A 57,671-nucleotide genomic window follows, 5' to 3' on the forward strand; every position below is an offset into this window, starting at 1 on the left:
CGATCTTCTTCATGATCGGCATGAACAGGTCGGTCTCGAAGTTGGTCGGGACGCCCTGGATGACGCAGGTGATGCGCTCGAGGCCGCAGCCGGTGTCGATGTTCTTGTTGGGGAGCTCGGGGTATTCGCTGCGCTTCAGGCCGGCTTTCGCGTTGTACTGCGAGAAGACGATGTTCCAGATCTCGATGTAGCGGTCGTTTTGGATCCCGTCCCTGATCGCGTTCGGGCCGACCGACCCGAACTTCGGGCCGCGGTCGAAGTAGATCTCGGTGCAGGGGCCGCACGGACCCTCACCGATCTCCCAGAAGTTGTCGTCGTCCGTCGGGATGATGTGCGACGGGTCGACGCCGAGTGAAATCCAGAGATCCTTCGTCTCCACGTCGTCCGGATAGATGGTCATGTAGAGGCGGTCCTTGTCGAAGGCAAACCACTTCGGATCGGTCAGGATCTCGAAACCCCACGTCACGGCCTCCTTGCGGAAATAGTCGCCGATCGAGAAGTTCCCGAGCATCTCGAAGAACGTGTGGTGACGAGCGGTCTTCCCGACGTTCTCGATGTCGTTCGTGCGGATGCACTTCTGCGCGTTCACGATCCGCGGGTTCTTCGGCACGATCGAGCCGTCGAAGTACTTCTTAAGGGCGGCGACGCCCGCGTTCATCCAGAGCAGGGTCGGGTCGTCGTTGGGAACGAGCGATGCGCCCTTCTCCACGGAATGGCCTTTCGACTGGAAGAAATCCAGCCACATCTTCCTCACTTGGCTTCCGGTCAGTTGTTTCATGGGTAAACCTCCTCGGCAAAAATAAAGTCGTCCTCTGATCAAGGACGACGAATCGCGGTACCACCTTTGTTCCGGCACGGAGGCCGGCGCTCGAAGTCCTTAACGCGGACGACACGGACGGGATTGGCGTCTCTTGAAAGTGGCGTCGGAATCCGCATCGTTCTGGTCGCACCGTCCCCAGACTCTCTGGTCGTCGCGCATTCCGTAGGCTTTCGCATCGATTTGAGGACATTATACACCATGGAGGCGGGAAAAGCAACGGCGAAGCCGCGAATCACATGAAATCCTCGATCCGGAGGTTGTCCCCGGGCTCGGGTTCCGGCGTTTCGGAAAGGAAGCGCGACAGCATCGTCCGGCGCGGCGGTTCGAGACCGAGGACGCCGCGGCGGAGCGCCGGGACCTCGCCGATCATCACGAGCTTCTCCTTCGCCCGCGTGACGGCGGTGTAGAGCAGTTTCCGCTTCAGCATGATCGCGTGGCTGCGGACGACCGGCATCACCACGAGCCTGAACTCGCTTCCCTGCGACTTGTGGATCGAGACGGCGTAGGCAAGCGTGAGCGCGTCGAGGTCCTTGACGTCGTATTTGACCGAATGACCGCCGAAATCGACGAGCATCTCGCGCTCGTCGAGGATCGCCGTGACAACGCCGATGTCGCCGTTCATGATCCCGTCCTCGGGCTGGTTGACGAGCTGGAGGACCTTGTCGCGGAGCCGGAACGACTTCTCCCCGCGCGTCAGGGCGGGGATCTCGTGGTTCTTGTTGAAGGCATCCTGGATCAGACGGTTCAGGTTGTCGATGCCGCACTCGCCGCGGTACATCGGCGCGAGCACCTGGACGTCTTCGTTCAGGTCGTAGCCGGCGTTCTGGGCCTCGCGGAGGGTCCTCAGGACGAGTTCGGGAACCCGGTCTTCGGGCGCCCTGAACCAGGTGCGGTCGGGCTGGTTCGCGAGCACGTCGTCGGTCAGCCGCTGGTTCAGGATGTCGTAGGCGAGGGCGACGATCGAGGAGCCCTCCGCCTGGCGGTGGATCTTCTCGAGCCGGACGACGGGGAACCGTCCCGAGGCCATCAGGTCGGAGAGGACCTGGCCGGGGCCGACCGAGGGCAGCTGGTTGTCGTCGCCGACGATCACGATCTTGGCGTTGTCGCGGACTGCGCCGAAAAAGCGGAACGCGAGTTCCGCATCCATCATCGAAGCCTCGTCGACGACGACGAGCCTGGCGTCGAGGCGGGCGCGCTCGTCGTAGGCGAAATGACCCTCGAAGTCGTATCCGAGAAGACGGTGGATCGTGGTCGCTTCGCGGCCGGTGGCGTCCGAAAGCCGCTTTGCGGCCTTTCCGGTCGGGGCGCAGAGACGGATCTTCGAAGCGATTCGCGGATCGCCCGAATGCATCGCCTCGTAGGTCGCGACGATGCCCTTGATGACCGTCGTCTTGCCGGTCCCGGGACCGCCGGTGACGATCGTGAAGCGCTGCGAGAGCGCCGTCTCGATCGCGGTCTTCTGGTTGTCGGTGTACTGGATGTCGTTCTGCGCCTCGAAATCGGCGACGTAGGCGCCGACGAGGTCGGGACGGAAGGCCGGATCTGGGCCGGCGGCGTCGAGCAGGCGGCGAGCGATGCCTTTCTCGGCCCTGTAATACGCCGCAAGGCTGTACGCCTCGGCGGTGACGACGATCTTCTCTTCGAGCGCGAGCGTCTCGAGGGCCTCCTCGATCGGTGCCGATTCGATGAAGGTCTCGTCGGCCGCGGTCAGGTACTTTGCGGCGTATTCCATGAGTCTCGCCTTGTCGAGGTAGGTGTCGCCGTACTTGCCGGCGTATTCCTGGAGGAGGAAGAGGATGACCGCCTGGATCCTTTTCGGGTTGTCGAAGCCGAAGCCGATCTTGAGGCCGATCTCGTCGGCGCGCCGGAAGCCGATGCCCTCGACGTCATCGATCAGGACGTAGGGATCGGCCTTGACGACGTCGATCGCCTTGTGGCCGTAGCGGCTGAAGATGCGCATCGCCATCCGGGGGGAGATGTCGAAGCCGTACAGCCAGATGAGCGCCGCCTCCTTCTGGCGGTTCTCGAGGACGGCCTCACGGATCGCCTGCTTCAGTTCCTTGTTCAGCTTGGGGACCTTGTCGAGGGCGGAGACGTCCTGGGCGATCGCGGCGAGCGTGTCCGTCCCGAGGGCGTCGACGATCCGTTCGGCGGTCTTCGGACCGACGCCCTTGACGAGTCCGCTCGAGAGGTAGTCGACGAGACCCGCGCGGGTGTTGTCGACGATGCGCTCGAAGCGCTCCGCGGCGTACTGCTTGCCATAGCGCGGATGGTCGGTGACGGCCCCGTAGAAGCGATATTTGACCGCCGTCTCCAGTTTAGGAAAAAACCCACAGACGACGATCGTGGGTTCGTAGTACGCGAGGCTCTTTTCCGAGGTGTCGGTCAGTTCGACCTTCAGGACGGAATAGGAATTCTCCTCGTTGAAAAACAGGTACTGCCTGATGACGCCCTCGACGTGTTCCATGGGTTCATGATTCCTTTCGATGCGGCGAAACTATTTCGCCATGAACGATTCGATGTCAGCGATCTCCTTCAGGATGCCCGCCGAGAGGTTCTTCCCGCCGGTCTCGGTGACGGCGACGTTGTCCTCGATGCGGATGCCGATGCCTTCCTCCTCGACGTAGATGCCGGGTTCGACCGTCAGGACAACGCCGGGCTTCAGGGGTTCGAGGTAGGTTCCGACGTCATGGACGTCGAGGCCGAGGAAGTGGCTGACGTTGTGGTAATAGTACTTCCCGACCTCCTCGGGGGTCTGGATCAGGCCGAGCCGGACCATCCCGGCGGCGAGCAGGTCGCGGGCGAACTTGTTCAAATCGGCCATCATCAGGCCGGGCCTGACGTAGGCGATCGTCTGCTTGTTCACGTCGAGGACGAGCTGGTAAAGTTCCTTCTGGCGGGGGCCGAACCTTCCCGAGATCGGGAACGTGCGGCTGATGTCGGAGGCATAGGGACCGGACAGCGCGCCGAGGTCGAGGAGCACGAGCGCCCCGTCGGGGACGTCCTTGTCGTTGTCCTCGTAATGGAGCACGGCGGCGTTCTTGCCGGAGGCGACGATCGGGTTGAAAGACATGCCCTCGGACCCGTGCTGCCTGAGCAGGTACTCGTAGTAGCCGGCGATCTCGCGTTCGTTCGTACCGCGGCGGGCGTGCTTCAGGACGCCCTCGATGGCGTAGCGCGAGTGGTCGACGGCATCCTCGATCGATGCGATCTCCTCGGGATCCTTCTCGCGGCGCATCGCGTCGAGGATCTCGCACGCGTCGTGCAGGGCGAGTTCGGGGTAGAGGTCGACGACGAAGCGCGACTTCACGAGCGCGGCGGCTTCGAAGTCAGCTTTCGGGCGGAACAGGTCGAGATAGAGGTGCGCGGGCTTCTGAACGACCGCGCGGCGGTTGTTGGAGAGACAGGTCGCGACGAACTCGCGGAACTCCGTCAGGTAGCGGACGTTTCTCTCGTCGATGCCGGCGATCTCCGCCGCCTCCTCCTTCGTCATCCTCCGACCGAGCCACTTGTTGATGTAGTCGTTCGTCTCCTCGACGAAAAGGAACTCGAACACGCGTCCCTGGTCCTTCAGGATCACCAGGTTCATGTTGGGTTTGGAGAGGCCGGTCAGATAGTAGAAGTTGCGGTTGACTTCATAGGGATAAAACTGGTCGGCGGTCTTGTGGGGCGCCTCGCCGGCGTAGAAGACGGCGATGGCACGGTCGGCCATTCTGGCGAGAAATCGCGCGCGATGGCGCTGGAATACGGCTTTGTCCATGGTTCGCACCTCTGTTTCTATAGAACCATTATATCACGCGCATCCGGTTCAAGGCAGAAAAAAAGCGCGTCGCCGCGCTTTTAGTCGATGAAGTTCAGACGAACGTCGCCGTTCGAGGTGTCGAGGTCGATCGTCGGCTCCAGGGACGTGTTGTAGCGGCCGTCGTTCTTCTCCTCGCCGTCGATGTACATGTCCCCGTTCGACGTCTCCATCAGGATCCGGTAGTGGGCGTAATCGCCCACGATCGCGACGTCGATGCGGCCGTTCGAGGTGTCGACCTCGAGGTCGTCGGCGACGAGGCCGTCGACATCGACGGGACCGTTCGAGGTCTTCAGAACGACCTCGCCCAGGGCGACGAGACCGTCGATGCTGATCTTTCCGTTGGAGGTGCGGAAGGTGACCTTCCCGAAGGCCGTGACGTTTTCGACGTCGAACGCGCCGTTGCTGGAGACCATCTCGAGATCCCCGGCGACGTCGACGTCCAGAAGGTTGATCTCGCCATTGGAGGTGTACGCGTCGATCCCGGTGAGGGCGGTCATGCCGGCGATGTCGATGCCGCCGTTGGACGTCGTCAAGTCGAGGGAGAGGACGGCGTCGGCTGGCAGGTACAGGGTGCAGCCGTAGTATTCCGGCGAGATCGGCCAGAGCCACTGGAAGTCGAACCATTCGAAGCCGAAGTCGAGTTCCTCCTCGAACGCAAGCGAGGTCGCGTCTTCGGTGACGACGACGGGATCCTCGGCGGTCTCGTAGTAGACGATCCGGATCTGGTCCGTCTCCGACGGGACCACGTCGATGCGCTTGTTGGCGAAGACGAGCTTGACGAGTTCGAGGGTGCCGACGTCGTAGGTTTCGTCGACGAGGATGAAGTCGTCGTCGGTGAGACGGTGGAAGGCGCCGGTGCCGCCGGCGATGAGACCGGCGATCACGAGACCGAGACCGACGAGGAAGATGCCGAGTGAGATTCTACCAAGGATTTTCATTTCAGTTCTCCGATCTTCTTTCTGATTTTTTCAACGAATTCGAGACTTTTCTCGATCAGGCCCTTCGAGGCCCGGATCAGCGTTTTGAACCCCCAGATTCCGGCGAGGAACAGACCGGCGCCGATCAGGGCGCCCCCGGCGTACATCATCAGGGTGGCGGTCGTGGGGTCGGCGACGGAGTCGCGGAAATAGGCGACGATCGCGGTGAAGACGAGCGAGACGCCGCTTACGAGGAACGAGAAGGCGAGCGATCCGGCGACGATCACGAACAGGCCGAAGAGCGCGTACGCGGCGATTCTGACGGTGATGTCGAAGACCTTCCGGAGCTGGAAATCCTTCTTCTCCCTGACGTTGGTGACGAACCCTTCGTCCTTTCGGATCGTGCGGACGATCGTCTCGACCGAACCGAGTCGATCGATGAAGTCGGTTTCGTCGTCGCCCGAGTCGCGAGCGTCCTGGATCAGCTCTTCGTAGTAGCGCACGATCTCCGCCTTCTCCGTCGGGGAGATCCCGGTCAGCGCCTTGTCGAGCCTGTAGAGAAATTCGTACCTGTTCATGAACGTCCCCCCTCGGACAGAATGTAATCATAGATGCGCTTGGTCTCTTCGAAGTCCGCGCGCGATTCGCGGAGTTTCGCGACGCCGGCCGCCGTGATGCGGTAGTAGCGGCGAAGCCGCGAGTTGTACTCCTCGGTGAAGGTATCGACGAATCCCTGGCTTTCGAGCCGCTTCAGGATGGGATAGAGCGTCGATTCGGAGATTTCGATGATTCCCGACACGTCCTGGATGATCTTGTATCCGTACGACGCGGCGCTCTTGAGCGAGGCGAGCACGAGCAGTTCGAGAAAGCCTTTTTTCAATTGGGCATCCAACGTAATACCCCCTTACGCATAATACTATACAATGCGTGGTATTGTTTGTCAACCCCTTTTCGCACGATTCGAAAAAAAAAGAAAACCCTCACCGCGAAGGCGAGGGACGATCATGCGGTACGACGCTCGCGCACCCGTTTGACGATCCACCCGAGAAAGAAGAGGAGCGCGTACGCGAGCATCAGCCAGAGGACGTTCAGGGGATGCTCCTGGATGTTGAAGAGCGAGCCGAGGAAGACGATGAAGACGATGATCACGATCCGCGAGACGCCGGTCAGAAACAAGTAGCGTCCCACCTTCACCTTCGTGAACGCGAGCACGTAGTTCATGATCGAACTCGGAAGGAACGGATTGGACATGAGCGCGAGGATCATGGCGGTGTTCCCGCCGGCGGCGATGTTCACGAACCGGCGGCCGAACGGACTCGCCTCCACCTTGACGGCGAACCGTTCGCCCCAGACGCTGCGGATCACCAGGAAGATCCCGAACATCGCCGCAAACGAGCCGACGGCAGACAGGACGATCGTCAGGACCGTACCGCCGGCGGGACCGTAGGCGGCCGAGAGGACGCCGAGGTTGGCGGCGACGATCGCCGTGAGCGGGAGCGACGGGATCAGGGCTTCGACGACGGGGAAAAGCAATGTCGCGAGCGGAGCGATCCAGGCGTGGTCCGCCAGGAAGGCGAGATAGGCGTCGATCAGGTTTTGGATGAACTGCATGGAATCGCCGCCTTTCCTTCGGAGATGAAAAGGAGCATCCTTCCGGATGCCCCTGGTCGGGTTTCGCTTAGATCAGATGGGCGAAGTGCTTGAGGGTCCGGATCATCTGCGAGGTATAGGACATCTCGTTGTCATACCAGGACATGACCTTGACCAGCTGCTTGCCTTCGACTTCCATCACGGCGGTGCAGGAGGCGTCGAACATCGTCCCCTGCGTGATGCCGATGACGTCGGAGGAGACGATCGGATCCTCCGTGTAGCCGACCGTGTCGGACTGCGCGGCCTTGACGGCGGCGTTGATCTCGTCACGCGTGACGTTCTTCTTCAGTTCGACGACGAGGTCGACGATCGAGCCGGTGATGACCGGGACGCGGAGGGCGATGCCGTCCATCTTGCCCTTGAGCTGCGGCAGGACGAGCGCGACGGCTTTGGCGGCGCCGGTCGTCGACGGGACGATGTTGGCGGCGGCGGAACGTCCGCGACGGCTGGCGATGCCGGCCTTGTGCGGGCCGTCGAGGGTGATCTGGTCGTTGGTGTAGGCGTGGACGGTGGTCATGTATCCCTTCACGATTCCGAAGTTCTCATCGAGGATCTTGGCGATCGGGGCGAGGCAGTTGGTCGTGCAGGAGGCGGCGGAGAGGATCGTCTCGGTGCCGGTCAGGGTGTTCTCATTGACGCCGTAGACGATCGTCGGGATGTCCTTCTCCTTGGCGGGAGCGGACAGGACGACGCGCTTCGCGCCGGCCTGGAGGTGAAGGGCGGCCTTGTCACGGGACGTGAAGAGGCCGGTGCACTCGAGGACGACGTCGACGTTGTACTGGGCCCACGGGAGGAGCTGCGGTTCCTTGATCGCGAAGACGGGGATCTTGACGCCGTCGACGACGAGGTCGGTGCCGGCGAAGGAGACGGGCTTGCCGTAGCGGCCTTGGGCGGTGTCGTACTTGAGAAGGTAGGCGAGCTGCTCGGCGTCGGTGAGGTCGTTGATGGCGACGATTTCGAAATCCGGGTTTCCGAACATGACGCGGAAGGCCAGGCGGCCGATCCTGCCGAATCCGTTGATTGCGACTTTGACTGACATTCTGTGATCCTCCTATGGATGGAATCTATCGTGTGACTTCGTTTCTATTCTACAATGTTTCATGCCTTTTTACAACACAATGAACCGGATAAAACGCTTTCAGCACGGGCCCGGAAACGCAAAGGAAAGGGACGGTTTCCCGTCCCCTCGTCCTATTTCGCTTCCGCCTTCCTGGTCGCGCTCATGCACTCCCGAAGGCTGTTCTTGTACTCGCAGTTCTCCGAGCAGTTCTCGCAGAACACCGTCTGGCGTAGCCGCGCCGGGATGAACGCGCGGATCTCGTCCTCGTTGTAGCCCGTCTGCATGATCTTGTCGTTCACGATGATCGGGCGCTTCAGGATCGTCGGGTTGTCGATGATGAAGTCGGCGAGTTCGCCGAACCGCATCTCCTCGGTGTCCATGTTCGAATCCTTGAAGATCTTCGAACGAGTCGAGATGATGTCCTCGAAGCCGTTTTCGGAGAACTTGAGCATGTTGATGATGTCGTCCCTCGTCAGGCGGATGCCGACGATGTTCTTTTCCTTGTAGGCTATCTTGTTCTCGTCCAGCCAGCGCTTCGCCTTGCGGCAGGACGAGCAGCTTGAACTCGTGTACAGCGTGATCATGTTGCCACCTCATCTGCTTTTTAAGATATTATAACACGGAGACCGCGTTTGATAAACCTCTTTTCGGAAGAATGATGGTATAATATACACACCCGCACCACCCAAATTCACCAGACAGGAGCATATCCCATGAAGTGGAACCTCACCTATCTCTTCGCCGACCAGGCCGCGTTCGACAAGGGCTACAACCAGTCGCTCGGCATCATCAAGAAACTCGGAACCTATAAGGGCAAGCTCGCCGATCCCGAGATGTTCCGCGCCTATTTCACGCTGCAGATCAAGCTGAACAAAGTCGGTCTCCGCGTCTATCAGTATGCCTCCCTCAAGAGCGACCTGAACAAGAAGGACCTCGAGAACGCGAAACAGCTCCAGATGGTCCAGATCGCCTTCGCCCAGCTCGCGGAGAACTGCTCGTTTGAAGAACCCGAACTGCTCTCCCTCGGCAAGGATGTCGTCCTCGGCATGGTCGACAAGTATCCCGAGATCGCCGAGTTCAAGTTCAACTTCGAGAAGCTGTTCCGCCGCCAGGAGCACGTCCTCGACGACGCCTCCGAAGCGCTCCTCGCCAACTTCAACCGCCTCGCCCAGGCCGGCCGCGAGCTCTACAGTTCGCTCTCCGTCGCCGACATCCAGAACGGCGACGTCATGCTCGATTCGGGCGAGATCGTCACGATCACCAACTCCAACTACCGCTCCTTCATCGCCAAGAGCCAGAGCCCCAAGGAGCGCGAGGAGATCTTCGAATCGGTCTATTCCTACTACGACGTCCACAAGAACACCTACGCCAGCATCTACAAGGCCGTCCTCGAAGCCGACAACGCCTTCCGCAAGGCCCGCAGGTACGCGACCTCGCTCGAAAGCCGGCTCTTCAACGACGCGATCCCGGTCGCCGTGTACCACAACCTCGCCGCGGTCGCCCGCGAGACGGTCGAACCGATCAAGAAATACATCGAACTCCGCAAGAAGGCCCTCGGGCTCGAGGTCTACCACACCTACGACCGCTTCCTCGACCTCGTCAAGACCGACAAGGAGTACGAATACGAGGAAGCCCGCGAACTCTTCTTCAAGTCGATCGAGAAGTTCCCCGCCGATTTCCGGAAGAAGGCGAAGGAAGTCCTCGCCGACGGCTTCGTCGATGTCTACGAGGCGGAAGGAAAACGCACCGGCGCCTACTCCTCCTCGATGCCGGACCTCCATCCGTTCATCCTCCTGAACTACTCGAAGACGCTCGCCGACGTCTTCACCGTCGCCCACGAGGCCGGCCACTCGATCCATTCGATGTACGCCGCCGAAGGCCAGCCGGCCACCCTCCAGGACTACACGATCTTCGTCGCCGAGGTCGCCTCGACCTTCAACGAGCACAACCTCCTCGACTACTTCATCAAGGAGTCGAAGGCCTCGCGCAACGAGAAGATCGCCCTCCTGCAGCGCGCAATCGACGACATCCTCTCGACCTTCTACCGCCAGACGCTCTTCGCCTGCTACGAACTCGAGAGCCATCGTCTCGTCGAAGCCGGCGAGCCGATCACCTCCGACACCCTGTCGAAGATCATGATCGACCTCTACCAGGAGTTCTACGGCATCGACATCTCAAAGGAGAACCTGAAGCCGTTCGTCTGGGCGTACATCCCGCACCTCTTCTACACGCCGTTCTACGTCTACCAGTACGCGACCTCCTTCGCCGCCTCGCTCAAGCTCTACGAGAACGTCAAGGAAGGCAAGAAGGGCGCATTCGAGAAATACGTCGGCCTGCTCAAGTCCGGCGGCAGCGCCTTCCCCGTCGACCAGCTCAAGAAGGCCGGCATCGATTTGACGAAGAAGGACGCGTTCCGCGCCGTTTCGAACCGACTTTCGGAACTCGTCGACCAGCTGGCTATTGAACTCGAAGCCAAGTGATGGTATAATGCATCCATAAAAACAAAGCCTTGAACCGGAAGAGTACCATGGAACGTCCGTCCCAAGCGAGCCCAGGATCGGTGGAACCGGGCGGCGGGCCCCATGCGAATGGACCGGCGAGCGACGCCAATCCCGTCCGCTGACCCCGTTATCGGTCTCAAGCGCCGGTTCTTCGGAACCGGAATCAAGGTGGTACCGCGTCTCTGACGTCCTTCCGTACGGAGGGACGTTTTCATTTTCCAGGAGGTTTCCCATGAAGAAGATCCTATCGGGCATCAAGCCGAGCGGCACGCTCACCCTCGGCAACTACATCGGCGCGATCTCGAAGTTCGTCGAACTCCAGCGGAAGCGCCCCGACGATCTGTTCTATCTGTTCGTCGCCGACCTGCACGCGATCACCGTCCCCCAGGAGACGGCGCTCTTGCGCAAGCGCACCCGTGACGTCGCGGCGATGTACCTCGCCGCCGGCATCGATCCCGCACGCACGGTCCTGTTCGTGCAGTCGGAGATCAAGGAGCACGCCGAGCTCGGCTACCTCCTGCAATGCTTCACCTATATCGGCGAACTCGAGCGTATGACCCAGTTCAAGGACAAGTCGAAGAAAGGCGAGACCGGCCTCACCTCGGCGCTCTTCACCTACCCGGCCCTGATGGCCGCCGACATCCTCCTCTACGACGCCGACTTCGTTCCCGTCGGCGACGACCAGAAGCAGCACCTCGAGCTCACGCGCGACATCGCCGCCCGCTTCAACAACCGTTTCGGCGCCTTCTTCACCGTCCCCGAACCGCTGATCCCCGAAGTCGGGGCGCGGATCATGGACCTCCAGGACCCCGCGAAGAAGATGTCGAAGTCGGAGGATTCCGACAAGGGCTGCATCACCCTCTACGACGACCGTCCGACGATCCTCCGCAAGATCAGGTCCGCCGTCACCGACTCGGTCGGGACGATGCGTTTCGATCCGGAGGACCAGCCCGGCCTCGCCAACCTGATCACGATCTACGCCGCGCTTTCCGGCCTCTCCCCCGCCGAGGTCGTCTTCCGCTTCCCCGGGCCGGGCTACGCCCCCTTCAAGGACGCCTGCGCCGAACTCGTCGCCGATGAGATCGGAAAGCTCCAGAAACGATACGACGAGGTGATCGCCTCGGGAACGCTCGACGCGATCCTCGACCGGGGCCGCGAGACCGCCGGCCGCGAAGCCTTCCGCAAGCTCGAGAAATGCAAGCAGAAGATCGGCCTCGGCCGCAAGCGCAACTGAAGAAAACAGAGACCGGGGAATCACTCCCGGTCTCTGTTTTCATAACGACGCGTTGATGTCCTCGACGGCGAGTGCGATCGCGGTGATCGCGGCCTCCTCGTCGGATCCGTCGGCGACCACCCTGAAGGGGGTCTTGGCGGGGATTCCGAGCGACATCACGCCCATGATCGACTTCATGTTCACGGTCTCCTTCCGATAGGAGATCGTGACCTTGCACTTGAATGCGTTCGCCCTGGCGACGAGGATCGTCGCCGGCCGCGCATGCATGCCGTAGGGATAGCGGATTGCGAATTCGGCTTCCTTCATGGTCTCAGTCCTTTCGCGGAAAACGTTCCACGAGACGCCCGACGTAAAACGGGAAGAGCGCCTTCACGGTCTTTCCGGCGACAGTGACGCCGGTCGCGCCGAGCGCTTGGATGGCGGCGAGGTCGGCTTTCTTCAGGTCGGCGAGCGCGAAGGTCGCGCGGCCGCCTTCGGCGGCTGCGGAGAGGACGTTCTCGGTCCCGCCAAGCAGGGCGAGGATCTTCTCGATGCGTTCGTCCGGAATCGGTTCGGGACGCCGTTTCCGGCGCGCGAACAGCGTGCCGGCGAGAAGCCCCGCGAGCGCGACGGCAATGACGCACGCGACGACGATCAGGACGACGACGCCCGTGGTCAGGACCAGCGCATACGGTACGTTCATAGGATCACCCTTCTCTATTCTACCATACCCGGCGCGAAAGAAAAAGATGAATAAAAATTCACCTCTCCTTCGCGCCCCCTTGCCAAACGGAACCGCATGGAATATAATGAATCATATCCTGAACAGGGGGAAACCGTCATGAAGACAGTGATCGAAGCCATCATCGAGATCCCGATGGGGACGCAGAACAAGTACGAGGTCGACAAGAAGCGCAACCGCATCAAGCTCAACCGCGTGATGTATTCGAAGATGACCTATCCGGCCGAATACGGCTTCATCGAGGAGACCCTCGCCGACGACGGCGACCCGCTCGACATCCTCGTGCTTGCGACGACGCACACCTTCCCGGGTTGCATCGTCGACGCCCGCGTCGTCGGCTACCTCGACATGTGGGACGGCGGCCAGCACGACGAGAAGATCATCGCCGTGGTCGACGCCGACCCGCGGTTCGACCACATCCAGAACATCTTCGACATCCAGGAACTCCAACTCCGCGAGATCAAGCTCTTCTTCCGCACCTACAAGGAGCTGCTTCCGGGTCACGACGTGATCGTCAAGGACTACTACGACCAGGAGAAGGCCGTCGCCCTCCTCGAGAAGTACGAGATCGCCTACCGCGAAGCCAAGAAACGCCACTGAATGCGAAAGCGCGCCGAACGGCGCGCTTTTTTCATGCCTTGTGGACGACGGACCCGTTCACCGCGACGAGCGCGGGCTTGGTCAGATAATGGAGCGGATGCCCGTCCCAGACGACGAGGTCGGCGTCCTTGCCCGGTTCGATCGAGCCGACGCGACCGGCGACGCCGACGATCTTCGCGGCGTCGATCGTCACCGCCCGGAAGGCGGAGAGCTCGTCGAGTCCCTCGCGGACGAAGATCCCGACCTGGGTGAGCGCGTTGGAAAGCGAGATCACCGGGTGGTCGGTCATGATCGCGAACTCGATCCCGCCGTCATGGAGGATCCTCGCGGCCCGGAAGGTCTTGTTCCGAAGTTCGTACTTCGACTTCGTCCCGAGCGTCGGACCGATGATCACCCGCGTGCCGTGCTTCTTCAGGTAGTCGACGATCAGATGGCCTTCGGTGGCGTGCTCGATCGTCGCGGAAAGGCCGAACTCCTCGATGATCCGGATCGCGGTGACGATGTCGTCCTGCTGGTGGGCATGGATCTTCACCGGCAAACCTTCGAAGACGCGTGCAAGCGACTCCCACTTGATGTTGAACTCGGGCTTGACGGCGTCCGGATTGGTCTGGACGTCCTTCTGGTACTTGTCCTTCTTCGCCTTGTATTCGCGCGCCTTCACGAGCGCATCGCGGATCAGCGCCGCCGATCCCATCCGGGTCGTCGGCGTCTGGCTCTTCCCGCTGTAGACGCGCTTCGGATTTTCGCCGAGCGCCATCTTCATCGCCGATTCGGGAACGATCACCATGTCGTCGACGGTCGTCCCGCAGGTCTTCATGACGGTGAAGGTGCCGCCGATCACGTTGCCCGATCCGGGTCCGGTCGAGACCGTCGTGACGCCCGCCTCGAGCGCTTCGCGGAAGGCGACGTCCTGCGGCTTGACCGCATCGATCGCCCGGAGTTCGGGGAACACCGGGTTGGTCATCTCGTTGCCATCGGACCCCTCGAAGCCGATCGACTCCTCGAACATGCCGATGTGGCAATGGGCGTCGACGATGCCGGGAGTGACGTAGCGCCCGGCGGCGTCATAGACCTCCGCAGCCTCCGTGGGAAGGGTGCCGGGATCCCCGACGGCGGCGATTTTCGTCCCTTCGACGAGGATGTCGGAGAGGACGTAGTTGCGGTCGGCCATGCCGACGAGGTACGCGTTCCTGATCAGGATCATGTCATTCTTCCTCCTTCGGATGATGGGAACCGTGGATCACGACGCCGGCGAGGACCGCGGCTCCGGAGAGGAGCGCGCCTTCGTCGACGTTGAAGCGGGGATGGTGCAGGCCGTAGCCGGTGTCTTCGCCGGCGCGGGTGCCGAGCCAGGCGATGCAGCCGGTCCGATGGGCGATGTACTTCGAAAAGTCCTCGGCGCCCATCGACGCCTTCGGAATGTCGACGAAACGGTCTTCGCCGAGCAGGCAGCCGGTGACCGCGCGCATCCGCGCGGCCGGTTCGGCGGCGTTGACCGTCGGATCGTAACCGTATTCGTAATGGTAGTCGTAGCTGCCGCCGCGCATCGCCGTCACGCCTCGCAGGACGTCCTCGATCCCTTGCTTCATCCTCTCGCGGACGGTCTCGTTGAAGGTCCGGACGGTGCCTTCGAGGAAGGCTGAGGCGGGGATGATGTTGTGGGTCGTGCCGGCATGCACCTGCGCGATCGTGACGACGGCGCTCTCGGTCGGGTCGAGCGTACGCGAGACGAGCGCCTGGAGCGCCGTCACGACCTCGGCCTGCATCAGGATCGGATCGACCGAGAGATGCGGGTAGGCGGCGTGCGCGCCGCGACCGTGGAGGGTGATCCGGATCGTGTCGGCGGCGGCCATCGCCTCGCCGGTCTTGATCGCGATCGTCCCCGACGGGTAGGCGGGGCTGACGTGGAGGGCGTAGAAACACTCGACGTCGTCCAGAAGACCCGAGGCGACGATGCCGTCGGCACCGCCGGGGGAGGGTCCCTCCTCCGCCTCCTGGAAGATCAGCCTGACGGTGCCCTTCCAGAGTCCGCGATGGTCGTTCAGAAACTTCGCGGCCGTCAAAAGCATCGCCGTGTGCGCGTCGTGACCGCACGCGTGCATCCGGCCGTCGACGGTCGAACGGTACTCGAGTCCGGCGTTCTCCTCGAGCATCGGCAGCGCGTCCATGTCGGCGCGCAGACCGACGACGGGACCGGACCCGTTCTCGAGAATGCCGAGAAGCGAGTTCTTCCCGACGTGTGGGGCGACGGCGATGCCCGCCGCCCGCAGCTCGGCGGCGACGAAATCGTGCGTCGCGCGGACGCCGAAGCCGCACTCCGGATGCGCGTGGATGTGCCTTCGGATGCGGATCAGGTCCTGTTCATAGGGCAGAAAGTCGTTGTAGGACGGCATTTCGTCATCTCCTGTCGTACAGATATCGGATCGTCACGCCGCGCTCCCTCGCGCGGTCGACGATCTTCTGTCGCATGTCGTTGTACCAGCCCGGTTCCCCGGCTTCGAAGATCGACCGATAGAGCGGGATCAAGTCGGGGCGGACGCGAAGCACGTGGCGGAACACCGCCAGCCTGTTTTCGGGATTCTTCAGGTTCAGGGTGTCGAACATCATCGAGTCGACGAAGGGCCCCGCGGCGTCGATCGCCCAAAGCGGATCGGACAATTCCGGCAGGATCGGCGCGACGGCGACATAGGTCGGGATTCCCGCCTCGTGGAGCGCGCGCAGCGCACGGATCCGTTCGGACGGCCGGCTCGCGCCGGGTTCGATGCCCGCGGCGACGTCGTCCGGCATCGACAGCGAGAACCCGACGTCGACCGAACGCATCCGTGCGAGGACGTCGAGGTCGCGTTCGACGAGCGCCGACTTCGTCAGGATCGTGACGCGGAGGGCGCTCTCCTCGATCGCTTCGAGGATCGACCGCGTCAGCCGCTCCTCGCGTTCGACCGGCTGGTAACAGTCGGTCGCGGAAGAGAGGAAGAGCGACTTGGATCCCGTGTTCTTCGGGATGTCGAAGTTCGCGTAGCGCTTGACCTCGACGAGGCTGCCCCACGGTTCGGGGCGCGCCGGCTGGTCGCCGAGCGTGCGTGCGTAACAGTAGATGCACGCGTGTCCGCATCCCACGTAGGGATTGCACGTGAGGTCGTAGCCGCCGATCCGCGTCGGCGTCAGGAAGCGCTTCGCCTCAATCCGCCGGATGTCGGGCATCGGCCGATTTCGCTCCGAGACGGACGATCTGGAGCGACGCGAAGAGGCCGCCCGCGAGCGTCAGGGCGCCGAAGGCGGCGTCCCAGGGACGGGCGGCGAGATAGGCGAACGGATGCGTGTAGACGGGGGTCTGGTCGAGGAACGCCTCCCCGGTGCCCGGGTCGCGGATCCAGAGCAGCAGGAAGGCCGCCGAAGCGATCACGAAACCGACGATCGCAAGGTAACTCTGGACCGGGAACCGTTTCAGGAGCGATTCGAGCAGCCGCGACATCAGGACCACGCCGACGAGCGCGCCGACGGCGAACGGAACCATCACCGAGACGTTGTACCCGAGTGCGGCCGGGTCCGTGAGGTTGCCGGCGACATTCGAGACGATCGCCGTGTAGTATCCGAGGATGAGGAGAAGCGCCGAGCCGGAGATGCCGGGCGTGATCATCGTCATCGCCGAGATGAACCCGAGGCCGAAGAGCAGCGGATAGGTCGGGAAGGACGACAGGTCAAAGTAATCCACGGACGACTGCCCGGAGGCGACCTGGAAGGCCGCCATCGCGACGATGAAGAGGATCGACGCGACGAAGGAGACCCTGCCGGACGTCGTCACGGTCTTCCCGGAAACGTTGTTTCGGAACAGGCTCGGCACGCCCCCGAGGGTCATCCCGATGAAGAACATGATCGTCACGAAGGAATCGAACCGCAGCGCGAGCGCCATCAGCTTCGCGAAGAGGACGATCCCGAGGACGAGCCCGATGCCGAGCGGAAGCAGGTAGGCGAAGTTCCTGCGGAAATCCCTGAACAGGTTGCCGAGGGCGTGGACCATCTTGTCGAAGACGCCGAGATAGACGGCGAAGGTGCCGCCGCTGCATCCGGGGATGGTGAACGAGAAGCCGATGATGAAGCCTTTGACGAGCAGGGTGAGAAACATGGGATCCTCCTAGGAAGCGGACTCGGCGTCGCCGATGAGGTCGTAGCCGATGCTGGTCTTGATCCGGACCGTGGCGACATCGCCGAGCGCGAGCGGCCGCGGCGACTGGAACACGATCGAACCGTCGACGTCGTCGGGCGCGAACGCGCGACTCCGCCCGTAATAGAAGCGCGAATGGGGGTCATACGCCTCCACGATCGTCTCGTGGAGGGTTCCCGCCTGTGCTTTGTTCTTCTGGCGAACAATCTTCTTCTGCGCCTTCATGACGGCGTCGAGACGCGCCTGCTTGACGTCCTCCGGAACCTGAAAGGGCATGTCGAAGGCGGGCGTATCCTCTTCGCGCGAATAGGCGAAGACGCCGAGACGGTCGAATCCGACGGTCTCGACGAAGCGGAGCAGTTCGGCGAAATCGGCATCGGTCTCGCCGGGAAAGCCGACGATCAGCGTCGTCCGCAGGGTCGCGTCCGGCATCATCCGCCGGATCTTCTCGAACAGCCCGTAGAGCATCTCCCCGCCGCCGCGGCGGTTCATCCGCTTCAGGACGGCGTCGCTCGCGTGCTGCACGGGGACGTCGAAGTAACGCGCGACCTTCGGTTCGGACGCCATCGTCCGAAGCAGGTCGTCGTCGATCTCGTCGGGATAGAGGTAGAGGACGCGGACGATCCGGACGCCGTCGAGACGAGAGAGCCGGACGAGCAGGTCGGACAGGAGCGGCCGGCGGTCGGGCGTGAGGTCGGTTCCGTAGCGGGTCGTGTCCTGGCTGATCAGGTTGAGTTCCTTCGCCCCGTCGGCGGCGAGCTTCTCCGCCTCGCGGACGACGTCTTCGAACGGACGGCTCCGGAACCCGCCGCGGATCAGCGGGATCGCGCAGTACGTGCAGCGGTTGTCGCAGCCGTCGGAGAGTTTCAGGTACGGCGTGGCGGGGGAGGTGGCGAGGATCCGGCGCATGTAGTCGGGAGCGCCGAAGTTGAGCCTGTCGCGCACGAACACGTCGGACAGGATCTTCCCGAACTGCGGATAGTCCTTCACCGTGACGATCCGGTCGACGTAGGGCATGTCCCTGCGGATGCGGTCCGCGTAGCGTTCCGCATAACAGCCGCACACGATCAGCTTCTTTCCATAGGAACGCATCTCCTCGATCGTCTCGACCGCTTCCTGCTTCGCCGATTCGATGAAGCCGCAGGTGTTGACGATGATCGCGTCGCTTTCCGCCGGGTCGGGGACGATCGCGACGCCGGCGTCCGCGAGGATTCCCATGATCATCTCGGAGTCGACGAGGTTCTTGGCGCATCCGAGCGAGACGACGCCGACCTTCATACGTCGTCCTCCGCGGGGAGAAACGCGACCACGATCTCGCATTCGCCGACGACGTCGATGAGACCGACCGAAGACGGGATCACGAAGGCGTCGCCGAACCGGATCGGCCGTCCGTTGAAGGACGCCGTTCCGGCGACGACGGTCGCCGCGTACCAGCGGCGACGGCGGTTGACGAAGTGGAAGCTGCCGCGGACGGCGAGCTTGCGGACGGTGAAGGCGTCGGCTTCGACCATCGTGACGATGTCGAACGTATCCGCGAAGTTCACGACGGGGACGGGTTCCGCCGGGACAGCGACGACCGCCAGCGAGGATTCGACGTGGAGCGCCCGCGGCCTGCCGGAGGCGTCCAGCCGGCCGTAGTCGTAGACGCGATAGGTCACGTCGCTGCTCTGCTGGTTCTCGAGCAGCACGATCCCGCCGCCGATCGCATGCAGCGTTCCGGCGGGAATGTGGACAAAGTCGCCGCGACGGACGGGGACGGTCCGAAGCAGGCTTTCGAGCGTGCCGGACAGAACCGCGTCGCGGAGTTCCTCCCGGGTCGTCGCATCATGCCCGAGGACGAGCGTCGCCCCCGGGTCAGCCTCGAGCACGTACCAGCATTCGGTCTTTCCGGACTGGTTCTCGTGGCGTCGGGCATATTCGTCGTCGGGATGGACCTGGACGCTCAGACGGTCGCGTGCGTCGAGGATCTTGGTGAGCAGCGGAAAGGCCGCGCCGGCGCGCGGAAACAGCGTCCGGTCGGTCCGATAGAGTTCGGCGAGAGTGCGGCCGGCATGGGGTCCCTCGGCGACCACGGATTCCGATCCGGGAACGGCGGAGATGATCCAGGCTTCGCCGATCGGACCGTCCGGTACCGTATCGGGATAGATCGCGGACAGTTTCCGCCCGCCCCAGATGCGTTCCTTGAATATCGGTTGAAAATACAGCGTATCGTCTTTCGCCACGGCGTCCACCTCGTTCGACATCATGAAGATGTCGTATCGTTTCTATTATACTATCGATCAGGTCCGAACCAAAGCAAAAAGAGGATTTGCATCCTCTTCTCACGCCATCGGATTGACGAACTGGCTGTTGTACAGGTCGAAATAGAATCCGCGCTTCTCGAGCAGTTCGCGGTGGGTCCCCTGCTCGACGATTCGGCCGTTCTCCATCACGAGGATGGTGGAGGCGTTCTTGATCGTCGACAGGCGGTGGGCGATGACGAAGCTCGTGCGGTTTTGCATCATGAACTTCATCGCGTTCTGAATGTACGCTTCGGTGCGGGTGTCGACCGAGGAAGTCGCCTCGTCGAGGATCAGGATCTTCGGATCGGCGAGGATCGCACGGGCGATCGTAAGCAACTGCTTCTGGCCCTGGGAGATGTTCGAGGCGTCTTCGGACAGGACGGTGTCGTAGCCGTGGGGGAGCGTCTCGATGAAGTGGTCGACGTGCGCCTGGCGGGCGGCATCCTCGATCTCCTCATCGGTGGCGCCGTCCTTCGCGTAGGCGATGTTCTCGCGGATCGTGCCGGAGAACAGCCACGTATCCTGGAGCACCATGCCGAACAGGCGGCGCAGCTTCGCCCGCGGCACGTCGCGGTAATCCGTGCCGTCGATCGTGATGCGGCCGGCGCCGATGTCGTAGAAGCGCATCATCAGGTTGACGATCGTCGTCTTGCCGGCGCCGGTCGGTCCGACGATGGCGATCTGCTTTCCGGGTTCGACGTGGAGGTTCAGATCGCGGATCAATTCCTTGTCGGCGGCATAGGAGAAGTCGACGTGTTCGAACACGACCTCGCCCGCAAGCTTGTCGGCGTCGAGCGCCGCTTCGTCGAGGTCGGGATCCTCCTCGGGGGCGTCGAGGAAGCCGAAGACGCGTTCGGCGCCGGCGATCGTCGACTGGAGCGTGTTCATCAGGCTGGCGATGTTCAGGATCGGATTCACGAAGTTCTTCTGATAGTTGATGAAGATCGTCAGGTCGCCGATCAGAAGCGTGTTCGTGACGCCGGCGATCAGACCGCCGGCGACGATGATCGCGACATAGGCGAGGTTCGAGATGAAGTCCATCACCGGACGGATCAACCCGGAGACGAACTGCGCCCCCTGGGCGTCGTTCGCCAGCTGGTCGTTGATCTCCTCGAACTCCCGGAAGGAATCCTGTTCCTTTCCATAGAGTTTCACGACCTTCTGCGAGGCGAACATCTCTTCGATGTAGCCGTTCAGATTGCCGAGGTCCTTCGCCTGCGCGATGAAGCGTTTCTGCGACTTCTTCGCGATCGACGAGGTGGCGATGATGTAAAGCGGCAGCGCGACGAGCGAGACGATCGTGAGCTGCCAGGAGATCACGAACATCATCACGAGCACGCCGACGATCGTGAACATGCTGGTGATGATGAAGATCAGGCTCTGCTGCAGCGACGAGGAGACGGTGTCGACGTCGTTCGAGAAAATCGAGAGGATGTTGCCGGTCTGCTGGCCGTCGAAATAGCGGATCGGAAGCCGTTCCATCTTGTCGCGCATCCGTTCGCGCATCGTCTTCCCGACGATGTTGGAGACGTAGTTGCCGAGTTGGGCGGCGATCAGGTCGAGCAGGAAGCGGATTCCGTAAAGCACGAGCAGCATGACCATCCATCCGCGTACGGTGACGTCGGTGATCGAGGTGGCATCCCCCGAGATCACCGACTGGATGTAGTTGATCACGTTCTTCATGTAGAGCGGGGCGATGACGCCGATGATCGTGACGGTGATCGAGAGGAGCACCATCGCGACGATCTTCGCGAGATGCGGATGGAGGAAGCGAAGCAGGCGGACCGTGGTCTTCTTGAAATCGCGGGGTTTCTCTCCGGGTCTGCCGATCATGCCGGGTCCCATCCGGGCGCCGCCTTCATCGCCATGACCGTGTCGCGACCGGGCGTAGCTCTTGCCTCCGGATACGTCGGGGGTCGGACCGGACGAGGAGGTGATGTTCCGTTCTTGATCCTTCAAGGGTGGCTTCTTCACTTGAGTTCCTCCTCGGATAGCTGCGACAGCGCGATCTCGCGATAGACGGTGCAGTCGCGCATCAGGTCGCGGTGGCTTCCCGATCCGACGATGCGTCCGTCCTGAAGGACGATGATGCGGGTGGCATCCATGATCGTGCCGATCCGTTGTGCGACGATCAGGACGGCGGCATCGCGGGTGATCGGCTTCAGCTCGGCGCGAAGCTTCGCGTCGGTCTTGAAGTCGAGCGCCGAAAAACTGTCGTCGAAGATGAAGACGGGCGGTCTGCGAACGATGGCGCGGGCAATCGAGATGCGCTGTTTCTGGCCGCCGGAATAGTTGACGCCGCCCTGATCGACGATGTGCTCGTACTTGTTTTCGTAGGTTTCGATGAACTCCGACGCCTGTGCGATCTCCGCGGCGCGACGGATTTCCTCCTCCGTGGCGTCCGGCTTTCCGTAGGCGATGTTCTCGGCGATCGTACCGGTGAAGAGCGTCGCGGTCTGGGGAACGAATCCGATCAAGCTGCGCAGTTTCGCGAAGCGGATTTCGCGGACGTCGACGCCGTCGATCGTCACTTTTCCCGTCGTCGCGTCGAACAGGCGCGGGATCAGGTTGATCACCGTCGACTTGCCCGATCCGGTGGAGCCGATGATCGCGACCGTCTCGCCCGGCCGGACCGTGAAGGAGATATCGTCGAGCACGTTCTTCTCGGCATCGGCGTACTTGAAGGAGACATGATCGAAGGCGATTTCACCTTTGAACGCATGGTCGTCGTACGCACGGCTGTCGGTGTCGACGACGGTGACGACGGTGTCGAGAATCTCGGAGATTCGCTTTCCCGAAACCTCGGCGCGCGGGTAGTTGATGAAGGTGATCGTCAGCATGATGATGCTGAACATGATCATCGTGACGTAGTTGATCACGGCGAACAGGCTTCCGAGCGCCGTGAAGTCGGTGGTCGGAGTCACGCCGGCGGCGGTCACCATGCCATACGCGAGCAGCACGACGCCGAACATGACGAGGCTGAACAGGAGGTTGATCGACGGGTTCAGGAAGGACATGATCCGCCCCGCCTTCATCGACGTGTCGTTCAGGTCGTCGTTCGCATCGCGGAAGCGCGCAACTTCCTTAGTCCCGCGTCCGAAAGCGCGGATGACGCGGATGCCGCTCATCGATTCGCGGCCGACGAGCGTCAGCTTGTCGATCTTCTTCTGCATGCTCTTGAAATACGGGAACACCAGAAGAAACGTCACGGTGACGAGGATGACGAGTGCGGGGATGCCGGCGATGAGAACCTGCGACAGGGTCGGGCTGCTTTGAATCGTGAGAATGATGCCGCCGATCATCATGACCGGAATCGTGAGGATCATCCGGAAACTCATGATCGTATGCGTCTGGACCTGCTGGACATCGTTGGTCGAGCGGGTGATGAGCGTCGAGGTGCCGAACTTGTCGGACTCGGCAAGCGAGAATCCGTTCACCTTCTTGTAGATCGCGCGGCGGATGTCGCGGCCGAACCGGGTGGAGACGGTGCTCGAGAAATACGAGGTGCCGATCGTCGCGGCGGCCGAGACCAGGGTGATACCGAGCATCCAGGCGCCGTATTCGAGGATGATGGCGTAGTTCACGACGACGCCGGGTCCGTCGGGATTCGCCGTCACGCCCTCGCCGATGAGTCGGCTCGTATAGTTTGGCAGCATCAGCGAACCGACCGACTGCGCGGTCACGAGCACGACCATCATGAGGATGGCGAACCAATAAGGTTTCAGAAAGCGGAACAGTTTTCTCATCGGGGTTTCTCCTCTTCGAAATAGTGCTTGACGCGCAGATACATCTTGCGGGTGATGTCCGAGAGACTCGCCCTTTCCTTCTCGTCGAGCGCCGAGGAGACGAGCCCGTCCCAATCGGCCAGTACGCTCGCCACATAGGCCGCCGCTTCGACGCCGGCCGACGTCGCTTCGAGGATGTATCCCCGCTGGTCTTCGGGATCGACCGTCTTCAGGATCATGCCCGCCTCGACGAGTCGAACTACGTTTCGCGTCGCGTGCGATTTATGGAACGGCGTCTCATCGACGACGGTGTTCATCCGCACCGGCGACAGCGATGCGATCTTCATCAGATAGAATCCGGTCGGCCCCGCCAGGCAGCGTTCGGCGAGCCGCTCGTCGAAGAAGCGGTTGCGGTACTTGTTGAGGAGGTGTTCGTATTCGTTCAACATGGTCTTCGCCACCTTTCGCATTCCAGTATAATCGTTGTTGGTTGCGTTGTCAACAATCATCCGGACGATTTCACGGAAACGACCCATGCGGACCCCGGTCAAGAAAAAACCCGCCTGTCGGCGGGCGTTCATTCATTTCAGGATGTAGAGGATGCCGATGCATCCTTCGCCGCAATGCGAGGAAATGACGCAGCCGGCATCGGTCTCGTGCATGTTCTCGACGGGCAGGAGATCCTTGAGGCGCAACTTGATGTATTCGGCGGAGTCGTGCGCCAAGGAATGGGTGATCATCAGAAATTCGGGATCGAGGCGATCCTTCAGTTCGAGCACCTCGTCGATCAGCACGTCGATTCCCGCCTGGATGCGTCCGTGCGGTTTCTTCCCGACATGCATTGCACCGTCCTTGACCTTGATGATCGGCTTGATCTTGAGGATCGTGCCCATCAGTGCGGCCAGGGCGCTGCATCGTCCGCCCTTGTAGAGGTATTCCATCGTGTTGATGACGAACTGCGTCCGTACGTTCGGGATGATCGCGTTGATCTTCTCGACGACGACGTCGACGGGATCTCCCTGTTCGCGGAACGAGGCCGCCTTGAGTACGAGCAGGCCTGTGCCGCTCGACAGGTTGGCGCCGTCGATCAGCCGGATCCGATCGGAACCGAGCTCGGCCTTAGCGAGCGTCGCGCTCTGGAAGGTCGCTGAAAACTTGGAGCCGATGCCGATGAAAAGGATGTCGAGGTCGAGCTTGAGGTATTTCTCGAAGACCGCGATGAAATCGGCTGGCGACGCCGCGGCGGTCTTCGGCAGGGCGCCGCGTTCCTTGACCTGGGCGTACATTCGCGGGACGGTGAGGTCGACGCCGTCGCGGTAGGAATCCTCGCCGAAGTTGACGTAGAGCGGGACCACGTCGATGTCATGCTTTCGGATCAAGCCATCGGTGAGGTCGCAGGTGCTGTCGGTGATCAGTTTGAATTTGGCCATGTCTATCCGTTCCCCCATGTGCACTATTATATAGAAAACGACGCCCAAAGTAAAGAAACGCAAGTCATTTTACGAAAATGCACCATGCATCCGGGTCGCGGGTATCCTTTCCATTCCGCCGCCGAGATGATATAATAGGCACGAGGTGATTTCCATGAACGTGATCTCCCGCGACCGTCTGGTCGCCGAAGTCGTCCGCATCGTCACGGAAGCGAACATCGATCTCGACGGAAAGGCCGTCGCCTGTCTTCGCGACGCATTCCGGCGCGAGTCGAACGAACGCGCCCGAGGGATCCTAGAAGAGATCCTGGAGAATCAGGAAATCGCCAGAAACGAGCGCATTCCCATCTGTCAGGATACCGGTGTCGCGGTCTTCTTCGTCGATCTCGGAAACGAAGTGCGGCTCGATTTCGATCTGCAGGCGGCACTCGATGAAGCCGTCGCGAAGGCCTATCGAGACGCGTACCTGCGCAAGTCGATCGTCCGTCATCCGCTCGACCGCGTGAACACCAGGGACAACACCCCCGCCGTCGTCCACATCCGGCCGACGATGGGGTCTTCGCTTAGAATCCGTTTCGCCCCGAAGGGCGCCGGCAGCGAGAACATGAGCCGGATCGCGATGCTGACGCCGGCGGACGGCTTCGACGGAATCGTCCGGTTCGCCGTCGACACCGTCGTCGCCGCCGGCGGTCGTCCCTGCCCCCCGATCATCCTCGGCGTGGGCATCGGCGGAACCTTCGAGAAGGCGGCTCTGATCGCCAAGGAATCGCTCCTTCGCGAACTGGATGACGAGGCGGCGGATTCCCGCGACCGCGAACTCGAATGCGCGATCCTGAACGCCGTGAACGCCACAAACGTCGGTCCGATGGGACTGTCGGGCGACACGACGTGCCTTGCCGTCAAGGTCAATTCCTACCCCTGTCACATCGCCTCGCTGCCGGTGGCCGTGAATATCCAGTGCCACGCCGCCCGCCACAAGGAAATCGTTCTCTAGGAGGAGACGCCATGCGTACGATCCAGCTTCCGGTCAACGAATCGATTCTGACGACGCTGCACGCGGGGGAACGCGTCCTCCTCTCCGGGGTTCTCTATACCGGACGGGACGCCGCCCACAAGCGCATGGTGGAAGCCGTCCTGAAGGACGAGCAGCCGCCGTTTCCGTTCGACGGCGCGATGATCTACTATACCGGCCCCACGCCCGCCAAACCGGGAGCGCCGATCGGGGCCTGCGGGCCGACTTCAAGCTATCGGATGGACCCCTACTCGATCGAGCTGATGCCCTGCGGACTGCGCGCCATGCTCGGAAAGGGACCGCGTGGAAAGGCCTTCCGCGACGCCCTCGTGAAGAACGCTTCCGTCTACCTCGTCATCACCGGCGGCATCGGGGCGCTTTTGTCCAAGCGCGTCAAATCCGCCGAGGTCGTCGGCTATCCCGACCTCGGCGCCGAAGCGGTCTACCGTCTCGAGGTCGATGACTTCCCCGCCATCGTGGCCTACGACGTTCATGGCGGGAACGTCTTCGGGGACGCCGACGAATAAGAAAATCTCCGTTCGGGCGCGACACGCCTGAACGGAGATTTCTTTTTATGATCAGTAGGCCTTGGCGAAGAGGACGACCTTGTCCGCCTTCTTCCCGCAGACGGGACAGACGTCGCCGACCGGCGTCTGGTCGAAGGGAAGGCAGCGGGACGTGGCGGACGTGTCTTCCTTGATCTTGTTCTCGCAGGCGACATCGCCGCACCACATCGTCTTGACGTAACCCGGCTCGTTCTGGATCAGCCGCTTGAACTCTTCATAGGTGACGGCCACGCGCGTGTTGGCGGCGACGTTCTCCGCCGCCCGGGCGAGCATTTCGTCGTGGATCGTCCGCATGAGCGAAAGCACGGTCTCGGCGACCTGGTCGAGCTGCACGCGGATCTTCACGCCGTCGATGCGCTTTGCGATCACGCATTCGCCGGCGGCGACATCGCGCGGTCCGACTTCGATGCGCAGGGGAACGCCCTTCATCTCGTACTCGCTGAACTTCCATCCCGGCGACTTGTCGGAATCGTCGACCTTGACGCGGACGCCCGCCGCTTCGAGCGCGGAGCGGATCCCGACCGCGGCATCGGCGACTTCCGGCTTCTGTCCCATGATCGGGATCACGACCGCCTGAACGGGAGCGACATAGGGAGGCAGAACGAGTCCCGAATCGTCGCCGTGCACCATGATGACAGCGCCGATAAGACGCGTGGAGACGCCCCAGGAAGTCTGGAAGACGTTCTTGACGATGCCGTCCCTGTCCTGGAACTTGATATCGAAGTGCTTCGCGAAACCGGTGCCGAAATAATGCGTCGTACCGCTCTGCAGGGCTTTCCCGTCATGCATCAGCGCTTCGATCGAATAGGTCTCTTCGGCGCCCGCGAACTTCTCCTTGTCCGTCTTCCGTCCGGTCACGAACGGAATCGCGAGCAGGTCGCGGCCGAGGTCGCGATAAATGTCGAGCATGCCGAGGACTTCGGCGCGGGCTTCGGTCTCCGTAGCATGGATCGTATGACCTTCCTGCCAGAGGAATTCGGATCCGCGCAGGAAGGGACGGGTCGTCTTCTCCCAACGCACGACGGAGCACCACTGGTTGTACTTCTTCGGCAAATCGCGGTAGGAGGAGACGACCTTCGCGTAATGGTCGCAGAACAGGACTTCCGACGTCGGGCGGATGATCAGGCGCTCGGCGAGCTGTTCCTTTCCGCCGATCGTGACGATCGCGGTTTCGGGAGCGAAACCGGCGACATGGTCGGCTTCCTTCATGAAAAGCGACTCCGGAATCAAAAGCGGCATGTACACGTTCTCGTGGCCGGTGGCCTTGAACTGCGCGTCCAGATGCTTCTGGATGTTCTCCCAGATGGCATAGCCGTAGGGACGATAGATGATGAAACCCTTGGCGTCGGTGTAGTCCATCAGTTCCGCCTTGCGGCAGACGTCCGTATACCACTGGGCGAAATCGACGTCGCGGCTGGTGATCGATTTGACGAGTTTTTCCTTGTTCTGTTCCATGTTCAGCACCTCGGTTTTTCAAGTACCCATTATATCATGGATGCCCCGCCGTTTCCACCGGAAACGGCGGGGATTTTCGTTTCGATCAGCGGGGAAAGACGCGTTCGACGAAGTCGAGGAAGGAGTCCCGGCTTTCCGTCTTGAAGACGCCGCAATCCTCGAGGACGCGTTCGAAGACGCGTCCGACCTCGGCTTTCAGGTAGCCGTCCGCGGCTTCGGGCTCCCGTTTCGGCAGCGCGAGCGTACCGATCCACGGCAGATGCTTCTCGAGATCGGGGATCGTCGACGGATCGATTCCCTCCAGCAGACACTTGCGGATCTGGTCGAGTTCGGCCTTGAGCCGACCGGGCAGGACGGCGAGACCCATCACTTCGATCAGGCCGATGTTCTCCTTCTTGATGTGGAAATACTCCTCGCGCGGATGGAACAACCCGTAGGGACGGTCCGCGGTGGCCCGGTTGTTGCGGAGAACGACATAGAACACGTAGACCTCTCGATTCGGTCCGGTCCGGCGGAGGATCGGCGTCACCGTATTATGGGGAACGCCTTCGGTTTCGCGCAGGATCCCGAGCGCGGGATGTTCGTAATGTTTCCAGGCTTCGTAGAGACGGTCGACGGCGTCGACCACCTTTTCCGGATTCGTCCCTTCAATCCGGACGACCGACATCGGCCAGTCGAGCACCTCGGCCTTGACGCCCTCGCCGGCAAAGGTCGCGATCGTGCGCGCGCTTTCGATCGGAAAGACGTAGTTTCCGCCTTGAAAATGATAATGCGTGAGGATCGACCCGCCGACGATCGGCAGGCCGGCGTTGGAGCCGATCAGGTAGTGGGGGAAGCGGTCGACGAAGTCGACGAGTTCGAAAAACGTCGTGCGGTCGACCTTCATCGGCACGTGCTCCTTCTTCAGGACGATGCAGTGCTCGTTGAAGTAGGCGTAGGGGGAGTACTGCAATCCCCAACCGTCGGTCTCGCCGTTCAGCGTGAGCGAGATCACGCGATGGTTCGCGCGCGGTGCCTTCTCGAGCGTGCCGTAGAAGCCGACGTTTTCCATGCAGAGGGCGCACTTCGGATATCCTTCCGTCGACTTCAGTTTCGCGAGGGCGATCAGTTTCGGATCCTTCTCCGGTTTCGAGAGGTTGATCGTGATGTCGAGTGGTCCGTATTGTCCTTCGTAGACGTAGTTGATGTTCTTCGCGATGCGGGCGGTCTTGATGTAGTTGGTCGCCTTCGAGAGACGATAGAACCATGCGGTCGCGGACGTCGCATCCCCATCTTCCTGAAGCAGCTGCTTGAACCGGCGGTCGAGTTCGGCCGGACGAGGCAAAAAACAGTCCATCAGCTTGGCTTCGAAGTTGTCACGGAGGGGTTCGACGTCCGCCTCGATCAGCCCGCGCTCGAGCGCGTGGGCGATCAGACCGTCCATCGTCGCAAAGAAATCGACCGTTCCGGCGATCTTCTCCGCCGCGAAGGAATCGAGCCGGTACAGGAACAGGAGCGCGTTGATCGCGTATTCGCGGTCGGCGGGATCGAGGATGCGTTCGTCCGCCGCATAGCGGACCAGTTCGTTCAGAAGGGTTCCGAGCGGCTTCATTCCCGATACCCCTCGGGATGTCTCCGGTGAAATTCCCAGGCCGAACCGATCATGTCATCGAGTCCGCGGGTCGGTTTCCACCCGAGCACGCGGAACGCTTTTGCGTTGGACGCGACGAGGATGTCCGGGTCTCCGGGACGGCGTGGTCCGAACGTCGTCGGAATCGCATGTCCCGTCACCTTGCGGGCCGCCTGGACGATCTCGAGATTGGAGAACCCGGCGCTTGAACCGAGATTGAAGATGTCGGAAGAACCGTTCGAAGCGAGGTGTTCGAGCGCCCGGAGATGGGCGTCGACGAGATCTTCGACGTGGATGTAGTCGCGCACGCAGGTTCCGTCCATCGTGGCGTAGTCGTTCCCAAAGATCGTCACGCCGGGCCGTTTCCCGAGTGGAACCAGAAGCACGTTCGGGATCAGGTGGGTTTCGGGGCGATGGTCTTCGCCGATCGCGTGGCCGGCGTCCGCGCCGGCGACGTTGAAGTACCGGAGCGATGCGTACCGGATCCCGTAGGCGGCATCCGACCACTTCATCATCTTCTCCATCATCAGCTTCGTCTCGCCGTAGGGATTGGTGGGGACGGTCGCGTATTCCTCCGTGATCGGCATGACCCGGTGCGCGCCGTAGACCGCCGCGGACGAGGAGAAGACGATCATCTTCACGCCGTAGGTCTTCATCGCCTCGAGGACGGCGATCGTGCCGTGGACGTTGTTGTCGAAATAGGCGACGGGTTCCTGCATCGAGACGCCGACGAGCGAGTTCGCCGCGAAATGGACGACCGCGTCGAACGCGCCGGCGGAGAAGACTTCGGCTAAAAAGGCGCGGTTGCGGATGTCGCCGCGGCGGAACGTCGCGAGCGGATCGATCGCATCCGCGTGGCCGGTCTGGAGATTGTCGACGACGACGACGGAATGGCCGCGTCGGATCGACTCCTTGACGAAGTGGCTGCCGATATAGCCGGCGCCGCCGAGCACGAGGAGCCGCATGTCACATGCCTCCGAGCGAGAACGTCGTCTCCTGATGCCAGGGACGTTCGGGAGAGACCAGCGCCGGCACGAACCGCGGATCGTTCATCGCGTTGGACTGGAACTGGGTCTCGAAGCAGATCGATCCGTGCTGGGCGAGCGTTCCGCCGGAACGGAGCGGATTTTCCTTCGGGTAGTTGCCGGTGTACACGGTCACGCCCGGCGTCGTCGTCGAGACGGAAAGCGTGAGTCCCGTCTTTAGCGACGTGAGCTCGACCTGCGGCGCCTTTGCGCCCGGTTCGAAGAGGTAATAGTGGTCGATCCCGCGGGAGGCGTGTCCGGTTCCCTTGATCTCCAGGACCGACGGCATGATCGCCTTTTTGGTCGTGAAGTCGAACGGGGTGCCCTTGACCGGCGCGATCGTCCTGCCGAGGATGTCATCATCCACGAGCACGACGCGGTCGGCCTTGATCAAGAGTTCGTGGTTCGAGAGGTCGCGGGCGAAGTCGCCGTCCAGGTTGAAGTAGGAATGGTTCGTGAAGTTGGAGACCGTCGGTTCGTCGGAAGTCGCGTCGTAGACGATCCGGATCATGCCGTGACGGATGACGTAGCGGATCGAGACATCGATCGTGCCCGGAATCAGGTGATGCCGGAAGCGATGCGTGAAACGGACGACGGCTTCTTCCGGTCCGTTTTTCTCGATTTCATCTGCGAAGTTCCGGAAGGCGATCGAATCGATCCCGCCGTGCAGGAAGTGGGGCGGATTCTCCGGCGAACGGTAGGTCTTCCCGCCGATGGCGAAGACGCCGTTCTCGACGCGTCCGGCGATCGGTCCGACGGTCGTACCCAGATACATTCCGCCCTTCCGATAATCGGTGACGTTCTGATAGGCCGCGACGATGTCGATTCCGGAATCGGTCCTCCACGACGTCAGTGCGGCACCCACCGAAAGCAGGCTGACGCGCTGGCCTTGCGCGGATACGACGTCGATCTCGCGGATGTCGTCGTCCATGGTGCGGATCGATATGTTCATGCTATCCCTCCTGATCATCATTTCTATGATATCATAAAACGCCGGTTTCGGCGAATCGCTTCGGCGTCGTTTCGCGCCCGATCGAAAAAAAGCCATGTCCTCCGCATGGAATCCGGATCTCCGGTTGCGGAAACATGACTTTCATCGTGAAAGGCAGGCGGTGGAACGGATCTCACTTTCCGTCGGCTTTGGACGCCTTGTCGTCCGCAGGGAGACGGAACGTCTCGTACGTCGCCTTGAACATGTCGATGGCGTAGCCGTACAACGCCGTCGGCGCGTAATCGGACGCATGGAGATAATGGATGCGGTGCGAATTCCGGTCGTAATAGGAAGGCATCACCACGATGCCGTGTTCCGATTGCTTTTCGAAGACGACCTGGCCGAGTGCGGCATCGATCGCGCCGTCGATCCCCGCACCGCTCTTCACGACGACGATCGCCGAATCGCGGACGCGGATCTTGCGGGCGGCCATGGACGACTCGAGGCGGTTCACTTCGGCTTGGATCGCCGGGTCGTGATACGATGTTTCGAGCCGCCGGACATAGACGATGACGTCGTGGACCTTGCTGGGAACGATGGTGCGATTCGGATTCTTCGAGACCCGATGCAGGATCGCGAACGCGCCGACGTCGACGGCGACTGCGAACCCGAGCGACTTCAGATGGGCGACCCAAAGGGGGGAGGAAAGATCATCGGCCGACGGCGGTTCCACCGTCGACCCCCGGCGCAGACGTCCCACGCTGTTTTGGTACGCATAGCTCTGGAGTCTGGGTTGGAACCACAGGTCGATGGCTGCTAGGACGAAGAGCGCAAGGAAGAACGCGGTCATCTGCGTCATCATCTCCCAATCGAAGAAGAAGACCGCGACCGCTGATCCGAGCAACAGGAGATTGATCGCGATGAACACGGTGAAGAGGACTTTGTGTCGGTGTCTGAGCGGATCCATGGAGGTCGCCCCTTTCTTTCGATTCAAGGATGAATTCGGGGCGACGTCGCCGTCGCCCCGATGTATTTCGATTCGATTATGCGGCGAGCTCGGCCTTGAACTGCTCGACTTCCGCCGCGGATGCCAGAACGAAATGTCCGGGTTCGACTTCGACGAACGAGGGCATGTTGTCCGGCCCGTAGCCATGCGACGTCGGATTGTAGGTGAAACGCTGACGTTGCTTCTCGTAATGGGGGTCGGGGAGCGGGATCGCCGAAAGCAGGGACTTCGTGTACTGGTGGAACGGATGTGCGAACAGCTGGTCCGAGGAAGCGAGCTCGACCATCTTGCCGTAATACATGACCGCGATGCGGTCGCTGAAATACTTCACGACGGAAAGGTCGTGGGCGATGAACATGATCGTCAGGTTATACTGCTTCTGAAGACGCTTGAGCAGGTTCAGGACCTGGGCGCGGATCGAGACGTCGAGCGCGCTGATCGGCTCATCGGCGATCAGGAGTTCAGGCTGTACGATGAGGGCGCGGGCGATGCCGATGCGCTGCCGCTGCCCGCCCGAGAATTCGTGGGGATAGCGGAAGGCGTGTTCGGGAAGAAGCCCGACGACCTTCAGGATTTCGAAGACCTTTTCATCGATCTGCGCCCTGTCGTGCTCGCCGCCGATGATGAGGCCTTCGGCGATGATTTCACGGACGGTCATGCGCGGATTGAGTGACGAGATCGGATCCTGGAAGATCATCTGAATCTTCTTCATCGTCTGCAGGGTCTGACCACGGAAGGCGTTGTCCTTGCGGAGCGAAGCCGCCCGCGCCTTGACATCGACCGTTTTCGCGGCGAGGTCGGCCTTGATCTCGGCGATCTTGGCGGAATCCACGGGATCCTTGGCCTTTTCCGCCTTGATCGCTTCGACGGCCTGTCGCTTCGCGACCTTGAGCTCCTCGTTCAGCGACTGGAATCCGCCGCCGATGCGCTGACCGTTGAAATAAACCTCACCGTCGGTCGCGTCGTAGAGCTTGATGATGGTGCGTCCGGTGGTCGTCTTGCCGCATCCGGATTCACCGACGAGTCCGAAGACCTCGCCCTTGAAGATGGTGAAGCTGACGTCGTCGACGGCCTTGACGAGGATCCTGCGGTTTCCCCGACCAGCCTTGAAGTGTTGCTTCAGGTGCTTGACTTCGAGTAGTTTGTCCATGTCGTGTCACTCCCCCTTCCGCACGGGAACCCGATTGCGGGCGATCCGTCGGCGAAGACTTTCCGGCATCTCGACCTTGGGGGCGTTCTCATGGAGGAGCCATGTGGCCGCAAAATGGGTATCGGTGACCTGGAACATCGGCGGCTGCTGTTCGAAGTCGATCTGCATGGCATAGTGGTTGCGCGGCGCGAACGCGTCGCCAACCGGCGGAAAATGCAGATCCGGCGGCGTTCCGGGAATGGCGAAGAGCGTGTCCTTCGAGTCGAGGTCGGGAATCGCCGACAGAAGCGCCCACGTATAGGGGTGCTTCGGGTCGTAGAAGATCTCGTCGGCGGTGCCGATCTCGACGATCTTGCCCGCATACATGACGGCGACGCGGTCGGCCATGTTGGCGACGACGCCGAGGTCGTGGGTGATGAAGATGACGGACAGGTTCCTTTCCTTCTTCTTGCGATTGATGAGTTCGAGGATCTGCGCCTGGATCGTCACGTCGAGAGCCGTCGTCGGTTCGTCGCAGATCAGGATCTCGGCGTTGTTCGCGAGCGCGATCGCGATCACGATGCGCTGGATCATGCCTCCGGAATACTGGAAGGGGAACTGATAGAAACGTTTTTCGGGTTCGGGGATGCCGACCTCGCGCATCAGGTCGAGCGCGCGCTTCTTGGCTTCCTCCTTCGAGACGCCCATCTTGAGATAGAGCGCTTCGGAGACCTGCTTGCCGACCTTCATGATCGGGTTCAGGGAGGACATCGGATCCTGGAAGATCATCGAGATCTTCGAACCGCGGAGTTTATGGAAATGCTCCTCGTCGATCTTCATCAGGTCGATGATGTCTTCCTTGTCGGGATTCTCCTGGCCGGTGACCTGGTCGAACTTGCCCAGACCACTGTTATGGTAGTAGATGGATCCGCCGTCGTGGATCGAGTTGCCGGCGGAAATGCCGATGATCGCTCGCGAAGTGACGCTCTTTCCGGAGCCGGACTCACCGACGATCGCGAGGGTTTCGCCTTTGAATAACTGGAAGTTGATGCCTCTGACTGCGTGCAGGATGCCCTGCTGGGTGCGGAATGAGATCGCCAGGTCCTTGACGTCGAGGATGACGGGTCTTTCGGACGACATGTTATTCCACCCCTCTCAACGACGGGTTGAACGCGTCGCGCAGACCATTGCCGAACAGGTTGAAGGACAGCATCAACAGCGAAATGAACAGCGCCGGGAACAGGACCTGGTAGAAGCTTTCCTTCATCACGGACTGTCCCGTCGAAAGCAGACGCCCGATGCTGATCTGGTCCTGATAGTTGATGATGCCGAGGAACGAGAATGTCGATTCCGAGAAGATGACGCTCGGAATGTAGAGCACGAGGCTGGTGATCATCGTGCCGACGGCGTTCGGGAAGATGTGACGGATGATGATGCGCGAGTCCGAGGCGCCGAGCGTGCGCGCGGCAAGCACGTACTCGCGGTTCTTGTAGCGATAGAACTGCGAGCGTGCGAGCCCCGCGATGCCGATCCAGCCCGTCATCGTGAATGCAAGCACCATGATCCACGGCTCGTTGCCGTACCTGAGGACGAGCAACGTGAGGATTGCCAGGAACGGCAACCCCGCCAGAACCTCGTTGACGCGTTCGATGATCATGTCGACAAGCCCGCCGTAATAGCCGGAGATCGAGCCGACGATGATGCCGATGATGATGTTGATGAAGGAGACGCTGAAGGCGATCAGAAGCGACAGTCTGGCGCCGTCCCAGAGCAATGTGAACAGGTCGCGGCCCTGCGGGTCGGAACCGAACCAGAAACGGACGTCTTCGACGCCATAGACATGTTTGAGGAACTTGTAGAAGTCGACGCGGACTTTGTAGGAACCGTTCACCAACGGCGCGTCTTCAAGGATGATCGTTTCGCCGGTCGCCAGTTCGGCGGCACGGCAGGCGTTGTATTCGGACTCCAGCATATTGGTATAAGCGAACGAGGTGTAGGTCTGGGTATCAGTGTCGATCTCGCGGCTGTACTTGTAGTTGATGTACGCATAGTAATCGACCACGATGGTGATCTGACCGACATCGTTCATGCTCTTGATTTCCAAAATGATTTCACGCGGAATGTTCGAGAAGTTCTGCGGATACCCGGTCAGTTCCTTCGTGCCCGAGAAGAGAGGCATCCAATCGAGCCCTTCGACTTTCGGCGGCATGTCCTTGAGGCGGTATGCCCACTTGGCGTTGTCCTGATCCAGCGTGTATCCCGTATTGAGCCAGGGACCGATGATCGCCATGATGAGGAGAATGACGAGGATCACGAAAGCGGCGACGGAAGCCTTGTTGCGCTTGAAGCGCAGCCATGCATCCTTGTAGTAGCCGATCGATTTCGTCTTGATGCTCTCGTCGTACAGGATCTCGTCTTTCTGAACGAGGACGAATTTTTCCTTCTGCAGATTGTCCATCATCGTTTTCCTGCCCCCATTCGGATTCGCGGATCGATCAAACCGTACGAAAGGTCGATGATGAGCGTTGCCGCCAGACCGATGACGGTGTAGAACATCAACAGTCCCATGACGAGCGGATAGTCGAAGTTCTGGAAAGCCTGGAGATAGACGCCGCCGATGCCGGCGACGCGGAAGATCTGTTCGATGATCAGCGATCCGCTGAGGATGCCGATGAATCCGCCGATGATCGACGGCGCGATCGGAACCATCGCGTTGCGGAGCGCATGACGCAAGGTCGCCTGGCGTTTCGTCAAGCCCTTGGTCCGGCACAGCAGCATGAAGTCGGAAGTCAGAACTTCCGTCAGTTCGGCGCGCGTGACGCGGGTCAACCCCGCGACTTCACCGAGGAGAATGACGAACATCGGCATGAAATACGACAGCATGCCATTGATCGGATCGGCGGCGAAGTCCATTTCGGAAAAGACATAGGGGTTGGTGAACCAATTCCATTTGTACACGGCATAGTACTGCAGCAGCGTGCCGGTGACGAACCGCGGAACGGAGATGAAGAAGATGACGAGCGTCGAGATCAGATGGTCGGTCAACTTGTTCTTCTTGAGCGCGGCCCAGATGCCCAGCAGGATTCCGATCGGCAGGGCGAGGAGATACGGAACGATGTTGAGCCGCATCGATACCGGGATTCGCTCGGCCATGATCGCGACGATATCGCGTTTCTCCTTGAGCGAACGCCCGAGGGAACCAGACTGGATGATGTTGCGGACCCACATGAAAAACTGCTCGATGATCGGCTTGCCGTAACCTTCGCGGAGCTCGAGGAGAAGGCGTGTTTCAGGGTCGACGCCGAGAACCGCTCGATGATACTGCGGAAGCATCTTCATGAAGACGAATTCAAGGAAGATGATGATCGCCGCCGTGATGAAAATCAGAATGATACGCTTCAGGATGTAGTTTCGCACGGAGTGCTCCATTCTATCGACATTAACAACCCTAATGGTTTGAGGCCATTAGGGTTGTTAGTCGAACTAAGTAATTGTGTGATGCGGATGCTTTTTATTCGGCTTCGGTGGCGATGTACATGTACTTGAGTCCGCCCCAACCCATCCAAGCATGGTACTCGTTGGCTTCAAAGACCATTCTGTCGCTGTAGACGGTCGCGCCGACGCTCGTGAAGAGCGGGATCGCGATCATCTGATCGAGGAGCACGGTTTCCAACGCGGCGGTGATGTTGTCGAAGTCGTCGGTCTTGCCCGCATAGTTGACATCCTTGACGTTGTACAGTTCGCCATAGGCGTAGACGTACAGTTCGTTGAAGGTGCAGGTCAGCGTGTCGCCGACGAACAGGGCGAGGAGGTCGACCCAGGAGTCGTACTGAGCGGTCTGGGTTTCCGTCGGGGTTTCGAGAGCTTCGTAGTCAGCGATCCACTGCTCCAAGGCGGCCTTGGAGTTCGGCAGGCTGACGGTCACTTCGGCGCCGGCGGTGTTGAAGCCCTTTTCGAGCATCAGGGAGACGTTGAGGCTGTTGTAGACCTGGCCGAGCATCGACGGAGCGTCGAAGTTGAGGCCCTGCCAACCGCCGAACGTCATCTCGAAGTCGCCGTTGTCCCAAGCCTGGTCGAGCGCGCTGCTGCTGACGGCAGCCAGCGTGAGCTCGAAGATCGGCGTGGATTCGCCCTGGTTGAAGATCGCTTCGACGGTCGACTTGACCCAGTTGGCAACCTGCCAGTTGGTCTCAACGTCGTAGAACTTGTACTCGACGCTGACCATCTCGCCATCGGTGATGTCACCCGCAGCGATGGCTGCGGCGTAGGCCTGATCGAACAGCGATTTCGCCAAGACCGGGTTGTAGCCGGCGGTGTCGGGAGCGTAGTCTTCGAGAACGCTCTGGCCTGCCTGCGATCCGCGGTAGGAGACGAAGTTGTATTCGGTGGAGAGGTAGACCGGGCCGAGGAAGCCGTGCGTCGGAAGCGAAGGCGCTCTGACTTCCAGCGAGAAGGTCTCGCGGTCGATCGCGAAGTAGAAGGCTTCTCTGAATTCCGGATAGACCAGAATCGGATTGAGTTCGTACTGCGCGCTGCCCTGGATGTTGAAGGCGAAGCGGAAGAACGTGGTCAGAGGCGAGAGCTTCATGTTCAGGTTGTACTTGAACTCGTTGTAGTACTGTCCGCCGGCGCCGACGATGTCAAGACGTCCGGCTCTGAATTCTTCAATCGCGATGCTCTGGTCGGCGATGACGTCGTAACGGACGGTCGTGATGCGATAATCATCCTTGGCGTAATACGACGGGTTGAGCGTGTAGTAGTAGAGGACGTCGGTTTCCCAAACGGCGAGGACGTACGGTCCGTAGGAGGACAGCGGGTTCTCGATCGTGCCGTAGGTGGTTTGCGTTCTCGCTTCGTTCATGCCCGCTTCGAACTTGGCGGGATGGACGACGCCGACGATGCCGGAGGTCAGGTTGCCCATGACGTCCCAGGCGGTCTTGCCGGCGGTCAGGGTCAGTTCGATGGTGTACTGGTCGATGACCTTGAAGCCGACTTCGCTCCACAGAACGGCAGCCTGCGGAAGGGTGGCTCCGCCGACCGGAATGCCGCTTTCATCGACGGCGGCTCTGTTCTGAGCCTCATCCATGTAGGCGGGACGGGCGCCGGCATAGCCTTTGCCCTTGGTGGTATCGGGGGTTCCGGTGGTCGGGACCGGGACGCCGTCGAGGGTCCAGCCCGCTTCGGGGGCGATCAGGTTTCCGCTGGCATCCCAGAGGAAGGCATCGCCGTATTCGTTTTCGATGACGAATCCGTTCACGCCGTAGGCGCTAGCGCTTCTGCCCCAGTCTTCGAGGTAGGCGAGGGCGCCGCCGGGTCCGACGAGTCCGTCGTAACGTCCGGTCTCGATGTAGTAGAGCGGCCAAGTGGGCTGACCGATGACGGTTCCGTAATAGGAGTTCTCACGCGAGTAGACGATTTCGCCGACCTTGTAGAGGTTGTAACCCCAAACGTCGGTCTGCGGGCTGTTCTGCTTCGCATATCCTTCGGCGCCGACGAGCGGCAGGTACGCGTTGTCATAGAGGTTGGAGGCACGGTCGTTCAGAAGGAGCGGGTCGAGGAGCATTCTCCAGGAGTAGTCGAACGTGTAGGCGTCGATCGGGGTGCCATCCTGGAACTGCAGGTCCTGACGGAGAGCGATTCTCCAGACGAGCCCTTCCTCATCCATCGGCTGCGGCACGGAAGCGGCCATGGCCGGGAAGCGGTTGTAGGGCAGCTCGCCAGCGGTATGGCCGGCGCGATACCAGTCTTCGAAGTCGAAGTCGCCGTCGACGACGAATGCGGGATCCTCTTCGAGCACTTGCGCTTGGGCGGCGGCCCAGTCGTAGTCGCCGGTGTAGAGGCTGTCGGTCAGATAGCCGTACAGTTCGGAAGCGGTCGCGAGCGTTTCGGAATACGGGTTCAGGTTGTTGGTCCCGGAAGTATAGGTGTGATAGATCGCGGACAGGTCGGCGATGCTTCTCGGGTTGATGTAGACGACGATGGTCGCCTGGGCGGTGGTGACGTTGCCGGCGGCGTCGGTGACGGTGTAGAGCACCTGGTAGATGCCGGCGACACCGTAGTTGACGGCGTCATCGTCCACGACGATCGCAGCGGAGAGGTCGCCATCGACGTTGTCGGTCGCGGTCACGCCGGTCAGGTAGTTCGGAACGGCGTTGCCGGTGTAGTACTCGATGTTGTGGATGCCGGAGATGACCGGAGCGACGGTCTCCTTCACGACGGTGACGGTGATCGAGACCTGCGACTCGTTGCCCGAGGAGTCTTCGACGGTGTAGGTGACCGTGTAGACGCCGGGGACGGCGAGGTTGACGGCGGCCGAGTTGACCACGATGTCCGCGGTCACGGCACCGTCGACGTTGTCCGTCGCGGTGACGCCGGTCAGGTAGTTCGGAGCGGCGCTGACGCCAATCGTGTAGGTCTTGTTCGACTGGCCGTTGAAGACCGGCGGAACGAGGTCCGCGTCATCGGCGAACTCCTTCACCTGGATGAAGGTCGAGTAGACGGCCGACTGGTTGCCGGACGCGTCTTCGACGGTGTAGGTGACCGTGTAGACGCCGACGGTTTCGAGATCGACGGCGGAGGAGTCGACGACGATTTCGTCGGTGAGGTCGCCGTCGACGTTGTCGGTGGCGGTCACGCCGTCGAGATAGTCGGGCGCATCGTCGCCGAACACGAACTCGAGTCCGTGGATGCCGGTGATGACCGGGGCGTCGTTGTCAACGACGTGGACGACAAGCGAAGCGGTCGCCTCGTTGCCGAAGAGGTCCTCGACGGTGAAGGTGACGGTGTAGTTGCCGGGAACGGTGAGGTTGACGGCGGTCGAGTTTCTGACGATCTTGGACGTGATGTTCCCTTCCAGATTGTCATAAGCCGTGACGCCAGCATACGTCGGCGCGGAACTTTCGCCGATGACATACGTGATGTCAGCGACGCCGCTCAGCACCGGGGCCACGGTGTCCAGTGTCGTTGTCTCTGTACAAGCAAGAGTGGTGAACAACACGAGAACCGCAAGCATGGATAGCAATGCTTTTTTCATCTTTGCTACTCTCCTTTTCTATTGTTGTGTGGATTACCGTGATTTTACTACATTTGCCTATGGTTGTCAACACGAGTCGACAATATAATCGATGATGGAGGATGAAAACGAAATTCCCCGTGCGTCGCCGCGATTTCCGCCTTCTCTTTCACGCGAATGTGATATATTATATATAATGATGAAGATGATCGCCGCCCGCCGTCCCGCGAGCGGTGCGACAGGAGGCAAACGGTACATGAACAAACTCTCACGGCGACGGGTTCTCGTCGTCACCGCGATCGACATGGCGATCGGCGTGGTCTTCGTCGGCCTGATGCTCCTGTTCTCGCAGGATTTCACCCTGATCGGCTTCATCGACGCGACGATGGTGGCGGCGGTGCTGCTGTTCGCCGTCGGTTGGTTCTTCTTCGTCGCCAACAACCACGTGTTCGACATCATCACCTATGGCGTGAAGTCCTTTTTCAAGGGCGTCATCGGTAAACGCGAGAAGACGACGTACATCGAGTATCTGGAAACGAAGAAGACGGTCGAACCGTTCATGTACCACGCGTTCTGGTACGCTTCGCTCGTGATCCTCGCAGTCAGCCTGATCCTCTACGCCGTCTACAAGTTCTGACCCGCATCGCCCTTCAAGGCCTCGCGCACGTTTTTACGCGAGACCTTTTTTTATTTTCAGAAAACGAAAACCGGACGCCGATGTCATTCGGTGTCCGGTGACGATCGAGCGGGTCGGGATCAGTTCGCGGGTTGGAGCGAATGGATCAGCGCGATCAGTTCGGAATTGCTGGTGACGTCGTCCATCAGGTAATCGGGCGTGATGCCGTCTTCGATGCTCTGGTAGACGTAGCCGTCGATCTCGTTGCCGATGCGCGTGCACAGCACGTTGTTCGTCGAGATGAAGAGGACCGACCCGTCGGGGGTGATGATGACGCCGATCGAGGACGCGCCCCCGCTCGACGGCTGGCCGATGACGGTCGCGATGCCCTGTTCCTTCGCGATCGAGGTCATCAGGTTGGCGGCGCTGAACGTGACGCTCGAACAGAGGATGTACCAGTCGTAGTCGAAGGCGACATAGTCGCTCTCGATGTAGTAGGTGACCGTGGCGCCGTCGGCGGGATTCTTGGAGTGGTACATGATCTGGTTTTCGGTCATGTAGCCGAAGATGCGCAGGACCGCTCCGAGATTTCCGCCCGTATTGTACGAGAGGTCGACGACGACGCTTGTGACGGTGGCGGGCAGATGGTCGAGGATGCGCTTGAATTCGTCCGGGGTGTCGATCGTGAAGCCGGTCAGGTGGATGACCGCGATCTTCTCGTCGTCGAGCAGTTCCATGGCGGGCATGGAGGTGTAGCTTCCGTATTTGGCGTCCAGCAGATCCTGGACGGCCCAGAGACCGCGGTAGAAGGAATAGCTGTCGGGGCCGAGGTCGGTGATCGTGACGTCGATGCTGTATCCGGTGGGATCGACGTAGTAGCCCGGATACACGTGCCATGAATGCAGGTCGTCGAGATCGTACACGATGTCGAAGATCTTCTTGTAGACCGTGGTGTCGCCCTTCGTCATGATCGTGCTGACGTGCTCGAGGAGGACGTCGTAGAACGTCTCGTAGCCGAGGTCGTCCTTGAGGCCGTAGAAATAGTCCATCGCGAGCGCGAGGTAGTTGTAGGTGGCCCAGTTCATGTCGGTGGCCATCGTCTGGGGAGCGAGCGAACTGGTGCGCATCGCCTCATGGATCGCGAGATCCTCGGCCGTGCCGCCGCTCAGACCGAACGTGTCGACGCCCCAGAGCTTGTCGCCGTTGTAGTAGACGTCGTAGTAGACGCCGCCGAGGAGGAGCAGGTCGGTGACGGCGACCGGCATCAGGTAGAAGGTTTCCTCGCCTTCGTGGTAGACGATGATGTCGAACCGGTAAAAGCCGAGCGGGATCGTGACTTCGGCACCGGCGCCGTAATCGGCGTCGACGTAGTTCAGACCTTCGCCGTAGTCGGATTCCGTCGAGGCGACATATCCTTCGAAGAAATCGAAGCTGGAGACGGTGAACGTGTTTTCCGTGAAATCGATGGTCGCGGAGTAGGTTTCTTGGACCAGCGTCCCGTCGAAATCCTCGTATTCGACGGTGTAGGAGATCACGAGCACGTCGTCGTCTACGGGGGTGAATTCGATGATCGAGGCGTCGAGTGCGCCGTCGACCATGTTCACGAACGTCTCGACGTCGATGTAGGGGACGGTGCCGTTGTTCACGTAGAACACGCGGATGGCCTCCTGGTCGGGAACCACGTACTCCGTGCTGGTGCCGTCGAAGGGAAGCATCACGCTCCTGGTCACCGCGACTTCGGGACTCGGCTGGACCGTCGTCGTGAACTCGTGGTACATCGTGAACCAGCCGTTCACGATCTTGAGGGTCATGGTGACGTCGACGGGATCCGATCCGACCGGCAGCGGGATGGTGAGGCCCTTGTTCGTCATGACGTCCGGCAGACTCGAGGTCCACGTGTAGATCGAACCGTTGGTGCCGCCGTTCGGCAGCGTCGTGTCCGGCGCGAAGTTGATCGCGGCGAGGTCGGCGAGCGCCTTCGTCTCGTTGCTCGAGACGACGACGGCGACGGTATAGGTGACCGTCGCGGTCTTCCCGCCCGCATCGGTCACGGAGAGGGTGACGGTATACGAACCGTCGACGCTGACGTCGACGTTCGAATCGACGACGATGATCGCGGTCAGATCCCCGTCCTCGGCGTCGGACGCGGTGATTCCCGCCAGCGGATCGAACGCGGCCGTGCGGTTCACCGTCTTGTCGCTCACGCCGACGATGGTCGGTTCGGCGTTATAGACCGTCGTCGTGGTCGGCGTCGTGGTCGGGATCGTGGTGGTGGTCTGGGTCGTCGTCGCCGCGGTGGTGGTCGTGGCTTCCGTCGTCGTCGTGAGGGTCGTGGTGGTCTGCGACGTCGTCTGGGAGGTCGAAGCGGTCGTGGCCGTCGCCGTAGTCGTCGTCAGCGGCGTCGTCGTGGTGAGCTGATCGCACGCGACCAGGGTGAAGAACGACAGAAGCGTGATCAGGATGATGGCTTTTCTCATCGTATGTTATCCTTCCTTCGACATGGCCGGCAGAATCTCCGACGGGGTCGGATCGTTCGGCCCATGTCCCATTGATGTTTCTATCAGTATACCGTAAACGCGCGCGATTGACAAGAACACTTGTCGAAAACGGATGCGGATCGATCGACTATCGCATTTCTTCGTGCGCGGCGGATGGGACCGAAGCCGGTTTCGGTCGATTCGATTCCCTTTTCGACGCCGATGCGATAGAATAGAGGGCGGTGATCCCATGGAATTCCATCTCATAACCCTCGATGACAGAGAACGATACGACCGCGCCCTGGCGCAAAGCCCCCTGTTCCACGACTATCAGGGCAGCGATCTCAATTTCGCATGCCTCTTCGCCTGGCGGCGCCACGACCGGCTCGAATGCGGCGCACTCCCTGACGGCACGATCGTGACCCGCGGCGAACGGAACGGGGTCGGCTTCTACTTCCCGCCGATCGCGGCGACCGAACCGGCGTTCATCGCGGCGCTTTCGCTCCTCGAAGGCGAAGCGCTCGAGAACAACATCCCCTTCCTCGTCCGCGGAATGACCGCGTCGCTCGTCGCCATCGTCGGCCGGAGCGACCGCCACGACCGCATCGACAGCGAACGGAACCTGTTCGAATACCTCTACGACGCCGCGTCGCTGAGGACCCTGTCGGGAACCCGCTATCACGCCAAGCGCAACTTCGTCAACCGTTTCATGAAGAACGGCGACCATTCGTTCCGTCCCTATAGGGACGCCGACCGCGGTCTCGTCGAGACGATGCTCCATCACTGGGAAGCCCGGAAACTGCAGGCATACGAGATTCAGGCGATCCTTGAACTCCTCGACTTCCGCGCCGAACTGTCCTGCTTCGCCGACCTCCTGTTCGTCGGCGAACGCCTCGCCGCGTTCGCGATCGGCACACTCCAGGGAAACGTCGGGATCACCCTTTTCGAAAAGGCGGACACGGGCGTCCCCGGCGTCTACGCGGCGATCAACCAGATGTTCGCGAACGCCCATTACGAAGGCGTCCCGGTCGTCAACCGCCAGGAAGACCTCGGGATCGCCGAACTGCGGAAATCGAAGTTGTCCTACCACCCGATCGGGTTCGTCGAGAAGTACTCGCTCATGCGCGACCACCTCTCGCAGGCCGAAATCGAGGAACTGAAGTCCTTATACGGCGAGGCGTTCCCCGCCTCGCAGAACTTCACCGACTACTTCTTCCATAACCGCTATCGCTCCGACAACGTCGTCTTCCATCGGATCGACGGCCGCATCGTGTCGGCGCTCCATCTCGTCCGCAGAACCGTCGCGATCCGCCACCGGGAGTTCGCGGTGCCGTTCGTCGCCGCCGCCGCCACGCTCCGGACGGAACGCGGGAAGGGACTCATGTCCACCCTTCTCCGGCAGACTCTGGCCGAGCTCTACAACCGCAAGACGGCACTCGCCGCCATCTCGTCGGCCTCCGACGAATACTACCGTCCCTTCGGCTTCGTCACGGTCTGCCGCTCGCAGGACGTCCGCATCGTCTCCCCGGCCTCCGACGGACGCGTCCTCCGCGTCGCGACCCGCGACGACCTGCCCGCACTTGACGCCCTCTACCGCCGCCGGATGGAAACCTATGACGTCTTCGTGGAGCGCCGGCTCGACGCCTGGAACGATTTCTACGACGAGGTCGCCGCGGCCGGAGGAACGATCTTCCTCATTCTCGAGAACGACGAACCGATCGGCTACTTCTCGCGCTTCGGCGACCGCGTGGAGGAACTCTGCCTGCCGGCGGACGTCGCACCGACGACAATGTCCGCCCTCGACGGCCTGACGGTCGCGATCGAAGGCGGTGAAGGCGACGGCGGCCGCGTCATGTTTCGGATCGTCGACGCGATGCGTTTCCTCCGGGAATATCCGTATGCGCCGAAGGCGGAATGCCGCCGCCGCGTCCGGATCGTCGACGACCTGTTCGCGCAGAACAACCGCTCGCTCGAATGGATCGTCGAAGGCGGTACGGTCCGCATCCGCGAGATCGACGACGCCGAGGAGACGCTCTCGATCGAGGAACTGGCCGCGATGGCGTTTCAGGACGGCGCCTGCCCGTTCGGACCGTCCCGAACGCTCGTCTTCGACCGCTGAACATACAAAACGCTGCTCTCGGGCAGCGTTTTTTTCATTTCACGGGAATGTCGAGACGATCGAACGGAACCTGCTTCGGAACGTCCCGGAAGACCATCGGCGCACCCGTCACGGGATGGGCGAAGGCGAGTTCGAAGGCGTGCAGCCCGAGGACGCCGCGACCGGCGGGCGTGCCGCCGTATTTCGTATCGCCGACCAGGGGGTGTCCGGCGTGGGCGAACTGCGCGCGGATCTGATGGAAGCGGCCGCTTTCAAGCCGGACGTCGACGAGCGTGCGGACGCGTCCCTCCCGCCGGACCACGGCGAGCGACTCGTATTCGAGGACGGCCTCGCGGCCCCCGGCCCCGTCGACGACCGCCTTGCGGGTCCCTTCGTCCTTCGCAAGCCGATCGACGAGCCGGCCGCGGGTTCCTTCGGGAATCTCGCCTTCGACGAGCGCGAGATAGCGCTTCTCGAAGGCGTGGTCGCGGATCGCCGCGGACAGTCGCGCCGCGGCCTTCGAGGTACGTGCGAACACCATCACGCCGCCGACGTTCTGGTCGAGGCGGTGGACGAGACCGAGATAGACGTCGCCGGGTTTGTCGTAGCGGACCTTCACGTCGTCCTTGAGGAGCGAGAGCATGTCCTCCTTCGGTCCGCCGTCGGCCTGCGAGAGCACCCCGGCGGGCTTGACGGCGACGATCAGATGGTTGTCCTCATAGAGAATCTTCACGGGCATCGGAATCCCCTTCTTCCGGAATCGTTCATCCGAGCGCCACGTCGAGGATCATCATCAGCGCGAAACCGACCATCACGGCGATCGTGCCGACGTTGGTATGCTCTCCGAGCTGGGCCTCGGGGATCAGTTCCTCGACGACGACGTAGATCATCGCGCCGGCGGCGAACGCCAAAAACCACGGCATGATGCCGGCAAGCTGCATCGCGAGGACGATGCCGATCGCCGCGAAGATCGGCTCGACGACGCCCGAGAGGGTTCCGTAGAGGAAGGCCTTGCCGGTCTTCATTCCCTCCTGCTTGAGCGGCAGCGAGATCGCCGCGCCCTCCGGGAAGTTCTGCAGGCCGATGCCGACGGCGAGCCCGAACGCCGAGGCGATCATCGCGGCTTCGCCGCTCTTCAGGGCGAATCCGAAGGCGAGTCCGACCGCGAGCCCCTCGGGGATGTTGTGGAGGGTGACCGCGAAGACGAGCATCGTCGTACGCTTGAGCGAGGAATGGATGCCCTCGGGCTTGTCGGAATCGATATGCAGATGCGGCAGGAGGTTGTCCACCAGAAGCAGGAACAGCCCGCCGGCCATGAATCCGACCGTGGCCGGAATCCAGCCGACCAGCCCCATGTTCTCGGCTTCGGCGATCGACGGAATCAGAAGGCTCCAGACCGAGGCGGCGATCATGACGCCGGCGGCGAAACCCAGGAAGATCCGCTTGAAGGCGTCGGAGAGGGCGTTTCGGAAAAGAAACACCATCGCCGCGCCGGCCGCCGTCATCACGGCGGTGAAACTCACTCCAAGGAACGTCATCATGTTGTCGGATACGGTCATGAGGAACATCGTCTTCATCCTTTCGTGGTCATTGGTAGTTGATCGAATGGGTCCAGGGGAACGGGACCGGGAAGATCCGCGACAGCGTCTCCCCGAGCCATCCGTCCGCACCCGAGTGATAGCTCCCGGCACAGCCGAAGACGATCTTCGCAAGTTCCTTCGGATCGGTCACGCGCAGGGACGAGCCGCCTCCGAAGATCGTCGCGACGCCTTCCGGGGCGGTGAAGCGAAGTTCGTCGGCCGTCTTTCCGAGGACGGATCGGAAGAAGGGGCGGAGCGCCTTCATGCATCCCGGAAAATCGACGATCTTGAGACTGGCGAACTGATGGATCGGCTTCTTTTCTTCAGCGACGCCGAGGACGGGATCGTCCGGCGCGGCCGCGAAATGAATCCGCACCCTCTCGAACTCCGCGAGGAAGAGCGGAAACGCCGCGACGAGCGCGGCGCGGTCGCCGCCCATCTCCTTGATCCCGACCTCGTCGTTTCCCTTGTCGATGACGAGGATCGCGTAGGCGACCGCCGCGCCGTCCCGTTCGACCAACCGGACGGGATAGTCGGCGTACGTGTCGGGATAGGTCTGGCCCTCGAGCAGCTGGCGGAATTCGCGCGCCCGACGGACGAAACGCACGGGGTCCTGCGCATGCAGGCGCCGAAGCGCATTGAAATCGGAAGGCGCGTACGGGCGGATCGAAACGCCGGGAACGGACGCGAGGTGTGCCGTCGGAACCGTCGCCTCCCGCATGTCGCCGGCCTGTTCGGAACCGAAGGCGGAGTAGATCCCGCCGCCGCCGGAGATGACGACGACGTGGATGCCTTCCGCAAGCATCTTCGCTTCGGCCAGCCTGAGGAGGTTCGCGGCGAGTCCCTGGCCGCGGTAGGCCGGATCGGTACAGACGGAACCGATCGAGGCGACCCGGATCGTCGCCGGACCGATGCGGACCGGACCGGGGTAGTAGTTGACCATCGAGACGACCTTGCCGCCGTCGACGGCGACGAGCATGCGTTCGACGTTTTCCGGGGCGAACAGGGTCGCGAATTGCTCGGCCATGTTGTCCTTGAAGACGCTTCGGGACAGCCGGATCGCGTCGAGACGCTCCTCCGGACGGCAGCTGCGCAGTTCCATCTCAGACCTCCAGGGAACGGACGTACGCGTCGTAGTCGACGGTCTTCCCGCTGGTCCGCGACGTTTCCGCGGCGAACGCGAGCAGATGCGCGACGACGGCCTGCGCGGGATCGGCGATCTCGCGGTGATAGCCCTTTTCGACGAGGCCGATGAAGGCCTTCATGATGCCCTCGTCGCCGCCGCCGTGGCCGGAATCGAGGACGGCGGTGTCGATGACCTCGGGGGCGTCGCCGCGTTCGCCGAAGTCATAGACTTCAAGCCGGTTCTGGTCCATGTGGCCGCGGATCTCGCCCTTCGTCCCCATGAGCTTGATCGTGCGGGTGTTCTCGTGGGTGAACGCGGTCATCGTGAAGGCGGCGGTGACGCCGCCCTCGTACTCGACGATCGTGACCTGATGGTCGACGACGTCGTTGTCGCAACGGTAGACGCAGCGGCCGTACGGACCCGTCGCGAGCGCCTTGAGGAGACCGGCGTCGGACATGTCGTTCGAGACGGGAAGCTTCATCCAGTCGGGGGCGGAGAGATAGACCTTCTTCGCGTGGTAGGGGCAGGTCGCCTCCGCCGGACAGCCGTCGAGACAGCGTGCGGGTGCGCCCGCCGGGGCGTTCTCGGGACGAAAATGGAGAAGGCCGCCGAACGAGGAGACCTTCGTCGGAGTCGTTCCGGCGAACCATGAAATCAGGTCGAGGTCGTGGCACGACTTCGCCAGGATCATCGGACTCGAACGCTTGGAATTCGCCCAGTTGCCGCGGACGTAGCTGTGCGCCTGATGCCAGTAGGAGACGTTCTCGTTGTGCTGGATCGTGACCAGCCGGCCGATCCGTCCGGAGTCGAGGAGACGCTTGATCGTCGCGAAGAAGGGCGTGTAGCGGAGGACGTGGCCGACCATCAGTTCGACGCCGTGCGTCTTCGCGGCGTCGGCGAGGCGGACGCAGTCGGCGGGATCGACGGCCATCGGCTTCTCGAGGAAGACGTCGTAGCCCTTCGCCATCGCCGTCGAGGCCGGTTCGACGTGCATCGCGTCCTGCGTGCAGACGAAACAGGCGTCGGCGAGACGGGGTTCGGCGAGCAGTTCCGCGTAGCCGGAATAGCGGAGGTCGGGTTCGATCCGATGCATGTCCCCGAAATAGGCGCGGCGGACCGGATCGGGATCGGCGACGGCGACGAAGCGGATTTCCTGGGGATTTCTGGCGGCGTAGAAGCCGTAGGCGCCGATGCCGCGGTTGCCGGCGCCGATCATGACGGCGGTAATCATCGTTAACACGTCCTTTTCACTATCATTCTACCATATGGCAGCGCATTTCGAACGGCGCGGTGAAAAGAAAAACCGCGCCGGGCGGCGCGGTCGGGAATTACGGATTGACGCGGTTCGGACCGCGGTAGAGGAGCGTGACGTCGCGGATGCTCTCGGCCTCGAAGAGCCGCATCAGGAAGCGGGTGAGGCCGAAGCCGAAGCCGCCGTGCGGCGGCACGCCGTACTTGAAGAAGTTGAAGTAGAACTCGAGCGCCTCGTGGCCGAGGCCCTTCATCGTGGCCTGCTGCTTCAGGACCTCGATGCGATGCTCGCGCTGCGCGCCGGTGGTGATCTCGACGCCCTTGTAGAGGAGGTCGAAGCTCTTCGTGAGGCCGTTCTCGTCGAGCATGTGGTAGAAGGGACGGGCGGCGAACGGATATTCCGTCACGAAGACGAAGTCGCAGCCGAAGTTCTTCTTCACGTACATGCCGATCAGTTCCTCTTCGCGGCGGTCGATGTCGGTCGGCTTCTCGCCGACGTACTTGTAGTTTTCCTGAATGATCCGCTTGACCTCGGCGAAGGGAATCCGCGGCCACTTCATTTCGTTCAGCTCGACCTCTTTCTTCATCAGGTCGAGGTATTCCTTCCCGAGCACGTCCTTGACCTTGCGGAGGGCGGCCTTGACGACCTCCTCCTCCATGTCCATCACGTCGTGGTGGGACTTGATCCAGCTGAGTTCGGCGTCGACCGAGGTGAACTCGGTGGCGTGGAAGGCGGTGTGGGAATTCTCGGCACGGAACGCGGGCGCGATCTCGAAGACGCCGTTGAAGCCCGAGGCCATCGCCATCTGCTTGTAGAACTGGGGCGACTGGGCGAGGTACACGGTCCGTCCGAAATAGTCCATCTTGAAGACTTCGGCGCCGGATTCGGAGGCGGTTCCGAGGATCTTGGGCGAGTGGATCTCGATGAAGTTGTGGGCGACCCACCATTCGCGCATGCCCATCTCGGCGATCGTCTGCGCCTTGAAGATGAGGTAGTTGCGCTCGGTGCGGAGGTCGAGGAAGCGGTAGTCGAGACGGAGCTCCTTGTTGGTCGCGTTGGTGTAGTCGAGGATGTCGATCGGCAGTTCCTCGGCGGACAGGCTGGTGACCTCGAATTCCGCCGGAATGAACTCCATGCCGCGGAGCTTGACGTTCGGGCGGTCGTAAAGGACGCCGACGGCGCGGACCGTGCTTTCCTTCGTCAGCTTCGATGCGGTCTCGTTCATCGCCTTGTTGGCGTCGTTCTTCTCGATCGTGATCTGGACTTTGCCGGAGGAGTCGCGGACGACGACGAACTGCACGTACTGCAGGTCGCGGACCTTGTCGACGAACCCCGCGATCTCGATCGTCTCGCCGAAATGGGCGGCCAGATCCCTGAACATGATTTTTTCCATGGGATATCCTCGTTTCCACCGGATCCAAGCGTCCGGCATTATCGATGATTATATCACAAACCCCGCCGCGTTTCAATCGACACGGCGGGGTTTGAACACGAAAAGCGGGAGTGTCTACTCTCGCCGCAGCGGCTTCACGGGCCTTGCCTCGATGTATCCGCGGTGTCCCTGCGGTTCGAGCTGGAACCGCGGCGCCTCGTCGTCCGCCCAGGCGTAGCCGTACGGCGCCGGGTCGTAGCCTTCCATCGCCTCCATCACCTTGCCGATCTCCTCCCCGAAGTCGGCGTCGTCGTACGGTTCACCCTGGAAGACCATCATCCGGCACGGTTCGAGGGTGATGATCTCGTACCCTTCGGGAATCGGCTTGTCGTATTCGAGCGGAAGTTCGACGCCCTGGACGTACTTCGACGTCCCGGGTCGGATCAGTTTGTCGGGAAGCCACATCCCGATCGGTTCGTAGAGCGCCTCCTTGACGCTAGAGAGCACGCCCCAGACGTCACAGCCGACCTCCTCGCAGTACTCGAAGTAGCCGGACGCCGCGACGCCGCGGCGGACCAACACCTTCCGCTTCGGTCGCTCGACGACCTGCACGAAGAGGATCGAGTGTTTCTGTTTCTTCTTCATCTTGGTACCTCCGTTCTTGATTTCGAGGTGGTAGGGACGGACGTCCCAGGGCAGAAAGAGCCGGATCGCCGGGGTCGTTTCCGCGTAGCGTTTCGGCGCGATTCCGAACTGGCGCGAGAACGCCTTCGTGAAGCCCTCGTGCGAACCGAACATGAAGTCGAACGCCACGTCGACGACCCTTCGTTCACCGTCGCGGAGCGCCACCGCCGCCTTCGACAGGCGATAGCTCCGGATGTAGTCGAAGGGCGCCCTGCCGGTATACTCCCGGAACATGCGCGCGGCGTGCCACGGCGAATACGCCGCCGCCCGCGCGAGGTCGCAAAGCGCGATCGGTTCGTCGAGATGGTCTTCGATGTATGTCTGCATGCGGGCGACGGCCTCGATCTGTTCGCGTTCGTCCATCGTCCTCCCCCTCTCGCAACCAGTATACTCCCATGATACCACGGAGTCTTGACCGCCGTTGCGCTTTTTTCGTCGACGGGAACTCCTCGCGGTTGACAAACGCCGCGGGCGCACGTATAATCTTGGCAGGGAATGAAGTGCTCCCTTCGATTCGTCGAGAACCGCCCCTGCGGCTGATGACTTCTACGCGTTTCCGCGTTTGGAAGTCATTTTTCTTTGGAAAGGGAAAAGACCCATGATCCTATCGCTCTCGCTCATCCTCTTCGCCGGCCTCGCGCTCTCCGAAGTGGCATTCCGCCTCCGGCTTCCCCGTATCGTCGGGATGATCCTCGCCGGCATCCTGCTCGGTCCGTACGTCCTCGACCTGATCGCACCCGAGGTGCTCGCGATCTCGATCGACCTCCGTCAGATCGCGCTCGTGATCATCCTCCTGCGCGCCGGCCTCGCGCTCGACCTCGGCGACCTCCGCAAGGTCGGACGTCCGGCGCTTCTGCTTTCCTTCGTGCCGGCGACCTTCGAACTCGTCGGCATCCTGATCCTCGGGCCGACGCTCCTCGGCCTGACCCTCGTCGAGTCGGCGGTCCTGGGCGCGATCCTGGCGGCGGTCTCCCCCGCCGTCGTCGTCCCGCGCATGCTCCGGATGATGGCGGAGGGCCGCGGTACGAACCGGGGGATCCCGCAGATGATCATGGCCGGCGCGTCCGTCGACGACGTCTACGTCATCGTCCTCTTCACCGCCTTCGTGCGCATGGCCCAGACCGGCGAGACGTCCTTCCTCGGACTGCTCTCCCTGCCGCTCGCGATCGTCCTCGGGATCGTCGCCGGCGCGCTCGCGGGCATCCTCGCCGTCCGCTTCTTCCGCCGTTTCCACATGCGCGACACGACGAAGGTGCTGGTCCTGCTCGCAGCCTCGCTCCTCTTCGTCGCCGCCGAAAGCCTGCTTGCGGGGATCGTGCCCTTCTCCGGCTTCCTCGCGGTGCTCGCGATGGGGATCGCGCTCCTCATGAAGTATCCGGTCCTGTCCGAACGGCTCGTCCGCAAATACGAGAAGATCTGGGTGTTCGCGGAGACGCTTTTGTTCGTGCTCGTCGGCGTCGCCGTCGACATCCGCATGGTCCCCGCGATCGGGTTCGCCGCGGTCGCGGCGATCCTCGGCGCGCTCTGCTTCCGTTCCATCGGCGTCCTGGTCGCGACCGCCGGAAGGAAACTCTCCCCGAAGGAACGGCTCTACGTCGTCTTCAGCTATCTCCCGAAGGCGACGGTGCAGGCCTCGATCGGCTCGATCCCGCTCGGACTCGGGATCGCGAACGGCGACGTGATGCTCACGATCGCGGTGCTCGCGATCCTCGTCACCGCGCCGCTCGGGGCGTTTCTGATGGACCTGACGCGGGAGAAACTCGTCGCCGCCGATCCGCCGGCGGCCCCAACGGAATAAAACAAAGGCATTTCCGTCCGTCGGAAATGCCTTTGTTTTTATTCAGTCGTTCTTCGCCCGTGCCGCACTTGTTCCGGCCAACCGTCCGCTCGCCCACGCCCACTGCAGGTTGAAGCCGCCGCAGGGACCGTCGACGTCGACGATCTCGCCGCAGAAATAGAGACCGTCCGAGAGCCGGGACGCCATCGTCGCCGGATCGATCGCACCGACGTCGATTCCACCGGCGGTCGCCTGGGCGTCGTCGAAGCCGCGGTTACCGGTGACGGCGAAGCGCCAGTCGAAAAGCAGGGTGAGGAGCCGTTCGCGTTCGCGCGCCGGAAGCGTCGCGACGCACACGTCGTGTTTCGCGATTCCCGCCTCGCGAAGGAGCGCGGGGATCAGCTTCTTGTGGACCAGACCGACGAGCGCGTGGTCGACGGGCTTGTCGCCGGCGCTCTCGAGACGGCGGCGCACGGCGTCCCTGTCGACGCCGTCGAGGAGCACGACGCGGACCTGGACGGCCTCGCCGCGCAGGGTGAGTTCGTTCGCTTTCCGGGAGAGGCGCAGGATCGTCGGACCGGAGATCCCGAACTTGGTGAAGAGGATGTCGTCCTGTTCCGACTGAAGCACTTCGCCGCGATGGATCAACTCCGCGCGACCGGGGATCTTGACGCCGTCGAGCTGCTTCAGGTAAGGGCTGTCGAGGGTCAGTTTCGCGAGCGCCGGGAACACCGGCGTGAGCTTGTGGCCGAAGCGTTCGGCGAGGGCGTAGCCGGAGCCGTCGCTGCCGCTGCTTGGCATCGCCTTCCCGCCGGCGGCGAGAACGACCCGGTCGGCGTCGTAGCGCGTCCCGTCGGCGCACGTGATCCGGTAGCCGCGGCCAATGCGGTCGAGGCGCACGACCTCGGCGTCGCAGACGACGTTGACGCCGGCGCGCGCGAGTTCGTAGAGGAAGACGTCGAGGAAACTCGACGCCTGTCCCGACATCGGGTAGGCCTTGCCCTCCTCCTCGACCTTCGGGAAGATGCCGAGGGCGGCGAAGCGGGAGAGGACGGCGTCGGGCGGAAAGGCCGCGAGCGCCGGGGCGACGAAGTCGGGATGATTGTAGTCGGCGGGTGTCGCCTGCACGTTCGTGTAGTTGCAGCGGCCGTTGCCGGTCGCGAGCAGCTTCTTGCCGATGCGCGGATTCTTTTCGAGGATCGTCACCGCGGCGCCGGCCTCGCTCGCGGAGAGCGCGGCGAAGAGTCCGCTCGCGCCGGCGCCGACGATGAAGACTTCGGGTCGTTTCATGGCTTCACCTTCCGGGAATGGATGGTTTCATTATATCACGGGAACGGTCGTTCGCAAAACGCAGGAAGCACTCCGCGCGGGAGTGCTTCCTGGGATATGGGATGGATCACTTCCTGGCGGCGCGACCCTTGGTCTTGCGGCGACGCGCGATCAGCCAGACGACAACCACGACGATGCCCGCGGAAATCAGGAACGGCGCGACGATGGCGATCACGATGAGCAGTCCGTCGAGAAAGCCGACGAGCGCCTCGAAGCCGTCGACGAAGGCGTTCAGAAAGCGATTCACGAAGGGAGATGAGGTTGTGACGGAGCTGCCGTAGAGGACGATCGTCACTTCGCTGTACTCGACGAGGCTGTCGAACCGGTTCAGTTCGCCGTTCAGGTCCTGCAGTTCGACTTCGATGTCGGCGATCTGCGCGTTGATCGCGATCATCTCCTCGATCGACGCCGCATCGTAGAGTTCGAGCAGGCGCGCGAGCTGGGCCTCGAGGGCGAGGACGCGGTTCGCGGCGTCGTCGTAGTCGAGCGAGATGTCGGTGCCGACCTTGGAGTACGAACGGACCGTGAATTCCCCGCGGAGCGCCGCGACGAAGGCGTCGAGGCGTTCCGTCTTGATGCGCGCGACGTAGGTCCGCTGGGTCGCGGTCACGACCTCGCGGTCGAACCATTCGTCGGCGGCCATCTGCGAGCGGACGAACGCGTCCGCCTCCTCGAGGTCGCCGACGTCGTATCTGGCGTCGACCTCGTAGACGATCTTGCGTTCGGGCGTGGTCTCGTCGGCGAGCGGGTTGAGGTCGTTTCCGCTTTCGGAAGAGTAATCATAGGTGACTGCTTCGGAACAGGACAACGTTCCGAAGGCGACGAAGAGCGTCAGGAACAGGATCAGGATGCGTTTGGTCATGGCAGGAGCCCTCCTTGAGAAGATCGATGGCGACGACGGGTCAATCGCCATTGTTGTGGCACGAGACCAGGACGCCGTACTCCATCAGTTCGGGCGTCGTGTAGAGTTCGAGGTCGAAGCCGTCCCAAAGCGAGATGTACTTGTCGTCGTAGCGCACGATGTAGGAGTATTTCGCGGTGAGTCCGAGGCAGCAGAAATCGTAGTCGGGGTGTTCCATGACCAGGCACGGCATGATCTGATCCGTGGGAATGTCCCGGACCACGAAGATCACGAAATCGTCCTCGGCGTGCAGGACGGTGTACTCGGCGATGTCGACGTCCTCGATCGCTTCGACCTTCGAGCAGGCCGAAAGCGACATGGCGACAAGAATCAACAGCGAGAGCAGCATGTATCTTTTCATCGGACGTTCTCCTTCCGCGACGGCCGCAAATCCGCGGGCGTCGCCTCGTAGTAGTCGAGATAGGGTCCGAGGCGTTCCGCGACCGCAAGGAACATCGCCCGCAGGTCGGCCTGCGGGAGATGGTCGACGGCGACGTCGTTTCCCAGCGCCGCGAGGGCGTATTCGAGGTTCTTCTCGTCGAACGCCTTCAGAAGCAGCCGATGGCCTTCGACGTGGCGGAGCGTGATCTCGCCCGGAACGCCGGCGAGCGGACCGGCATAAACCGGCCGGATGTCGTCCTTCCGGAAGAGGGCGTTGGTCTCGACGACGTGGCCGATCGGCAGCGAGGGAATCTGTCCCGTGTTCGGCATGTTCACGTTCGTGACGAGTTCGCCGAGACCGAGGATCGCCTTCAGCTGGGCGACGCCCTCCTCGCCCGATCCGGCGATCCTGACCGTTTCGGTCCCCGCGATGATCCGCCGCGCGGAATCGTCGCCCCACTGCTTGATGAGTTTGCGGAGCGAGACCGGCGTGAGGAAGTAGCCCCACTCTTCGACCGTCGCCGGATCCTTCAGGTACCAGGACTGGGGGAGAAACTCGACGAGATGGCGGTCGCCGGCGGCGGCGATGATCCCGAAGCGCCGGAAGAGGTCGAACTTGACGCGCTCGGCGCTGCCGAAGGGTCCGTTCTCCTTCCAGTTCTCCTCGCGCACGCCCTCGTGCCGGTGGCGCTCGACGTACTCCGCGTAGACCGGCATCAGGTCGATGTCGCGATAGGTCGCGTAGTCGATCCAGGTGAAGTGGTTGATGCCCTTCGGGTTGATCGCGATCGCATGCCGTTCGGCGTCGATCCCGCGGATCTCCTTCAGGGCGCGTGCCAGGATCCGCTGGACGAAGGACACCTCGTGGCAGTTCCCGAAGGCCTTGATCGCGGGGAAGACGTGATAGAGCGTCTGGACGCACATCGTCATCGGATTCGAGAAGTTGACCACCCAGGCGGTGGGACAGATCGCCCGGATCGCCTCGGCGAAGCCCTTGTAGATCGGCATCATGACGAGCGACCGGAAGATTCCTGAAGGACCGGCGGTGTCTCCGACCGGCTGGTAGACGCCCCAGCGTTCGGGAACGTGGACGTAGGCCTCCATCTCCTCGAAGGTCGCCGGCAGGATCGAGACGAACACGAAATCGGCCCCCTCGAGGCATTCCTCCAGGGTGTCGGCGACGGTGAAGGTCCACTTCCCGACCGCTTCCGGAAGCGCCATCATCCGGTTTCCGACGACGGCGTTGTTCTGCGCGGCCACCCGGTCGATGTCGTAGAGCGACACCTCCCCGGAAAGCTCGGGCTCGACCGCCAGGTCGCTCATCAATCCCCGCGCCCATAGCCGCGAGCCGCCCCCGAGATACGCGATTCTGATCCTCTTCATTCCATCCACCGCTTTCCGTCGTCTCCGATTCCATTCACGAGCATCA

49 protein-coding genes, 1 pseudogene, 1 riboswitch and 1 other annotated feature (1 of these 52 cut by a window edge) are annotated in these 57,671 nt (G+C 61.8%); of the genes and pseudogenes, 8 read left to right on the forward strand and 42 right to left on the reverse strand.

The window, feature by feature from the left end:
• From alaS to WC509_00790, 9 genes and pseudogenes are all read right to left on the reverse strand, one after another.
• Positions 1–778, reverse strand: the 5' end (the start) of a protein-coding gene (alaS, locus tag WC509_00750) for an alanine--tRNA ligase (protein ID MFA5005987.1). Its footprint begins 1,856 nt before the window's first position; only the first 778 of its 2,634 coding nucleotides appear in the window; the start codon lies at positions 776–778; its stop codon lies beyond the left edge, outside the window.
• A gap of 274 nt (positions 779–1,052) precedes the next feature.
• Positions 1,053–3,287: an ATP-dependent RecD-like DNA helicase gene (locus WC509_00755; GenBank protein MFA5005988.1), complete on the reverse strand. Its 2,235-nt coding sequence runs from the start codon at positions 3,285–3,287 to the stop codon at positions 1,053–1,055.
• Positions 3,288–3,317: 30 nt separating this feature from the next.
• On the reverse strand, positions 3,318–4,580 hold the full coding sequence (locus tag WC509_00760) for an aminopeptidase P family protein (protein MFA5005989.1): 1,263 nt from the start codon (positions 4,578–4,580) through the stop codon (positions 3,318–3,320).
• A gap of 80 nt (positions 4,581–4,660) precedes the next feature.
• The gene (locus tag WC509_00765; GenBank protein ID MFA5005990.1) at positions 4,661–5,560 is read right to left on the reverse strand and encodes a DUF4097 family beta strand repeat-containing protein; all 900 of its coding nucleotides are present in this window, start codon (positions 5,558–5,560) and stop codon (positions 4,661–4,663) included.
• Positions 5,557–6,117 carry a DUF1700 domain-containing protein gene (locus tag WC509_00770; GenBank protein MFA5005991.1) on the reverse strand — a complete coding sequence of 187 codons (561 nt, stop codon included), beginning with the start codon at positions 6,115–6,117 and terminating at the stop codon, positions 5,557–5,559. The genes WC509_00765 and WC509_00770 overlap by 4 nt, the downstream gene beginning before the upstream one ends.
• Entirely contained in the window at positions 6,114–6,419 is a 306-nt protein-coding gene (locus tag WC509_00775) for a PadR family transcriptional regulator (protein MFA5005992.1), read from the reverse strand. The genes WC509_00770 and WC509_00775 overlap by 4 nt, the downstream gene beginning before the upstream one ends.
• Positions 6,420–6,541: 122 nt before the next feature.
• Positions 6,542–7,150, reverse strand: coding sequence for a hypothetical protein (locus tag WC509_00780; GenBank protein MFA5005993.1), 609 nt, complete (start codon positions 7,148–7,150; stop codon positions 6,542–6,544).
• Positions 7,151–7,217: 67 nt separating this feature from the next.
• Positions 7,218–8,228, reverse strand: coding sequence for a type I glyceraldehyde-3-phosphate dehydrogenase (gene gap, locus WC509_00785; protein ID MFA5005994.1), 1,011 nt, complete (start codon positions 8,226–8,228; stop codon positions 7,218–7,220).
• A 248-nt stretch (positions 8,229–8,476) separates the two neighbouring features.
• Positions 8,477–8,833: pseudogene (locus tag WC509_00790) on the reverse strand (Spx/MgsR family RNA polymerase-binding regulatory protein).
• Between the two features lie 129 nt (positions 8,834–8,962).
• On the opposite strand from WC509_00790, the gene pepF reads away from it, so the two are divergent.
• A complete protein-coding gene (gene pepF / locus WC509_00795; protein ID MFA5005995.1) occupies positions 8,963–10,729 on the forward strand; it encodes an oligoendopeptidase F in 1,767 nt (588 codons plus the stop codon).
• 20 nt (positions 10,730–10,749) lie between these two features.
• Positions 10,750–10,946 (forward strand) — a binding site (T-box leader).
• Between the two features lie 36 nt (positions 10,947–10,982).
• Positions 10,983–11,984, forward strand: a complete 1,002-nt coding sequence (gene trpS, locus WC509_00800; GenBank protein ID MFA5005996.1) for a tryptophan--tRNA ligase — start codon at positions 10,983–10,985, stop codon at positions 11,982–11,984.
• Positions 11,985–12,023: 39 nt separating this feature from the next.
• Here trpS and WC509_00805 read toward each other — a convergent pair whose 3' ends face one another.
• Both WC509_00805 and WC509_00810 read right to left on the reverse strand, forming a co-directional pair.
• Positions 12,024–12,290 (reverse strand): HPr family phosphocarrier protein, encoded by a 267-nt coding sequence (locus WC509_00805; GenBank protein MFA5005997.1) that lies wholly within the window; start codon positions 12,288–12,290, stop codon positions 12,024–12,026.
• Between the two features lie 4 nt (positions 12,291–12,294).
• Entirely contained in the window at positions 12,295–12,666 is a 372-nt protein-coding gene (locus WC509_00810; GenBank protein ID MFA5005998.1) for a hypothetical protein, read from the reverse strand.
• Between the two features lie 138 nt (positions 12,667–12,804).
• Between WC509_00810 and WC509_00815 the strand changes: the two genes are divergently transcribed.
• Positions 12,805–13,305, forward strand: coding sequence for an inorganic diphosphatase (locus WC509_00815; protein ID MFA5005999.1), 501 nt, complete (start codon positions 12,805–12,807; stop codon positions 13,303–13,305).
• Between the two features lie 31 nt (positions 13,306–13,336).
• Here the strand turns inward: WC509_00815 and WC509_00820 are convergent, their stop codons facing one another.
• The 10 genes from WC509_00820 to WC509_00865 form a co-directional block, all read right to left on the reverse strand.
• The gene (locus WC509_00820) at positions 13,337–14,509 is read right to left on the reverse strand and encodes an amidohydrolase (GenBank protein ID MFA5006000.1); all 1,173 of its coding nucleotides are present in this window, start codon (positions 14,507–14,509) and stop codon (positions 13,337–13,339) included.
• A 1-nt stretch (position 14,510) separates the two neighbouring features.
• Complete coding sequence (locus WC509_00825; protein MFA5006001.1) at positions 14,511–15,698, reverse strand: amidohydrolase; 1,188 nt, start codon at positions 15,696–15,698, stop codon at positions 14,511–14,513.
• 4 nt (positions 15,699–15,702) lie between these two features.
• Positions 15,703–16,506, reverse strand: a complete 804-nt coding sequence (locus WC509_00830; protein ID MFA5006002.1) for a radical SAM protein — start codon at positions 16,504–16,506, stop codon at positions 15,703–15,705.
• Positions 16,484–17,428 carry a DUF368 domain-containing protein gene (locus WC509_00835; protein MFA5006003.1) on the reverse strand — a complete coding sequence of 315 codons (945 nt, stop codon included), beginning with the start codon at positions 17,426–17,428 and terminating at the stop codon, positions 16,484–16,486. Before WC509_00835 ends, WC509_00830 begins: the two co-directional genes overlap by 23 nt.
• A 9-nt stretch (positions 17,429–17,437) precedes the next feature.
• Positions 17,438–18,745, reverse strand: a complete 1,308-nt coding sequence (gene rimO / locus WC509_00840; protein ID MFA5006004.1) for a 30S ribosomal protein S12 methylthiotransferase RimO — start codon at positions 18,743–18,745, stop codon at positions 17,438–17,440.
• On the reverse strand, positions 18,742–19,689 hold the full coding sequence (locus tag WC509_00845) for a type I phosphomannose isomerase catalytic subunit (GenBank protein ID MFA5006005.1): 948 nt from the start codon (positions 19,687–19,689) through the stop codon (positions 18,742–18,744). Before WC509_00845 ends, rimO begins: the two co-directional genes overlap by 4 nt.
• A 99-nt stretch (positions 19,690–19,788) precedes the next feature.
• The gene (locus WC509_00850; GenBank protein ID MFA5006006.1) at positions 19,789–21,723 is read right to left on the reverse strand and encodes an ABC transporter ATP-binding protein; all 1,935 of its coding nucleotides are present in this window, start codon (positions 21,721–21,723) and stop codon (positions 19,789–19,791) included.
• Positions 21,720–23,495, reverse strand: a complete 1,776-nt coding sequence (locus WC509_00855) for an ABC transporter ATP-binding protein (protein MFA5006007.1) — start codon at positions 23,493–23,495, stop codon at positions 21,720–21,722. The genes WC509_00850 and WC509_00855 overlap by 4 nt, the downstream gene beginning before the upstream one ends.
• Positions 23,492–23,923, reverse strand: coding sequence for a MarR family winged helix-turn-helix transcriptional regulator (locus WC509_00860; GenBank protein ID MFA5006008.1), 432 nt, complete (start codon positions 23,921–23,923; stop codon positions 23,492–23,494). The genes WC509_00855 and WC509_00860 overlap by 4 nt, the downstream gene beginning before the upstream one ends.
• Positions 23,924–24,055: 132 nt before the next feature.
• Complete coding sequence (locus tag WC509_00865) at positions 24,056–24,904, reverse strand: DegV family protein (protein ID MFA5006009.1); 849 nt, start codon at positions 24,902–24,904, stop codon at positions 24,056–24,058.
• 154 nt (positions 24,905–25,058) lie between these two features.
• On the opposite strand from WC509_00865, the gene WC509_00870 reads away from it, so the two are divergent.
• Both WC509_00870 and WC509_00875 read left to right on the forward strand, forming a co-directional pair.
• Positions 25,059–25,898 carry a fumarate hydratase gene (locus WC509_00870; GenBank protein MFA5006010.1) on the forward strand — a complete coding sequence of 280 codons (840 nt, stop codon included), beginning with the start codon at positions 25,059–25,061 and terminating at the stop codon, positions 25,896–25,898.
• 11 nt (positions 25,899–25,909) lie between these two features.
• Positions 25,910–26,443, forward strand: a complete 534-nt coding sequence (locus WC509_00875) for a FumA C-terminus/TtdB family hydratase beta subunit (protein MFA5006011.1) — start codon at positions 25,910–25,912, stop codon at positions 26,441–26,443.
• Between the two features lie 51 nt (positions 26,444–26,494).
• Here the strand turns inward: WC509_00875 and proS are convergent, their stop codons facing one another.
• The 10 genes from proS to WC509_00925 all read right to left on the reverse strand — a co-directional run bounded on the left by proS (position 26,495) and on the right by WC509_00925 (position 40,670).
• A complete protein-coding gene (gene proS, locus WC509_00880) occupies positions 26,495–27,937 on the reverse strand; it encodes a proline--tRNA ligase (GenBank protein ID MFA5006012.1) in 1,443 nt (480 codons plus the stop codon).
• Positions 27,938–28,022: 85 nt separating this feature from the next.
• Positions 28,023–29,528, reverse strand: a complete 1,506-nt coding sequence (locus tag WC509_00885) for a UDP-glucose--hexose-1-phosphate uridylyltransferase (protein MFA5006013.1) — start codon at positions 29,526–29,528, stop codon at positions 28,023–28,025.
• Entirely contained in the window at positions 29,525–30,511 is a 987-nt protein-coding gene (gene galE, locus WC509_00890; GenBank protein ID MFA5006014.1) for a UDP-glucose 4-epimerase GalE, read from the reverse strand. The genes WC509_00885 and galE overlap by 4 nt, the downstream gene beginning before the upstream one ends.
• A 1-nt stretch (position 30,512) precedes the next feature.
• Positions 30,513–31,523, reverse strand: coding sequence for a hypothetical protein (locus WC509_00895; protein ID MFA5006015.1), 1,011 nt, complete (start codon positions 31,521–31,523; stop codon positions 30,513–30,515).
• 172 nt (positions 31,524–31,695) lie between these two features.
• Positions 31,696–32,469, reverse strand: coding sequence for a hypothetical protein (locus tag WC509_00900; GenBank protein MFA5006016.1), 774 nt, complete (start codon positions 32,467–32,469; stop codon positions 31,696–31,698).
• Positions 32,470–32,545: 76 nt separating this feature from the next.
• On the reverse strand, positions 32,546–33,658 hold the full coding sequence (locus tag WC509_00905; protein ID MFA5006017.1) for an ATP-binding cassette domain-containing protein: 1,113 nt from the start codon (positions 33,656–33,658) through the stop codon (positions 32,546–32,548).
• Between the two features lie 6 nt (positions 33,659–33,664).
• On the reverse strand, positions 33,665–34,777 hold the full coding sequence (locus WC509_00910; GenBank protein MFA5006018.1) for an ABC transporter ATP-binding protein: 1,113 nt from the start codon (positions 34,775–34,777) through the stop codon (positions 33,665–33,667).
• A gap of 1 nt (position 34,778) precedes the next feature.
• The gene (locus tag WC509_00915; GenBank protein ID MFA5006019.1) at positions 34,779–36,095 is read right to left on the reverse strand and encodes an ABC transporter permease; all 1,317 of its coding nucleotides are present in this window, start codon (positions 36,093–36,095) and stop codon (positions 34,779–34,781) included.
• Positions 36,095–37,054, reverse strand: coding sequence for an ABC transporter permease (locus tag WC509_00920; GenBank protein ID MFA5006020.1), 960 nt, complete (start codon positions 37,052–37,054; stop codon positions 36,095–36,097). The genes WC509_00915 and WC509_00920 overlap by 1 nt, the downstream gene beginning before the upstream one ends.
• A gap of 94 nt (positions 37,055–37,148) precedes the next feature.
• Positions 37,149–40,670: an immunoglobulin-like domain-containing protein gene (locus WC509_00925; GenBank protein MFA5006021.1), complete on the reverse strand. Its 3,522-nt coding sequence runs from the start codon at positions 40,668–40,670 to the stop codon at positions 37,149–37,151.
• Between the two features lie 235 nt (positions 40,671–40,905).
• Here WC509_00925 and WC509_00930 point away from each other — a divergent pair, with 235 nt between their 5' ends.
• Complete coding sequence (locus WC509_00930; protein ID MFA5006022.1) at positions 40,906–41,286, forward strand: DUF3899 domain-containing protein; 381 nt, start codon at positions 40,906–40,908, stop codon at positions 41,284–41,286.
• 119 nt (positions 41,287–41,405) lie between these two features.
• On the opposite strand, the gene WC509_00935 is transcribed toward WC509_00930, so the two are convergent.
• A complete protein-coding gene (locus tag WC509_00935) occupies positions 41,406–43,742 on the reverse strand; it encodes a S41 family peptidase (GenBank protein ID MFA5006023.1) in 2,337 nt (778 codons plus the stop codon).
• A gap of 250 nt (positions 43,743–43,992) precedes the next feature.
• On the opposite strand from WC509_00935, the gene WC509_00940 reads away from it, so the two are divergent.
• Positions 43,993–45,861 carry a GNAT family N-acetyltransferase gene (locus WC509_00940; protein MFA5006024.1) on the forward strand — a complete coding sequence of 623 codons (1,869 nt, stop codon included), beginning with the start codon at positions 43,993–43,995 and terminating at the stop codon, positions 45,859–45,861.
• 34 nt (positions 45,862–45,895) lie between these two features.
• Here WC509_00940 and WC509_00945 read toward each other — a convergent pair whose 3' ends face one another.
• The 6 genes from WC509_00945 to WC509_00970 all read right to left on the reverse strand — a co-directional run bounded on the left by WC509_00945 (position 45,896) and on the right by WC509_00970 (position 52,217).
• Positions 45,896–46,579, reverse strand: a complete 684-nt coding sequence (locus WC509_00945) for an RluA family pseudouridine synthase (GenBank protein MFA5006025.1) — start codon at positions 46,577–46,579, stop codon at positions 45,896–45,898.
• A 25-nt stretch (positions 46,580–46,604) separates the two neighbouring features.
• On the reverse strand, positions 46,605–47,408 hold the full coding sequence (locus tag WC509_00950) for a ZIP family metal transporter (protein MFA5006026.1): 804 nt from the start codon (positions 47,406–47,408) through the stop codon (positions 46,605–46,607).
• Positions 47,409–47,427: 19 nt separating this feature from the next.
• Positions 47,428–48,522: a GNAT family N-acetyltransferase gene (locus tag WC509_00955; protein ID MFA5006027.1), complete on the reverse strand. Its 1,095-nt coding sequence runs from the start codon at positions 48,520–48,522 to the stop codon at positions 47,428–47,430.
• A gap of 1 nt (position 48,523) precedes the next feature.
• Positions 48,524–49,777, reverse strand: a complete 1,254-nt coding sequence (locus WC509_00960; GenBank protein MFA5006028.1) for a Gfo/Idh/MocA family oxidoreductase — start codon at positions 49,775–49,777, stop codon at positions 48,524–48,526.
• Positions 49,778–49,874: 97 nt separating this feature from the next.
• Positions 49,875–51,191, reverse strand: a complete 1,317-nt coding sequence (gene aspS, locus WC509_00965) for an aspartate--tRNA(Asn) ligase (protein ID MFA5006029.1) — start codon at positions 51,189–51,191, stop codon at positions 49,875–49,877.
• A 114-nt stretch (positions 51,192–51,305) separates the two neighbouring features.
• Positions 51,306–52,217 carry a helix-turn-helix domain-containing protein gene (locus WC509_00970; protein ID MFA5006030.1) on the reverse strand — a complete coding sequence of 304 codons (912 nt, stop codon included), beginning with the start codon at positions 52,215–52,217 and terminating at the stop codon, positions 51,306–51,308.
• Positions 52,218–52,336: 119 nt separating this feature from the next.
• Positions 52,337–52,410, forward strand: a riboswitch (Fluoride riboswitch).
• 42 nt (positions 52,411–52,452) lie between these two features.
• Between WC509_00970 and WC509_00975 the strand changes: the two genes are divergently transcribed.
• The gene (locus WC509_00975; protein ID MFA5006031.1) at positions 52,453–53,652 is read left to right on the forward strand and encodes a cation:proton antiporter; all 1,200 of its coding nucleotides are present in this window, start codon (positions 52,453–52,455) and stop codon (positions 53,650–53,652) included.
• Between the two features lie 42 nt (positions 53,653–53,694).
• On the opposite strand, the gene WC509_00980 is transcribed toward WC509_00975, so the two are convergent.
• The 4 genes from WC509_00980 to WC509_00995 form a co-directional block, all read right to left on the reverse strand.
• On the reverse strand, positions 53,695–54,921 hold the full coding sequence (locus tag WC509_00980) for an NAD(P)/FAD-dependent oxidoreductase (protein ID MFA5006032.1): 1,227 nt from the start codon (positions 54,919–54,921) through the stop codon (positions 53,695–53,697).
• A gap of 106 nt (positions 54,922–55,027) precedes the next feature.
• Positions 55,028–55,822, reverse strand: coding sequence for a DUF4349 domain-containing protein (locus WC509_00985; protein MFA5006033.1), 795 nt, complete (start codon positions 55,820–55,822; stop codon positions 55,028–55,030).
• A gap of 40 nt (positions 55,823–55,862) precedes the next feature.
• Positions 55,863–56,222, reverse strand: a complete 360-nt coding sequence (locus WC509_00990; protein MFA5006034.1) for a hypothetical protein — start codon at positions 56,220–56,222, stop codon at positions 55,863–55,865.
• Entirely contained in the window at positions 56,219–57,625 is a 1,407-nt protein-coding gene (locus WC509_00995; protein ID MFA5006035.1) for an alpha-glucosidase/alpha-galactosidase, read from the reverse strand. The genes WC509_00990 and WC509_00995 overlap by 4 nt, the downstream gene beginning before the upstream one ends.
• Positions 57,626–57,671 lie beyond the last annotated feature (46 nt).

This window comes from Candidatus Izemoplasmatales bacterium, assembly GCA_041649275.1.
Lineage (GTDB): Bacteria > Bacillota_I > Bacilli_A > Izemoplasmatales > Hujiaoplasmataceae > UBA12489.

Bases quoted from the DNA above. Each gene is read 5' to 3' on its own strand.
- WC509_00755 (MFA5005988.1), bottom strand. From the start codon at position 3,287: ATGGAACACGTCGAGGGCGTCATCAGGCAGTACCTGTTTTTCAACGAG.
- WC509_00760 (MFA5005989.1), bottom strand. From the start codon at position 4,580: ATGGACAAAGCCGTATTCCAGCGCCATCGCGCGCGATTTCTCGCCAGA.
- WC509_00765 (MFA5005990.1), bottom strand. From the start codon at position 5,560: ATGAAAATCCTTGGTAGAATCTCACTCGGCATCTTCCTCGTCGGTCTC.
- WC509_00770 (MFA5005991.1), bottom strand. From the start codon at position 6,117: ATGAACAGGTACGAATTTCTCTACAGGCTCGACAAGGCGCTGACCGGG.
- WC509_00780 (MFA5005993.1), bottom strand. From the start codon at position 7,150: ATGCAGTTCATCCAAAACCTGATCGACGCCTATCTCGCCTTCCTGGCG.
- gap (MFA5005994.1), bottom strand. From the start codon at position 8,228: ATGTCAGTCAAAGTCGCAATCAACGGATTCGGCAGGATCGGCCGCCTG.
- pepF (MFA5005995.1), top strand. From the start codon at position 8,963: ATGAAGTGGAACCTCACCTATCTCTTCGCCGACCAGGCCGCGTTCGAC.
- trpS (MFA5005996.1), top strand. From the start codon at position 10,983: ATGAAGAAGATCCTATCGGGCATCAAGCCGAGCGGCACGCTCACCCTC.
- WC509_00805 (MFA5005997.1), bottom strand. From the start codon at position 12,290: ATGAAGGAAGCCGAATTCGCAATCCGCTATCCCTACGGCATGCATGCG.
- WC509_00810 (MFA5005998.1), bottom strand. From the start codon at position 12,666: ATGAACGTACCGTATGCGCTGGTCCTGACCACGGGCGTCGTCGTCCTG.
- WC509_00815 (MFA5005999.1), top strand. From the start codon at position 12,805: ATGAAGACAGTGATCGAAGCCATCATCGAGATCCCGATGGGGACGCAG.
- WC509_00820 (MFA5006000.1), bottom strand. From the start codon at position 14,509: ATGATCCTGATCAGGAACGCGTACCTCGTCGGCATGGCCGACCGCAAC.
- WC509_00825 (MFA5006001.1), bottom strand. From the start codon at position 15,698: ATGCCGTCCTACAACGACTTTCTGCCCTATGAACAGGACCTGATCCGC.
- WC509_00830 (MFA5006002.1), bottom strand. From the start codon at position 16,506: ATGCCCGACATCCGGCGGATTGAGGCGAAGCGCTTCCTGACGCCGACG.
- WC509_00835 (MFA5006003.1), bottom strand. From the start codon at position 17,428: ATGTTTCTCACCCTGCTCGTCAAAGGCTTCATCATCGGCTTCTCGTTC.
- rimO (MFA5006004.1), bottom strand. From the start codon at position 18,745: ATGAAGGTCGGCGTCGTCTCGCTCGGATGCGCCAAGAACCTCGTCGAC.
- WC509_00855 (MFA5006007.1), bottom strand. From the start codon at position 23,495: ATGAGAAAACTGTTCCGCTTTCTGAAACCTTATTGGTTCGCCATCCTC.
- WC509_00860 (MFA5006008.1), bottom strand. From the start codon at position 23,923: ATGTTGAACGAATACGAACACCTCCTCAACAAGTACCGCAACCGCTTC.
- WC509_00865 (MFA5006009.1), bottom strand. From the start codon at position 24,904: ATGGCCAAATTCAAACTGATCACCGACAGCACCTGCGACCTCACCGAT.
- WC509_00870 (MFA5006010.1), top strand. From the start codon at position 25,059: ATGAACGTGATCTCCCGCGACCGTCTGGTCGCCGAAGTCGTCCGCATC.
- WC509_00875 (MFA5006011.1), top strand. From the start codon at position 25,910: ATGCGTACGATCCAGCTTCCGGTCAACGAATCGATTCTGACGACGCTG.
- proS (MFA5006012.1), bottom strand. From the start codon at position 27,937: ATGGAACAGAACAAGGAAAAACTCGTCAAATCGATCACCAGCCGCGAC.
- WC509_00885 (MFA5006013.1), bottom strand. From the start codon at position 29,528: ATGAAGCCGCTCGGAACCCTTCTGAACGAACTGGTCCGCTATGCGGCG.
- galE (MFA5006014.1), bottom strand. From the start codon at position 30,511: ATGCGGCTCCTCGTGCTCGGCGGCGCCGGCTATATCGGCAGCCACTTC.
- WC509_00895 (MFA5006015.1), bottom strand. From the start codon at position 31,523: ATGAACATATCGATCCGCACCATGGACGACGACATCCGCGAGATCGAC.
- WC509_00900 (MFA5006016.1), bottom strand. From the start codon at position 32,469: ATGGATCCGCTCAGACACCGACACAAAGTCCTCTTCACCGTGTTCATC.
- WC509_00905 (MFA5006017.1), bottom strand. From the start codon at position 33,658: ATGGACAAACTACTCGAAGTCAAGCACCTGAAGCAACACTTCAAGGCT.
- WC509_00910 (MFA5006018.1), bottom strand. From the start codon at position 34,777: ATGTCGTCCGAAAGACCCGTCATCCTCGACGTCAAGGACCTGGCGATC.
- WC509_00915 (MFA5006019.1), bottom strand. From the start codon at position 36,095: ATGGACAATCTGCAGAAGGAAAAATTCGTCCTCGTTCAGAAAGACGAG.
- WC509_00925 (MFA5006021.1), bottom strand. From the start codon at position 40,670: ATGAAAAAAGCATTGCTATCCATGCTTGCGGTTCTCGTGTTGTTCACC.
- WC509_00930 (MFA5006022.1), top strand. From the start codon at position 40,906: ATGAACAAACTCTCACGGCGACGGGTTCTCGTCGTCACCGCGATCGAC.
- WC509_00935 (MFA5006023.1), bottom strand. From the start codon at position 43,742: ATGAGAAAAGCCATCATCCTGATCACGCTTCTGTCGTTCTTCACCCTG.
- WC509_00940 (MFA5006024.1), top strand. From the start codon at position 43,993: ATGGAATTCCATCTCATAACCCTCGATGACAGAGAACGATACGACCGC.
- WC509_00945 (MFA5006025.1), bottom strand. From the start codon at position 46,579: ATGCCCGTGAAGATTCTCTATGAGGACAACCATCTGATCGTCGCCGTC.
- WC509_00950 (MFA5006026.1), bottom strand. From the start codon at position 47,408: ATGTTCCTCATGACCGTATCCGACAACATGATGACGTTCCTTGGAGTG.
- WC509_00955 (MFA5006027.1), bottom strand. From the start codon at position 48,522: ATGGAACTGCGCAGCTGCCGTCCGGAGGAGCGTCTCGACGCGATCCGG.
- WC509_00960 (MFA5006028.1), bottom strand. From the start codon at position 49,777: ATGATTACCGCCGTCATGATCGGCGCCGGCAACCGCGGCATCGGCGCC.
- aspS (MFA5006029.1), bottom strand. From the start codon at position 51,191: ATGGAAAAAATCATGTTCAGGGATCTGGCCGCCCATTTCGGCGAGACG.
- WC509_00970 (MFA5006030.1), bottom strand. From the start codon at position 52,217: ATGGACGAACGCGAACAGATCGAGGCCGTCGCCCGCATGCAGACATAC.
- WC509_00975 (MFA5006031.1), top strand. From the start codon at position 52,453: ATGATCCTATCGCTCTCGCTCATCCTCTTCGCCGGCCTCGCGCTCTCC.
- WC509_00980 (MFA5006032.1), bottom strand. From the start codon at position 54,921: ATGAAACGACCCGAAGTCTTCATCGTCGGCGCCGGCGCGAGCGGACTC.
- WC509_00985 (MFA5006033.1), bottom strand. From the start codon at position 55,822: ATGACCAAACGCATCCTGATCCTGTTCCTGACGCTCTTCGTCGCCTTC.
- WC509_00990 (MFA5006034.1), bottom strand. From the start codon at position 56,222: ATGAAAAGATACATGCTGCTCTCGCTGTTGATTCTTGTCGCCATGTCG.
- WC509_00995 (MFA5006035.1), bottom strand. From the start codon at position 57,625: ATGAAGAGGATCAGAATCGCGTATCTCGGGGGCGGCTCGCGGCTATGG.